We start from the raw sequence: 57,671 nt of genomic DNA, 5'->3' as shown, positions 1-57,671 counted from the left end.
GGACTTCGGCGAGACGGGGTGGTCGCCCACCCACGGGTGGCTCCTGCGGTAGACGTCGTACGCGTGCCACAGCAGCTCGCTCAGCGGCTTCGGGTATGTGACCTCCTGGAGCAGCTCCATCCGCTCTTCGTACTCGACGCCGTCCGCCTTCATCTGCCCGACGGCCTCACCGCGTGCCTTGTTCTGCTGCGCGGCGAGGATCTGCCGGGGGTCGTCGAGCGTCGACTCGACGACGGAGACCATGTCCAGGGCGTACGAGGGGGAGTCCTGGTCCAGCAGGTCGAACGCGGCCAGCGCGAAGGTGGACAGCGGCTGATTGAGCGCGAAGTCCTGCTGGAGATCGACGGTGAGCCGGACGATCCGGCCCTCCGCGTCCGGCTCGTCGAGCTGCTCCACGACACCGCCGTCCAGCAGCGAACGGTAGATCGCGATGGCCCGGCGGATGTGCCGCAGCTGCGCCCGGCGCGGCTCGTGGTTGTCCTCCAGCAGACGCCGCATCGCCTCGAATGCATTGCCCGGACGCGCGATCACGGACAGCAGCATGGTGTGCGTGACCCGGAAACGGGAGGTCAGGGGCTCCGGGTCGGACTGGATCAGCTTGTCGAAGGTGGTCTCCGACCAGGCGACGAAGCCCTCGGGGGCCTTCTTGCGGACCACCTTGCGCTTCTTCTTCGGGTCGTCGCCCGCCTTCCTGACCGCCTTCTCGTTCTCGATGACGTGCTCGGGCGCCTGCGCCACGACGAAGCCCGCCGTGTCGAAGCCGGCCCGGCCCGCACGGCCGGCGATCTGGTGGAACTCCCGGGCGCGCAGCGTACGGACGCGGGTGCCGTCGTACTTGGTGAGCGCCGTGAACAGCACGGTGCGGATGGGGACGTTGACGCCGACGCCGAGGGTGTCCGTACCGCAGATCACCTTCAGCAGACCGGCCTGGGCGAGCTTCTCCACCAGGCGCCGGTATTTCGGCAGCATGCCCGCGTGATGCACGCCGATGCCGTGCCGTACATAACGGGAGAGGTTCTGGCCGAACTTGGTGGTGAAGCGGAAGTTGCCGATCAGGTCGGCGATCTTCTCCTTCTCCTCCTTCGTGCACATGTTGATGCTCATCAGCGACTGCGCCCGCTCGACGGCCGCGGCCTGGGTGAAGTGCACGATGTAGACGGGCGACTGCCTGGTGTCCAGGAGTTCGGTGAGGGTCTCGGTGATCGGGGTCAGCCGGTACTCGTAGCTGAGCGGGACCGGCCGGGTCGCGGAGCGCACCACGGAGGTGGGGCGGCCGGTACGGCGGGTCAGATCCTCCTCGAACATCCGGACGTCACCGAGCGTGGCCGACATCAGGACGAACTGCGCCTGCGGCAGTTCCAGCAGCGGGATCTGCCAGGCCCAGCCGCGGTCCGGCTCGGCGTAGAAGTGGAACTCGTCCATCACGACCTGGCCGATGTCGGCGTACTTGCCGTCACGCAGCGCGATGGAGGCCAGCACCTCGGCCGTGCAGCAGATCACCGGGGCGTCGGCGTTGACCGAGGCGTCGCCGGTGAGCATGCCGACGTTCTCCGTACCGAACAGCTTGCACAGGTCGAAGAACTTCTCCGAGACCAGAGCCTTGATCGGCGCGGTGTAGAAGGTGACCTTGTCCTGGGCCAGCGCGGTGAAGTGCGCACCGGCCGCGACCAGGCTCTTTCCGGAACCGGTCGGGGTGGAAAGGATCACATTCGCGCCGGAGACCACTTCGATCAGCGCCTCCTCCTGGGCCGGATAGAGGGTGATGCCCCGCGTCTCGGTCCATGACGAGAAAGCCTCGAAGAGGTCGTCGGGGTCGTCGGTCGGGGGCAGCTGATCGATAAGGGTCACGCCCCCATCTTGCCTGCCTTCCGCCCGGATGAGGGAACCGGACGACAGTATGAAGATCACGGGCGATACGCTTCCCACTCAACTCGGCCGTGCCGTGACGGCAATGGCAGCGATACGACTCCGGGGGCGGGAAGAACCATGATGGGACCGGCACACTCTCTGTCAGGGGCGGCGGCCTGGCTGGGGGTGGGTGCGGCGGCGGCGGCCGCCGGCCACGCGATGCCGTGGCCCGTCCTCGTGGTCGGGGCGCTGATCACCGCCGGAGCCGCGCTGGCCCCGGACCTGGACCACAAGTCCGCGACCATCTCGCGCGCCTTCGGGCCGGTGTCCCGGGGGCTCTGCGAGATCGTCGACAAGCTCTCGCACGCCGTCTACAAGGCGACCAGGATGCGGGGCGACTCACACCGCAACGGCGGCCACCGCACCCTGACGCACACCTGGGTCTGGGCCGTCCTGATCGGCGCGGGGGCCTCCGCCGCGGCGGTCACCGGCGGCCGGTGGGCGGTCCTGGCGATCCTCTTCGTCCATCTGGTGCTCGCCGTCGAAGGGCTGCTGTGGCGGGCCGCCCGGGTGTCCAGCGACGTCCTGGTCTGGCTGCTCGGCGCGACCAGCGCCTGGATACTGGCCGGCGTCCTGGACGAACCCGGCAACGGCTCGGACTGGCTGTTCACCGCCCCCGGCCAGGAGTATCTGTGGCTCGGGCTGCCGATCGTGCTCGGCGCCCTCGTCCACGACATCGGCGACGCGCTGACCGTCTCCGGCTGCCCGATCCTGTGGCCCATCCCGATCGGCCGCAAGCGCTGGTACCCGGTCGGCCCGCCGAAGGCCATGCGGTTCCGGGCCGGGAGCTGGGTGGAGCTGAAGGTGCTCATGCCGGCGTTCATGGTGCTCGGGGGAGTGAGCGGAGCGGCCGCGTTGAACTTCATCTGACGGCGCACCGCCCTGGGCCGCCCGAGGCCCGGGCCGTCCCAGGGCTGTCCGTATCGCGCCGAGGCCGCGATGCGAACGGCCGGGCCGGGCCTTGGCAGGGCCCGTGCCCGGCCGGCCGCTCAGGCCTTCTCGGGGTTCTCCGAGTCCATGCCGGAGCGGGCCTTCTTCCACTCACCGCGGGTGAAGTCCGGGATCTGCTGCGGCGCACCCTTCGCCCGGATGGACAGGTGACTGAGCGGCACGGGGGACGTCCAGGTCGCCGCGTCGTACACGTCGAAGTCGGGGACGAGGCCGAGACGCATGCACTGCATCAGCCGGAACACCAGCATGTAGTCCATGCCGCCGTGACCGCCCGGCGGATTGGCGTGTTCCTTCCAGAGCCAGTGGTCCCACTCCTGGTACTCGGAGAAGTCGCCCCAGTTGTCGTTGGTGTGGTCGGGCTCGATGTAGATCCGGGCGGGGTAGTCCTCGAAGACGCCCTTCGTGCCGCCGAGGCTGTTGATCCGCGAGTACGGATGCGGGGTGGACACGTCGTGTTCCAGCCGGATGACCCGTCCCTTGGCGGTCTGGACGAGACTGATCGTCCGGTCGGACTCGATATAGGTCTCCTTCCAGCTCGGGTCGCCGGCCGGCATGTTCTTCTTGCGGTACTCGGCGAGTCCGAGGGACGGGGAACCGACGCTGGTGATGCTCACCGCACGGTCTCCGCGGTTGATGTCCATGTAGTTGGCGACCGGGCCGAACCCGTGGTTGGGGTAGAGGTCGCCCCGCAGCCTGGTGTGCCAGAGCCTGCGCCAGGGGCCTTCGTAGTAGTCAGGGTCGAACATCAGGCCACGCAGATCATGGTTGTACGCGCCGGCGCCGTGCAGCAGGTCACCGAAGAGACCGGCATGCGCCATGCGCAGCACCCGCATCTCGTTCCGCCCGTAACAGCAGTTCTCCAGCTGCATGCAGTGGCGCCTGGTGCGCTCGGACAGGTCGACCAGCTCCCAGAGCTGGTCGAGCTGGAGGGCGATCGGACACTCCACACCGACATGCTTGCCGTTCAGCATGGCGGTCTTCGCCATCTGGAAGTGGAAGTCCCACGGCGTCGCCACATAGACGAAGTCGATGTCTCCGCGCTTGCAGAGGTTCTCGTAGTCGTCCTCACCGTTGGTGTAGACGGCAGGTGCCGGCTGACCCGCGGCGGTCACCTTCGCGGCGGCCCGCTGGGCCTTCGCCTTGACCGGGTCGCAGACGGCGACGACCTGTACGCCGCTGACGGCGAGAAAGAGATCGATCATGCTGCCGCCGCGGTTGCCGAGCCCGACGATGCCGACCCGGACCGTGGAGCGCCGGTCGAAGGGGACCCCCACCATGGTCCGGCCCTGGCGCTTCGGAGTCTGCGCCTGGTCCGCGGCGGCCTCCGGGCCCCGGCCGGTGGCGGCGTACGCGGTGGAGCTGCCGAGGGCGCCGAGCCCGAGCCCGGCGCCGGCCACCGAGGCGGTCGTCCAGAGCACCGAGCGGCGGCTCATGGAGCCCTCGTCGCCGCCCTGCGTACCGTCGTTCTGCTGTGCTGCGTCGTTCATCGATCCTCCGTGAAGGGGGTCTGACGTGCGCGGCTGGTGAATGAACCTCGGTAAGGACCTTGGTAGTTGGGTCTGCCGTTGCGCAAGGGGAGCGATTGGACTCCCGTTTCGAAACCATGGACTTTCGTGGTTGCGCGAAAACGCCGGGCGGGCTCGAAGATCTCGAGCCCGCCCGGCGATCCAGGGCGACTACGGGGGCCGGCGGCCCTCGTGATCAGCGCACAACAGCCCCCGGCCGGGTGGCCCGTTCCAGTTCGATCAGCACCGAGTAGTACGAGTGGCCCGTCGCCCGGTCCATGCCGATCTCGCACATCCGGTTGGCCGAGAGATAGGCGTCGTACTTGCGCCCGTTCACCTCGGCGGCCTCCTTCGCCGTCGCCGAGGCCGTCAACTCCTTGTGCAGCATGCCCCGGTCGCCCGCGAAGGCACAGCAGCCGGCGTCGTCAGGGATCACGACCTCCTCGGCACAGGCCTCCGCGACCGTACGCAACTGCTGCACATCGTCCAGATGCTGCATGGAGCACGTCGGATGCAGGACCGCCGAACCGGTCCTCCGGAGGACCGTCAGCTCCGGAAGCAGCTCGTCGGCCGCCCAGACCAGGGAGTCGACGATGGTCAGCTCCCGGTGCAGCTCCCGGTTGTCGTCGGTGAGATACGGCACCACCTCATGGGCGATGCCCAGGGTGCACGACGAGGCGTCGACGACCAGCGGGAGCTTTCCGCCGGCCGTCCAGCCCCAGGCCGCCTCCACGATGCGGTTGGCCATCACGGTGTTGCCCTCGTCGTACCCCTTGGAGTGCCAGATCGTCGCGCAGCAGGTTCCCGCGACATCCTCCGGAATCCATACCGGCTTTCCGGCGCGGGCGGAGACGGCGACGACGGCCTGCGGCAGCGATGGACCGCGATGGCCCTCGGGGCCGCCGAAGATGCGGTTCACACACGCCGGGTAGTAGACCGCGCTCGCCCCGACACGGGAGGTGCGGGGCAGCTTGCGGGCGGCGGCGCCGGGGATCTCCGGAAGCCACTCGGGCACCAGGTCGGGGCGCACGGCCTTGCGGGCGAGAGAGGTGATGGTCTCCAGCGGTCCGTCGCCGAGCCGGTCGCCGATCCGGTCGGCCGCGGCCACCGCGAGCCGCGCCGCCGCCTCCACCGCCTTGAAGTTCTTCGCCGTGAGCGCCGCGATCCGCTCCTCGCGCTGCGAGTGCCGCCGGTGGCGGAAGTCCTTCATCATCGCGCCGGTGTCGATGCCCACCGGGCAGGCGAGCTTGCACGTCGAGTCGCCCGCACAGGTGTCGACGGCGTCGTAGCCGTAGGCGTCGAGCAGTTGCGTCTCCACCGGGGAGCCGCCGGGCTGCCGCATCATCTCCCGGCGCAGCACGATCCGCTGGCGCGGGGACGTGGTCAGGTCGTGGCTGGGGCAGGTGGGCTCGCAGAAACCGCACTCGATGCAGGGGTCGGCGACCGCCTCGACCTCGGGGATGGTCTTGAGCCCGCGCAGATGGGCTTTCGGATCGCGATCGAGGACGATCCTGGGGGCCAGGACGCCGTCGGGGTCGATGATCTGCTTGATGCGCCACATCAACTCGGTCGCCCTGGGGCCCCACTCCAGCTCCAGGAAGGGGGCGATATTGCGGCCGGTGGCGTGCTCGGCCTTCAGCGAGCCGTCGAAACGCTTTACCGTCAGCCGGCAGAAGTCGTCCATGAACGCGGCGTAGCGGTCGACGTCGGACGGCTTCGCCGCGTCGAAGGCGAGCAGGAAGTGGAGGTTGCCGTGTGCCGCGTGACCCGCCACGGCGGCGTCGAAGCCGTGTTCCGCCTGGAGCGAGAGCAGGGCTGCGCAGGCTTCTGCCAGCCGGGAGGGCGGCACCGCGAAGTCCTCCGTGATCAGAGTCGTACCCGAGGGGCGGGAGCCGCCGACCGCGGTGACGAATGCCTTGCGGGCCTTCCAGTAACCGGAGATGACCTTGGCGTCGCGGGTGAACCCATTGGTCACCGAGGGGACGGGCGCGACCAGTTCGAGCTCCTCGACGACGGCCGCCGCCGCCCGCTCGTACGCCTCCTGGCCGTGCTCGTCCGGGGCCCGGAACTCCACCAGGAGTGCCGCGGTCTCCTTGGGCAGCTCGGCCCAGTCCGCCGGCACGCCCTGGACGCTCACCGAAGCGCGCAGCGTATTGCCGTCCATCAGCTCGACGGCGATCGCCCCCGCTTCGTTGAATCGGGGCACGGCGGCCGCTGCCGCGGTCAGTGACGGGAAGAACAGCAGGGCCGTGGAGATCCGGCGGTCCAGTGGCAGCGTGTCGAAGACGACCTCGGAGATGAAACCGAAGGTGCCCTCGGAACCGACCATCAGACCGCGCAGGATCTGGACCGGTGTCGAGCCGTCCAGGAAGGCGTCGAGGCGGTAGCCGTTGGTGTTCTTGATCTCGTACTTGGCGCGGATCCGGGCGGTGAGCGCGGCATCCGCCTCGATCTCCGCCTTCAGGGCCAGCAGCCCCTCGCACAGGCGCGGCTCGGCGCGGGCGAGGTCCTCGTCCGCGGCCGGGTCGGCCGTGTCGACGACGGTGCCGCTCGGCAGCACGAAGGTGAGGGAGGAGACCGTGCGGTACGAATTGCGGGTCGTGCCCGCCGTCATCCCCGAGGCGTTGTTGGCGACGACTCCGCCGATTGTGCAGGCGATGGCGCTGGCCGGGTCGGGGCCCAGCAGCCGGCCGTGCCGGGCGAGGGCGGCATTGGCCCGCACGACCGTCGTACCCGGCCGGATGCGGGCCTGCGCGCCGTCGTCCAGGACCTCGATGCCCGCCCAGTGGTGGCGGACGTCGACCAGGATGTCCTCGCCCTGGGCCTGGCCGTTCAGGCTGGTGCCGGCCGCCCGGAAGACGACCTCACGGCCCCTTCCGTGCGCGTACGACAGGACCGCCGAGATGTCGTCGATGTCCTCCGGGACCACGACGACCTGGGGGACGAAGCGGTAGGGGCTGGCGTCGGAGGCGTACTTCACCAGGTCGGACACCTTCCACAGCACCTTCTCCGGCCCGAGCAGGGCGATCAGGTCGCCGCGCAGCGGTTCGGGCGTGCCCGGAGCCTGCCGGTCGGGGACCCGGTCCACGGATGGCGTCCGCACCGCTTCGGGGCGGAGTGCTTCCGGCTTCGGCTCCAGCAGTGGCATGTCGAGGTCTCCTCGGCGGTTCGGTTCGGTACCACGGCGGCGGACGCGCGTCACCCGGCGGGGGCAGGCGTGTCCGTGCCGTGTTCTAACAGCGGCGCTCCGGCATTCCGTTGACCAGAGCGGACAGCAGCCCGCCGAGCACCTCGCGCTGATCGGCGGTCAGTGGGGCCAGGATCTCCTCTGCGGCGGCGCGTCGCGCGTCGCGCAGCGACCGGAGGGTGGCGAGGCCCTCCTCGGTGATCTCGATGCGGACCACCCGGCGGCTGTCCGGATCGGGGGCGCGACGCACCCGTCCGCTCGTCTCCAGGCCGTCGACCAGGGTGGTCACGGCGCGCGGGACGACGTCCAGACGCTGCGCGAGATCGGCCATCCGGGGCGGGCCGTCGTAATGCGCGACGGCCCGCAGCAGCCGGAACTGCGCGGGAGTGATGCCCATCGGCTCCAGCTGGCGGCTCTGGATCCGCTGGAGCCTGCGGGTCACCCGCAGCAGCTGCTCGGCGAGCACGCCGTCGACGTCGGAGGAGTCCATGGAGGGAACAATATCAGGACACCGTTCATTGTGAGCATAGGTAACAATGAGCTAGTCTCCCAAAAATCCGCTCGCTCGATTCGCTGCTCGAAGCCCTGCCGGACCCCGCTCGAGTCGCAGCCGCCGCACACCCGACGAAGGAGCCCATGAAACCCGACGCGATCAACTGGACACCCCCGCCGAAGGACGCGAACCGTCCACCCGCCGAGGTGCGCCGCATCCTGCGCCTCTTCCGTCCCTACCGAGGCCGGCTAGCGCTGGTCGGACTGCTCGTCGGCGCCTCGTCGCTGGTGTCGGTCGCCTCGCCCTTCCTGCTGCGCGAGATCCTGGACACCGCCATCCCCCAGGGGCGTACGGGGCTGCTGTCGCTGCTCGCCCTCGGCATGATCCTCACCGCCGTGACGAACAGCGTCTTCGGTGTCCTGCAGACCCTGATCTCCACCACGGTCGGCCAGCGGGTCATGCACGACCTGCGCACCGCCGTCTACGCCCAGTTGCAGCGGATGCCGCTCGCCTTCTTCACCCGGACCCGCACCGGCGAGGTCCAGTCCCGCATCGCCAACGACATCGGCGGCATGCAGGCGACCGTCACCTCCACCGCGACGTCACTGGTCTCCAATCTCACCGCAGTCGTCGCCACGGTCGTCGCCATGCTGGCGCTCGACTGGCGGCTCACCCTGGTCTCGCTCCTGCTGCTGCCGGTCTTCGTCTGGATCAGCCGCCGGGTCGGCCGCGAGCGCAAGAAGATCACCACCCGGCGCCAGAAGCAGATGGCCGCCATGGCGGCCACGGTCACCGAGTCGCTCTCCGTCAGCGGCATCCTGCTCGGCCGGACGATGGGCCGCGCGGACTCCCTCACCAAGGGCTTCGCCGAGGAGTCCGAGAAGCTCGTCGACCTCGAAGTGCGCTCCAGCATGGCCGGGCGGTGGCGGATGTCCACGATCGGCATCGTCATGGCCGCCATGCCCGCCGTCATCTACTGGGCGGCCGGCCTCGCCCTGCAGTCCGGCGGACCCGCCGTCTCCATCGGCACCCTCGTCGCTTTCGTCTCGCTCCAGCAGGGCCTCCTCCGGCCCGCCGTGAGCCTGCTCTCCACCGGGGTGGACATACAGACGTCCCTCGCCCTCTTCCAGCGGATCTTCGAGTACCTCGACCTCGACGTGGACATCGCCGAGCCCGAGAACCCGGTCCGGCTGGACACGATCCGCGGCGAGGTCCGCTTCGAGGACGTCGACTTCAGCTACGACGAGAAGAGCGGTCCGACCCTCAGCGGCATCGATGTGACCGTCCCGGCCGGCGGCAGCCTGGCGGTCGTCGGACCGACCGGATCCGGCAAGTCCACGCTCAGCTATCTGGTGCCCCGGCTCTACGACGTCACCGGCGGCCGGGTCACGCTCGACGGAGTCGATGTACGCGATCTGGATTTCGACACACTGGCGAGAGCCGTGGGCGTGGTCTCCCAGGAGACCTACCTCTTTCACGCCTCCGTCGCCGACAACCTGCGCTTCGCCAAGCCGGACGCGACCGACGCCGAGATCGAGGCGGCGGCCCGCGCGGCACAGATCCACGACCACATCGCCTCACTGCCCGACGGCTACGACACCCTTGTCGGCGAGCGCGGCTACCGTTTCTCCGGCGGTGAGAAGCAGCGCCTCGCGATCGCTCGCACGATTCTGCGCGACCCGCCCGTCCTGGTGCTCGACGAGGCGACGAGCGCCCTCGACACCCGTACGGAACTCGCCGTACAGGAAGCGATCGACGCGCTGTCCGAGGGGCGTACGACCATCACCATCGCGCACCGGCTCTCCACCGTCCGCGATGCCGACCAGATCGTCGTCCTGGACGGCGGCCGCACCGCCGAGCGCGGGAGCCACGAGGAACTGCTCCAACAGGACGGCCGCTATGCCGAGCTGGTCCGACGGGACACCCGACTGACCCCCGCGACAAGCTGATCGACGCGACCGGGCGGACCGTCGGGCCGTACACGCGGCGACGCCGCCGCTCCCGTGGGACGGGGAGCGACGGCGCCGGGCGGAGCAACGGTCAGATGAGCCAACCCACGAAGTGGACGATGCCGGCGAGCAGGTTGGTGATGACGTTCATTCGGTGTTTCTCCTTGTACGTGATGCATATGTGGGACAGCGCAGTTGCGGTCTGCAGCCCGCCGCTTGCGCCCTGTAATCATCCCGTGCCGCAGGGGAGTTGAGCAACGAAAAGCGGAACGATCACGCGTTCTAGCGAACATCCGATCGCTTGTTCGTGTGTTCCATTCGGGGAGTGCGGGGCCCGTGTCGTCGGGCCCCGGTTCCGGACGGCGGGATAGCGTGCCCGCATGGCGAACGAGTCCCCGGACACCCCGCCCCGTCGCAGGCTTCGCCCGATGCGGCGGGGCCGTCTGGTGCTGTTCATCGGCATCCTGCTCGTCCTGGTCGTGGCGGCGGCGGTGCTTGTGCCGCTGCTGACGAGGGGGCCGCAGGTCGAGCGGGCCCGCTCGCTCCTGATTCCCGAGGGGTGGCGGGCATCCCAGGTGTATGCGGCGGTCGACAAGGCCCTCGCGGCCGAGCCCGGGACCACCGAGAAGGCCGCCGGCGCGGCGGACCTGCCGCTCCCGGCCGCGGCGAAGGGCAATCCCGAGGGCTACCTCTTCCCTGCCACGTACCCCGTGACCTCCGGCACGACCCCGCAGAGCCTGCTCGAGTACATGGCCGACACCGCGGTCCAGCACTTCGATGCGGACCACATCGCCGAGGGTGCACGGCGCAACGGGGTCTCGGTGTACCAGACGGTGACGATCGCGAGCATCGTCCAGGCCGAGGCGGACACCGTGGCCGACATGGGCAAGGTCGCCAGAGTCGTCTACAACCGGCTGGACCGGGGCATGCCGCTCCAGATGGACTCCACGCTCAACTACGCGCTGAACCGCAGCACCCTGCACACCACCGAGGGCGACACGAAGATCGACAGCCCGTACAACAGCTATGAGCGCAAAGGGCTGCCGCCCACACCCATCGGGAACCCGGGGGAGCAGGCGATGACGGCGGCGATCAACCCCACTCCCGGAGCCTGGCTCTACTTCGTCACGGTCGCGCCCGGGGACACCCGCTTCACCAGCAGCTACACGGAACACCAGAAGAACGTCGAGGAGTTCAATCGCAACCAGCGCAGCGCGTCCGCCGGCTGAGCGCCCGCGCCGTCACACCACCGCGGGCGTGAGCGCCGCATCGGCCTCCACTGCCAGGTCCTGCCCGTCCAGCAGTCGGCCGATCGCGCGCACCGCGTCCCGCCCCGCCCGGTTGGCGCCGATCGTGCTGGCGGACGGCCCGTACCCGACGAGATGGATGCGCGCGTCCCGTACTGCCCGGGTGCCCTCGACCCGGATGCCGCCGCCCGGCTCGCGCAGCTTCAGGGGCGCGAGATGATCGATGGCGGCCCGGAATCCGGTGGCCCAGAGGATGACGTCCGCCTCGACCGTCCGGCCGTCGTCCCAGGCGACCCCGGCGGGCGTGATCCGGTCGAACATCGGCAGCCGGTCCAGCACGCCCGTCTCGCGGGCGCGCCGCACCGCGTCCGTCAGCGGCAATCCGGTCACACTCACCACGCTCTGCGGCGGCAGCCCGCGCCGTACCCGCTCCTCCACCAGTGCCACCGCGGCCCGCCCCCGGTCCGCGTCGAAGGGGCCGTCCCGGAAGACCGGCGGCCGTCGCGTCACCCAGTACGTCTCGGCCGCCACCTCGGCGATCTCCATCAGATGCTGCGTACCGGAGGCACCGCCGCCGACCACCACCACGCGCTGTCCGGCGAATGCGGCCGGACCCGGGTAGTTCGCGGTGTGCAGTTGGCGCCCCCGGAAGCTCTCCTGGCCCGGGTAGCGAGGCCAGAACGGCCGGCCCCAGGTGCCGGTGGCGTTGATCAGGGCACGGGTGGCGTACGCACCCTCGGAGGTCTCGACGAGCAGCCGCCCGTCGGCGCCCTCACGTACCGCGCTCACCTCGACGGGGCGGTGGACCCGCAGGCCGAAGGTGCGCTCGTACGCGGCGAAGTACGCGCCGATCACCTCGGAGGAGGGCCGGTCGTCGTCCGCTCCGGTGAGATCCATGCCGGGCAGGGAGTGCATGCCGTGGACCTTGCCGTACGTCAGCGAGGGCCAGCGGAACTGCCAGGCGCCGCCGGGGTGCGGGGCATGGTCCAGCACGACGAAGTCGCGATCGGGCTCCAGGCCGGTGCGGCGCAGATGGTAGGCGCCGGACAGTCCGGCCTGTCCGGCGCCGATCACGACGACATCGATCTTGCGTGCTGCGTCCACCCCAAAGTTGTTCACGCTTCTACTAACTCTGACGGGGTCGAGGATCTTCCCCGACCGACTGCGGCTTTTCCCACCGGCCCGCGCAGGTCGACGCGAAGACGCACCGCCCCACCCCGCGGGCCGACCGGTCACGGCCCTGCGGCGACCAGTAACGGTGCCCCGCCCGGTGCGGATACCGGCCGGCCGTTCGCGGCAGGTGCATTGAGCAGCGGCGAAGTGCACGAGCGGGGCAGAGGGGAAGCAGGGGGCGGGGCAGAGGGGAGGCAGGAGCTGCTGCCTCAGCCGGCTTCGCGTTCTCGACGGCATTGCCCTCGACACCCGGTTCCGTCAGCAGCCGGGGGCGCAGTGCGGCGAATCCGGAACTGCTCGCGCTGCGCGGCCGGTGCCAGGGCGACGGGCGGCTCGTACGCGAACGCTCCGTCCCGCATCACCGGCGTGCGGTCGGCCTGCGGCGGCGCCTCGTCCACATCGTTGGTGACCAGCAGTACAGCACCCGCGCCGCTGCCGGAGCCCGGCCGCCAGCCGCTGCGCCCTGATGCTGGTCAACACGTCGAGTGCGCCGAACGGTTCGTCGAGCAGCAGATCCGGCTCACTCACCAGCGCGCGGGCCGGTGAGGCGCGCTGTGCCTCACCGCCGGAGATCATCCTGGCCAAGCCCCGGCCCGCTCGCTGAGCCCGACCCCTTCCAACGCTCGCAAGGCAACCGACCGTTCGGGCCTTTCCGGCAGTCTCAGGAGAACTCCCGGACCTGGTACATCAGGAAGCCGGCGTGGCCCGACGGCGCACCGGAGCCAACGGGGCACAGCGCGCAGGTGAGGCGCTGAACGGAGCGATCCATCACGGAATCGGTTAATGGTGTCTCGGCAAGTGGAAGAGCGATCTCGCTTTACAGGCGAGAAGATGGGCGCATGCCCCACGCCTTCGCCACCACCGTTCTGCACATCACCACAGGAACGACGGAGACCGTCACCGATCTGACGGCCGACTGCGAGCGGTTCCTCACCCGGAACGCCGGTTCCAGGGACGGTCTCCTCAACATCTTCGTACCGCACGCGACCGCAGGCATCGCCGTCCTGGAAACCGGCTCCGGCAGCGACGACGATCTCCTGGCCACACTCCACACCCTGCTGCCCGCCGACGGCCGCTGGCAACACCGCCACGGCATCCCGGGCCACGGCCGCGACCACGTACTGCCCGCACTGGTCCCACCGCACGCGACGCTTCCGGTGATCGGGGGCCGACTGGAGCTGGGGACGTGGCAGTCGGTGTGCCTGGTCGACACGAATATGTCCAAAGACCACCGGCAGGTGCGTCTGAGCTTCCTCGCCTGACCGAGACGCTCCCGGGGGTGTGCCGCCGATTCTCCGCACCATGCGTGCGCGAACGGAGAGAAAATTGTGCGGTACGGACCCACACGTGATCGGGCGTCCCTATGACGGATGCGGCAAATACCTGCTCGGAGTGCGGCGGCTGTCGCGGGTGAAGCTGGTTGCATCATCCCCCGAACGCCAGCCGGGGCATCGAGCGGACCATACCTTGGCTGACCGGCTACGGCAGACTCCACCACCGCTACGAACGCCCCCGCACCCACCTCGCTGTCACCCTCTGCCACGACGTACGACGACTGCTGCAACTCTCAGCACAGGGCACCGGCTGGGGAGAAGAGGGCGCATCAGAGATCCGTAAGTGACGTATGGAATACGTCAGCGCTGCTTCTCCTCCGTACTCGGGCCGACGCAAGATCGGTCTCGGCCTCGGAACCGGGGCCGAGCGAACACCCGGGTGCGGAGGAAACCGCTGCCGGGGAAGGGAGTTGTCATGTCGTATTCCCAGGCCGTAGAGCCGTTGAAGCGTGCGGAGATCTCCAAGCGTGCTGCGCTGAGTGTGGCGGCGCTTGCCGTTGCCGGAGGGGCGCTCTTCGTGCCGTCCGTCGGAGATGCCGCCGCGTCCCCGACCTCGGACCAGAAGATCGAGGCCGGGTGCGGGGATTGCTACCCCGACGTCATCTGATCGGCTGACCGACGCACACACGAGTGCGCACAAGCGCGTCCGGGACCCGCCGGTGCTCACACCGGCGGGTCCGCTCGGAGAGGGACGGAAATGGACTGGCTGGAACGGTGCGTACCGAACGTGGAGCAGCTCCTGGGTACGTATTGGCGGAAGGAACCGGTGCTCCTGCGGCCGCAGGACCCGCCGTTGGAGGTGCTGACGCTCTCGGACATGGACGCGCTCCTCGACGCGGGGCTGCTGCGCGTTCCGTATGTCGGCCTGTACACCGCGCAGGGGAGCATCGCCGACGAGCGCTTCTGTCCGATGCGCGTCATCACCGGGAGCCCTGTCCAGGGGTACGTTGACGCGGCGGCGGTCCGACGACTGATCGATGAGGAACGGGCAACCCTGCAGTTCCGTTACATCGACCAATGGCATCCCCCGGTGCGTGAACTCACGAGGGGCGTTGCCGAGCGGCTTGGCCGGCTTGTCGAGGCGTTCTTCTTCCTGAGTCGTCCCGGCCGCCGGGGTCCGGTGCATCGGGACGACGGAGACCTGCTGGCGATCCAGCTCAGCGGGGCCAAGCACTGGCAGGTTTACGCGGGTCCGGCCGACGGCGACTGGGCGCCGGTCCGCGAGGAGAATCCGGGAGCGCCACTGCTGGACACGGTCCTTGAGGCCGGTGAAGTGTTGTACGTGCCGAGAGGCTTCGCGCACACCGCCACCGCCGTGGGCGACTCCTCGTCGGCTCATCTGACAGTGGTGGTGAGGGAAGCCGGCGCGGAGCATCTGCGTACCGCTCTGCTGACGAGGATCGTCGAAGGCCTGGCTCTGCCGGGCCGTCCCCTGGACGATGACGCCCTGCTCCGCACCGCAGCCGACCTCTTGGACCATCTCAGCGCGCGGCTCGACGCAGTCACCCCGGATGATGTCATCGGCCGGGCACGACCGCGTGCGTACAGCAACCGCCAGTCCGTCTGATCACGCCGACGGCATGGAACGTGGAGAGGCAACGATGGACCCGCTTGCGCAATTCGTGGACGACGAGCAGGCTTTTCATCACACCCTGTGGCGCCGCACACCCGCCGTACTGCATCCCGGCACACCCCTGATGGAGATGCTGACGGTCGCCGAGCTGGACAGGATCCTGGATGCAGGTCTTCTCACCATCCCTTACGCGACGCTCGTTCACGAGGATGGTCCTGTACCGGAGGAGCGATACTGTACCCCCCGAGTGGTCCTGGGCGGGATCGACAACCGCTACGTGGATGCCGGGGCGGTGCGCCGGCTGATCGGTGAGGAGGGTGCCACGCTCCTTCTGCGGTACGTCGACCAGTGGCACGCGGGGGTGCGGCAACTGGCAGACGGGCTCGCGGAGTGTTTTCAACGCCAGGTTGAGGCGTTCTTCTTTCTCACCCCGCCGGGGACGCAGGGCCGTCCCGTGCACCGCGACGACGCCGACGTGCTGGCTGTGCAGGTACACGGCTCGAAGCGGTGGCGTGTGTATCCGGGACCGCCCGGCGGGAACTGGCAGCCCGAGCGCGTGGACGGCGATCCGGGCGATGTGCTGTTGGACGTGGTTCTGGGTCAGGGCGAAGTCCTTTACGTACCAAGGGGGTTCGCGCATGTGGCCGAAGCCACCGGTGGGAGCGCTTCTGCTCACCTCTCGTTCACGGTCCGCGAGGCCGGCTCCGCCCACTTGTACGCCGTTCTTGAGGCACTCCTGCTGGACGGTGACGGACTGCCCGCCCGGCCCAACGATGATGCAGCATTGACCGGCGCCGCGAGCGACCTCGTCGCGCATTTTCGCCGCACGCTCAACGGCCTCACGCCGGGAGAGCTGGTACATCTGGCCCGGGGTGCGATGCGCCGCGAACAGCACACCACCGAGGGTTCGTTGAGCGCACTTCTGGGCTGACCTGGTTGTTGGGGCGAGGCGAGAGGGGAGGTGGAGGCGCCGGCCTGGACTCGGGAGCGCGGCCGGCCCATGATGAGGGCGACGAGACTCTCCGCGCTGGGCGCGTGTGTCCTCGCAGGTTCCGGTGCGGACGAGCGCCCGGTCGGCCTTGCCGCGCAGTGCGCGGCCGGCTCATCCGACGTGGACACGGGGGCGGCGGGCCCGGTCGGGTTCGGCTTCGCGGAGGACCTCGCGAGTGACGGGGGCGACCTCGCCCTGGCCGAAGAGGAAGAGGCGCAGGAGGTTGGTGAAGGGATTGCCCTCGGTCCACTCGAAGTAGATGCGGGTTGTGTCCGGTGAGGTCGCGGACGTGCAGGAGCAGGGCGGCCAGGGCGTTGGGGACGGAGGGCAGCCGCTCCAGCACCGCGATCGAGCCCTCGCCGTGCGGGCTCTTCTCGGCCACCCGTCGGTAGACCGGGAGTGCGCCCTCCAGCGTGACGATCACGAGCACGATGGTGCTACAGGGGACAGCAGTCCGGCCGCGAGCGTGGCGAAGCCCGGCTGATAGCCCAGTGTGGAGAAGTAGCCGACGCAGATCAGGCACATCGCCCGCCACCGCCGCTGCCCCTTGTCCGCGAACTCGGGCTTGGCGTGCGGCCCCCTGCTGGTGTCCGGCAATGCCGGACAGGCCTTCCGACATCCACGCGCGCAGGCGACCCGGCGGCTCGTGGGCGGGGGTGGCCATCGTTGTGCTTCTGACATGCGGCGAAGCGAACGGCGCAGGCCATCGAGGAGACGGCCGCATCAGCGTACGCACGGAACGATCCGCAGCCGAGGGCTTCCCGTACCGGGCGGAAACGTATCCGCGCCCACACGCTTCGTTCGACCTCCGAAGCGCGCGCATGCCCCGGTGAGGTCAGCGCGAATGCCCTGGACCCGGGCTCATGGGGCGGCGCGGGCATCTGTACCGGAGTCGCTGACGACGCCCCGTACAGGCGTTGTGGGCCCGGCGCGGACAACGGCCAGACATCCCGGCATCATGGCCGCCGGTGTCGTCGAGTGGAACGGCTTCGACGGGCGCACCATGGAAGGGCGCGAACACGGCAGGGGGGTGACCTGGGCAGGAGTCCGCCGGTGGCACGTGGACGGTTGCGGATCTACCTCGGGGCCGCCCCCGGGGTCGGGAAGACGTACGCCATGCTTGCCGAGGGGCAGCGGCTGCGTGCACGGGGTGCGGATGTGGTCGTCGGCTTCGTCGAGCCGCATGGTCGTCGGCCGACCGCGGCCATGGCCGACGGTCTGGAGACGGTGGCCCGCCGTACGCTGAGCCACCGCGGTGCGCTCTTCACCGAGATGGATCTCGACGCGGTGCTGGCCCGCCGCCCCCAGGTCGCACTGGTCGACGAGCTGGCCCACTCCAACGTTCCGGGAGCCCGCAATACCAAGCGGTGGCAGGACGTGGAGGAGCTCCTGGACGTCGGCGTCGATGTTGTCACCACGCTCAATGTCCAGCACCTGGAGTCCCTCAACGACGTGGTACGGCAGATCACGGGCGTCACGCAGCGGGAGACCCTGCCCGACGAGGTGGCCCGCCGGGCCGACCAGATCGAACTGGTCGACCTGCCACCGGAGGTGCTCCGCCGCCGCATGGTCCATGGCGACATCTATGCGCCGGACCGCATCGAGTCCGCCCTCACTCACTACTTCCGGGTCGGCAACCTCACCGCCCTGCGCGAGATCGCCTTGCTGTGGCTGGCCGACCGGGTGGAGGAAGGGCTGCAGCGCTACCGCGCGGAACACGGCATTGTCGCCCCCTGGGAGACCCGGGAGCGCATCCTGGTGTCCCTGAGCGGCGGACCGGAGGGCGAGACGCTGATCCGCCGTGCCGCGCGGATCAGCGCTCGCACCCCCGGAACCGAGTTGCTGGCCCTCCACGTGGTCCTGGAGGACGGACTCGCCGGCGTCGAACCGGCAGTACTGGACGCCCAGCGCACCCTTCTGGAGTCGCTCGGCGGCAGCTACCACCAGACCACGGGCGAGGATGTTGTCGATGCCCTGCTCCAGTTCGCCGAGGCAGAGAACGTCACCCAGATCGTGCTGGGCGCGAGCCGGCACGGTCGCCTTGCCTCCCTCCTGAGAGCAGGTGTGGGAGAGCGGACGATCAAGGGGTCCGGCCCCATCGACGTGCACATTGTCACCCACAGGGAGGCAGCGGGGTCTGCTGTGTTGAGGCTTCCGCATCCGAGCCGTGGCACGGGCCCAAGACGGTACTGGGCTGCGTTGGCCGGTGCCGTGGTGCTGCTGCCTGTACTGACGCTCCTGCTGACCTCGGTGCGCGGCCACCTCGACCTCGCCGGCGCCCTGGTCATCTATCTGCTCGCCGTCGTCGTGGTCGCCCTGGTCGGAGGGCTCTACCCCGCGCTGCTCGCGGCCATTGCCGCCGCCCTGCTCGCCGACTACTACTTCATCGCCCCGGTGCACTCGCTGGCCATCGAGCGCCCTGACGCGATTACCGCACTCGTCGTGTTCATTGCCACGGCCGCTCTCGTCGGCACGGCAGCGGGAACGGCTGCCCAGCGCACGCACCAAGCTGTACGTGCGACATCCGAGGCGAGGGCGTTGAGCCGCCTGGCTGCCGCCATGATGCGTGGCCAGGATCTGACGGCACTGGTGGAACAGATCCGGGAGAACTTCGGTCTCAGTGCGATCAGCCTGCTCGAAAGGGATCCGGAAGCATCTCCCGTGCCCCGCTGGTATGTGGTCGCCAGTGCCGGGGAGCGGCCGCCGGAAAAGCCCTATGAGGCGGATGTGGAGAGCCCCGTCGACGACGATCTCACGCTGGCCGTGCGCGGATCGGGACTGAGTACGGAGGACCGACGCGTCCTCGCTGCATGCGCCGCTGAACTGGGGCTGGCGCATGCTCGGGGGAGGATCGCCGGGTGTTCCGACGGCACGGACATCTTCGCCGACGCCGAACGGACCCGGGCGTCCCTGCTTCTCGCGGCAGGACGTGATCTGCGTGCTCCGCTGCACACGGCCGAAGAAGCGCTCGTACGTCTGAGGCGTCGAGGCTCCGGGGCGACTGTCCCGGAGGAGGCACAGTTGTTGGACTCTGCCCGCGCGGCGGTGCACCGTGCGGCGCAGTTGGTCACTGATCTCGACGATGTGAGTCGTCTGCACGCCGGGGCACTCGATCTCTACCTCCGCCCGGTCGACCTCAACGAGATGCTGGGCGCCGCCTTGGACGACCTGGGGCCCGGCGGCCACTCGATCATTCTGCGCCTGCCGGAACAGCTGCCCGACGTGATCGCCGACGCCGCTCTCCTCACCCGTGCTCTGACCGCCCTGGGGGCAGATGCATTGCGGCACAGCCCGTCGGACCGGCCCCCCGTCGTCACCGCCGAGGTCCAGGTCGGCCGCGTGCAGATTCGAGTGGAGGACGGCACGCCCGACCGGGGCCCGGAACTGAGCCCCGCGGCTTTTCGGGCTCTGGGTCCCAGGGCCGACAGCCTGGCTGTCCGGCTGTCGCGCGACTTGGCCGAGGCCATGGACGGGACCATGGAGACGGCCGCGGAGAGCTGCGGATTCTCGGTGATGCTCACTCTTCCGAGTTCCGCGCCCGGCGGCTCCGCGACATCCGGCCGCAACCAGTGAATCCACGCACTTCACGGTCATCCCATCGGCGCACAGGGCTGCAAAGCAATTCCGACGCCAACTGATATAGCGTCAGAAGTGGATCGATCTCGTATTCCGGATCAACTCCATAGGCCAGCCGGGAGGGTCTGAAAGTCCTGTCCCGCATGATTCTGCGAGGTTCTTCGCGCATGTCGGACATCGTGTACATCGGCCTCACGGTAGTGGTGTTCGCCCTTCTCGGCCTGGCCGCCAAGGGGGTCGGACGCCTGTGAGCGTGGAAAACGTCGTCGGCCTGGCCGTTGCCGCGTGCCTGGTGATCTACCTGGTCATCTGCCTGCTCTTCCCCGAGAAGTTCTAGGAGAAATCCCGGATGAACGACACCCTCGCGGGCTGGCTCCAGGTACTTGCCCTGGTGGTCGCGCTGGGTCTCTCATTCCGCCCGCTGGGCGGCTACATGGCCCGTGTCCTGACCACTGATCACCATTGGCGGGCTGAGCGCTTGATCTACCGGGCAGGCGGAGTGAACGGAGATGCCGACCAGAAGTGGTCGGTCTACCTGCGGAGCATCCTGGCCTTCTCGGTCGTATCGGTGCTGTTCCTGTACGCGTTCCTGCGCCTGCAGAACCATCTCCTGCTGTCCCTGGGAATGAAGCCGGTTTCCACGGACCAGTCGTTCAACACCGCGGCATCCTTCGTCACCAACACCAACTGGCAGTCGTATTCCGGTGAGTCGGCGATGGGGCATCTGGTCCAGATGGCGGGCCTCGCGGTGCAGAACTTCGTCTCCGCGGCCGTGGGTATCGCCGTCGTCGCCGCACTGATCCGGGGCTTCAACCGGAAGAAGACCGATCGCGTCGGGAATTTCTGGGTGGACCTGACACGGATTGTGCTTCGAGTTCTGCTGCCGCTGGCTTTCGTCTTCGCGATCGTTCTGGTGGCTGCCGGTACCGTTCAGAATTTTCACGGAATCCATGACATCACCACCATCGCGGGCGGGCACCAGGGCCTGACCGGAGGCCCAGTCGCCTCCCAGGAGTCCATCAAGGAACTGGGTACCAACGGCGGTGGTTTCTACAACGCGAACTCCGCGCACCCCTTCGAGAACCCCAACGCCTTCACCAACCTGATCGAGATCTACCTCATGCTGGTGCTCGCGTTCTCGCTCCCGCGGACTTTCGGGACGATGGTCGGTGACAACCGCCAGGGATATGCCATCGTCGCCGTGATGGCATTGATCTGGGGCGCGTCGGTCGCCATCGTCACCGCCAACGAGCTGCACAGCGTCAGCAGCACCGCCGGTCACGCGGCCGGCGGAATGATGGAGGGCAAGGAGACGCGGTTCGGGATCTGGGCCTCGACCCTGTTCGCTGTGTCCACCACCCTCACGTCGTGCGGAGCGGTCAACTCCTTCCACGACTCGTACACGCCGGGCGGCGGCGGAATGACGATCTTCAACATGATGCTGGGGGAGATCGCGCCGGGCGGCGCCGGATCCGGGCTCTACGGGATCCTGATCCTGGCAATCGTCGCGGTCTTCGTCGCCGGACTGATGGTCGGCCGGACACCCGAGTACCTGGGCAAGAAGCTCCGGAGCCGGGAGATGAAGTTCGCCTCCCTCTACATCCTGACCACGCCCGTAGTCGCACTGGTGGGCGCGGGCCTGGCGATGGCGCTCCCGGGGGAGAGGGCGGCCATGCTCAATTCCGGCCCGCACGGCTTCTCCGAGGTCCTGTACGCCTTCGCGTCGGCTGCGAACAACAACGGCTCGGCGTTCGCAGGGCTGAGCGCGAACACCGTCTGGTACAACACCACACTCGGTGTGGTCATGCTCGTCGGCCGGTTCCTGCCGATGGTGTTCGTCCTGGCGCTCGCCGGCTCGCTTGCACAGCAACAACCCGTTCCGGTCACCGCGGGCACCCTGCCCACTCACCGGCCGCAGTTCGTCGGGCTGTTGACCGCAGTGATCGTCATCGTTGTCGGTCTGACCTACTTCCCCGCGCTCGCGCTCGGACCCCTCGCGGAGGGCCTGCACTGATGCCCACGACCGTCACTCCCGCACCCACCCCGCCGGGCGCCGGACGTCAGCAGCACCGGGTCTCGGGCGGACTGCTCGATCCCAGGCAGCTTCTGACCTCCTTCCCCGACGCCCTGCGCAAGCTGGATCCGAGAGTGATGGTCCACAACCCTGTCATGTTCGTGGTGGAGGTCGGGGCGGTGCTGACCACGCTGTCGGCCATCAGAGCACCAAGTGTTTTCGCCTGGGTGATCACGGGGTGGCTCTGGCTGACATCCGTCTTTGCCAACCTCGCCGAAGCTGTGGCCGAGGGACGCGGCAAGGCCCAGGCGGAGACGCTCCGCCGGGCCAGGACGACGACGATGGCCCGTCGTCTCACCGACTGGCAGCCAGGCGCGACCGATGCCGCGGAGCAGGAGGTTCCGGGCGTCGTTCTCCGTCTGGGGGATCACGTCGTCGTCGAGGCCGGGCAGACCATCCCCGGCGACGGAGATGTGGTCGAGGGCATCGCCAGCGTCGACGAATCGGCCATCACGGGCGAGTCGGCACCGGTGATCCGCGAGTCGGGCGGCGACCGGTCAGCCGTCACGGGCGGTACCAAAGTGCTCTCGGACCGGATCGTCGTGAAGATCACCTCGAAGCCGGGGGAGACCTTCATCGACCGGATGATCGCACTCGTGGAGGGGGCCGCGCGGCAGAAGACGCCGAACGAGATCGCGCTCAACATCCTGCTGGCATCCCTCACGATCATCTTCCTGATCGCGGTGGCGACCCTGCAGCCCTTCGCCGTCTTCGCCGGGGCGGAGCAGACCATCGTCGTCCTTGTCTCCCTCGTGGTGGCCCTCATCCCCACGACGATCGGTGCGCTGCTCTCGGCGATCGGTATCGCGGGCATGGACCGGCTCGTGCAGCGCAACGTGCTGGCGATGTCCGGGCGTGCGGTGGAGGCCGCGGGCGACGTCAATACCCTCCTGCTCGACAAGACCGGCACCATCACCCTCGGCAACCGCCAGGCCGCCGAGTTCCTGCCGGTGAACGGAGTGAGTACCGAGGAACTCGCGGACGCCTCCCAGCTGTCGTCGATCGCCGACGAGACACCCGAGGGCCGCTCGATCGTCGTCCTCGCCAAGCGGCAGTACGCGCTACGCGGCCGTAGTGAAGGTGAACTGGCCCAGGCACGGTTCGTACCCTTCACCGCTCAGAGCCGGATGAGCGGTGTCGACCTCAACGATCCTCAGGAGAACCTGTCCTTGCGCAAGGGGGCGGCGACGGCAGTGATGCGCTGGGTCCGTGACAACGGCGGCCATCCCACGGCAGAGGTCGGCGGCATCGTCGACGGCATCTCCGCGAGCGGCGGCACCCCGCTGGTCGTCGGCGCGGTGACCCGGCACGGCGACGCGCCCGGCGCCCGCATCCTCGGTGTCATCCACCTCAAGGACGTCGTCAAGGAGGGCATGCGGGAGCGGTTCGACGAGCTGCGCCGGATGGGCATCAAGACGGTCATGATCACCGGCGACAACCCGCTGACCGCGAAGGCCATCGCCGAGGAGGCCGGTGTCGACGACTTCCTCGCCGAGGCCACGCCCGAGGACAAGATGGCTCTCATCAAGCGCGAGCAGGGGGGTGGCAAGCTCGTCGCGATGACCGGCGACGGCACCAACGACGCGCCGGCGCTCGCCCAGGCCGATGTCGGCGTAGCCATGAACACGGGAACCTCGGCCGCCAAGGAGGCCGGGAACATGGTGGACCTGGACTCCAACCCCACGAAGCTGATCGAGATCGTCGAGATCGGCAAGCAGCTCCTCATCACCCGCGGTGCCCTGACGACGTTCTCGATCGCCAACGACGTCGCGAAGTACTTCGCGATCATCCCCGCGATGTTCGCCGTGGTCTATCCCGGCCTGGACAAGCTCAACATCATGCGACTGCACAGCCCGATGTCGGCGATCGCCTCGGCGATCGTCTTCAACGCACTGATCATCGTCGCCCTGATTCCGCTGGCGCTGCGGGGCGTGCGCTACCGGCCGTCCTCCGCAGCGACACTGCTCAGCCGCAACATCTGGATGTACGGGCTCGGCGGGCTGGTACTGCCCTTCGTGGGCATCAAGCTGCTGGATCTCTTCATCCAGTTCATCCCCGGCCTGCGCTGACAGACGGCCCGACGAGAGAAAAGGCGATTCCAGGGTGCGCAACCACCTTCCCCCCGTACTCCGGCACCATCTGACCGCTTTGCGGATACTGCTGGCCTTCACCGTGATCACCGGCATCGCGTATCCGCTGCTCGTCACCGGCATCTCCCAGGCCGGTCTCTCCCACCAGGCCAACGGCTCCCTGCTGACGACGGACGGAAGGCCGGTGGCCTCCAGCCTGATCGGCCAGAACTTCTCCCTGCCGAAGAAGAATCCCCATGACGAGACAGAGGCACTGCGCCCCGATCCCAAGTGGTTCCAGCCCCGCCCGTCTGCCGGCGGCTACGACCCCTCGAACTCCGGTGCATCCAATCTGGGCCCGAACAACACCGACCTGATCAAGACCGTCCAGGACCGCCGCGCCGCCGTCGCCGCCTTCGACGGCGTCCAGCCCGCGTCCGTCCCGGTGGACGCCGTCACCGCCAGCGGCTCGGGACTCGACCCGGCGATTTCCCCGGCCTACGCCTATGAACAGGTGGACCGCGTCGCGAAGGCCCGCCACCTCGCTCCCGCCAAGGTGAGGACCCTGGTCGCCCGACACGTCCAGGGACGTGTTCTCGGTTTCCTGGGTCAGGAACGCGTCAATGTCGTCGAGCTCAACCACGATCTGGCCAGGCTGACATGACCAGAATGTGTGGGGGGCCGATGTGAGGACGGCCGAGGCGAGGAAGTGTGCAGGCGAGGGGCGTGACGTGGACGTGGGAGCCGTGGCCGTACTTGCGGGGACCACCGCGTTCGGCGGCATGCTCGCCGTCCTCGCCGGGGCCTACGGCCTGCACCAGGCACGGCGGGCGAGAGATACCGGTGTGCGTGTCCAGGCGCTCGTCAAGCGACGCCCGGGAGCGACCCATGAGGAGTCGGCCCCGCAGCCGCTCCTCCAGTTCGTGACGGAGGACGACAGGGTGATGGAAGTCGTCTCTCCCGTTCCCGCCACCCGGCGACACCCGCTCAAGCATGGTGACAACGTGCTCGTCTCCTACGATCCGGCCGACCCGCGAAACGTCGTCGTCCACGGCTGGGACCGCTCGGGTCCTGAACGCGTATTCATCGCGGGGGGCGCCCTCGTCGTGCTGCTCTCGGTCACGCTGCTTCTCGTCGCAATCGCGAGTCGGTGACAGGTCTGCAGTGCCTCTCGCCGTCAAGTGCGGGCGTGGCCGGTCGCATCGAGCTCTGCCCCGACCTGGTTGGCCAGGGTCACAGCGACCAGACGTGCGGCGAGTGGGGGCGCCGCCCCGGGCCTGGGCTGAAGCATGAACCGGCCGTATCCCCACCGGTGCGGCGGTCATGGCACGGCGTGACGGTGCGCCCGCTCGCACGCGAGGATGCGCGGGCACTTGCCGCGCTGGGGTGGACAGCGGCATGGATCCACGCAAGTTGGGACGGCCCGGCGGGGCTCGCTGCTTCCGGGTATGGCCGGGCTGCCTTCCACAAGGGCAGAATCCTCGCCGTGGCCTGCACGTACTTCCGCGGCAGCGTGTATGAGGACATCGCATGCGCCACCGTCCCCGACCGCCGGCGCGAGCACCTCGCCCGCGCCTGCGTCGCCGGTCCGTGCGAGGACATCTCCGCCCGCGTCCGCACCGCGAGCCTGTCCTGCTCACGCGGCGATCGCCGCACCCGCCTCCCCGCCTGGACCGACGGATTCCGGCTGCAACGCGGGTACGACCACTGCACAACTGGGATGCCCACCGCGTCGCGCCTCCCGAACCCCGCACACTCGCCGCGCGCCGAGGACAGGATCTGATCAGGGAGTCCGGGGGCGGGCAGAGCCGGCTCTTCGGACTTCCACGCGTCAGGGCCACCGGATGTCAAGAAACCAACAGAAATTCCTCGGGCTGCTCGCGATGGCGGGCAATCCGCAGGATTGTTGCCCTGTGACCACCGATTGGTTCCCTGACCGCGGGATGCGCCGGAACGTACGTGCACTCGGTACGGCCGGTCTGACCGTTATCGCCGTCGGCGCCGTGCTCGAAGCCCAATGGCTCCTCGGTATCGGCGTATGGGCGCTGATCATCGCCATGGTGATCGATCTCGTCTACCGGCCCTGAGGTCTGTCCCGCAATCCCCGGCGGGCGCGCGACGACAGCTACTTCCCCAAGCTCTCGGCTGCGCTCGAACAGGGGAGACCCCCTCCTCGCCGCCTTGCCGGAACGTCCGCATACATCCCGTATGCGGACGTCCCTCCGCCTTGCGATGCACCACGTCCGACGCCGCGCACTGATCCACCGGGGATCACGGGACAACCCTGAGACACGCAGTGTCCTACTGTGCGTGAGCTTGACTTCATGTCGCTCTGTCCTTGTTACGGCGAGCAGGTTCCGCCTCCGGCCGCCCAGGTCGCGCGGGCCGGACCGCCGACCCCGACCGCCGAAGTCTTGGCGGGCCTTCAGCGGCTGACCTCGACAACTCCGGGATCCCCGGCAGAGCCGAGCTGACGCGAGGCGACTACCGTGGGTTGAGGCCTGTGGGCAGATCGGCGCAACCGTCCAGGAGCCGGAACCGCAGGCGGCAGATGACCGCGTTCGTTTCGTGCCGGACGGCGTGGGCGACGACCGCACCACGCTGGTTCTGCAGCAGCCGCTGCCACAGATGGGCCGGTTCGACTTCGGGGATGAGCACGGTGACCCGCATGCCCGGATCGGTGGACGCCACCTTCCGTACATACGCGGCGACCGGGCGGCCGACCGTGCGGCGGTCAGAGGTGATCCGGACCAGGGGGACACCCGGATTCCACAGTGCCCAGTCCCGCTCCAGCGCCTCGGTCTGTTCCCGGTCCTCGAGGTCCGGATGGCAGACCGTCACCGCGTGGACCTCGTCGCCGAGGGATACAGCCGCAGTGAGGGCCTCGCTGGTGAGCCGGGTGAGGGACGAGACCGGAACCACGACCAGCGAGTGGTCGCGGTGTGGCGGCTCCGGAATGCGGCCGATGCCCAGCCGTTCGCCGATCCTTGCGTAAGCGCGGTGGACGGACTCGAAGCCGGCGACCAGCAGGGGCAGGGTGACGACGATCAGCCAGGCGCCGTCGTGGAACTTGGTGGCCGTGACAACGACCGCGCTGACGCCTGTCAGGAGCGCGCCCAGACCGTTCAGCAGAGCCTTGCCCGCCCACTTGCTGCCGCGGACTGTGCGCCAGTGGATGACCATGCCGGTCTGGGCGACGGTGAAGCCGACGAACACACCGATCGCGAACAGCGGGACGAGGGTGTTGGTGTCGCCCCCGGAGAGGACCAGGAGCGTGGCGGATACGGCCGCGAGCGTGAGGACCCCGTGGCGGTGGACCTGCCGGTCGGCCTTGAGCCCGAAGACATGCGGCAGGTAGTTGTCGCGGGCCAGCAGCTTGAGCAGCACAGGCAGGCCGCCGAACGACGTGTTCGCGGACAGGGCCAGTAGCACCATCGTGGCGAACTGCACGACGTAGAAGGCGAGATTGTGCCCGAAAGACGCGTCGGCGAGCTGCGCCAGTACGGTCACGCCTTCGACCGGCTGCAACCCGAACCGGGAGATCAGCACGGACAGACCGATCAGCATCACGCCGAGCAGTGCGCCGAGAGCCACCTCGGCACGCTGTGCGCGGCGGGCGGCCGGGGCACGGAACGACGGCACGGCGTTGGCGATGGCCTCGACACCGGTGAGCGCCGAACAGCCCGAGGCGAAGGCTTTCAGGAGGAGCAACGCACCGACTGTGGTGGCGTTGGTGCCGAGTACGGACGCATGGCCGGCGGCCGCTTCCGTACTCACCGGGGCGTCGCGGAACAAGCCGACCACGATGAGAACGAAGATCGCTCCGACGAATACAGTGGTCGGCACGATGAACGCACGCGCCGAATCCACGATCCCGCGCAGATTCACGGCGGTGATCAGGATCAGTACCGCGAGGCACAGCCACAAGCGATTGCCGTACAGCTCCGGGAACGCGGAGGTCAGTGCTGCCACGCCCGCGGTCACGGCGACGGCCACGTTCAGGACGTAGTCCAGAACCAGGGACGCGGCGGCGACCAGGCTGGTGCGGCGGCCCAGATGTGTTCTTGCCACCGCGTAACTTCCTCCGCCGTCCGGAAACGCTGCGATGACCTGCCGGTACGAGGCGACGAGCACCGCCAGCAGCAGGGCGATCGCCAGGGTGACGGGGAGCGTGAAGCCGAGCCCGTGGCCACCCGCGGCTGCCAGGACAAGGACGATGGCCTCCGGCCCGTACGCCACCGACGCCATCGCGTCGAGCGACAGGGCGGCCAGCCCCGTAACGGTCGTGAGCTTGTGACGGGCCCCGTCGCCAGGGGGCACCTCGGCGCTCGGTGCTGCGCTGGACTCTGAGCTGAGAACGGACATGGGGTGAGAGCTCCTCCGTGCATGAGTCCGCTCAGCGTGCGCCTGTTCTTAGCCGGTCGGGTCGGGTGCTGGCACGTTCTTGGCACCACATGCCGGTCTTTTCCCGAGTTCTTGACGGCGATGGTCAGGACGGCGTCAAAGCTGCCCCGAACCGCATCAGTGATCCGTCGACGTGCGTGTGGTGGTCGGCCGGGCTCTCCGGTGTCCGCAGCACGGGACGACGCAGCGCTCGATGGCGGGCCCACCCCTGGGGCGAGCGCGTCGGACGACGGCTGGACCGGCGACCCGCGGGCGGTTGGGGCCCACACCCGTCAGGGGACCGTCATGGTGTCCGGCGTCTCCGGAGACCTCCCCCGACCAGGTGCCTCAGGAATCGACGGGGCCGTCGGGCGTCAGTCCGGCGTGCCGTGCATGCCGGTACTCGGTTCGCAGGACGAGAGACCCAAGTCGGTGCGTCGGCGCTCCTCAAGGAATTCGATGCGTCGGGCCTGTTCGTCGGTGATCACATCGCACACCCAGTCCCAGTGCAGCGCCACCCGGTCGCCCGCACAGAGCCCGTCGAGCAGTGTCAGTCCACCGGCCGAGCAGCGTACGGTCTCCTCCCGCCACGCGCCGTCGGTCAGCCCCGTGCCGTCCCAGCACAGCGGGCGTGACCGCACGGTCGCGATGTCTCTGTCGGCGGCCACGACCACTCCTGTACGGACGCGGCACTGGTCGAGTACGGACAGGGCGGTCGGATGGCCCACCGACCGCAGCATCGGGGCCCACGGATACACCTCGAACACCTGGAAGCTGTGATGGGCCAGGGCGCGCCGCCCGGCGTCGCGCCAGGTGCCGCCGAGCTGCCCCCGGAACCGGTCCGTCATGCGCTCCACCAGAGCGGCGGGATCGGCCCGGTCCAGCAGTTCGTTGCCGATCCAGTACGCCTCCACCACCCGCACGTCGAGCGGGTCCGCCAGCCCGGCCGTCTCCGCGAGGAACTGGAGATAGCACCAGGCCCCCTCGAACTGCCGGGCACGCCGCTCGATGTCGACGGTCGCGTCACGGCGCAGGAGGGCCGCCGCGTCGGCGGGGCCGCAGTAGCCGAGCTCGTTGGGCGGGTAGGCGTATCGCGCGAACAGCAGCGCGCCCTCGGCACTCACTCAGCAGATCCTCGGTAGTTGTTCGCCGATCGGCAGCCCGATCACCCGGCTCCCGCCCAGCCCCGTCTTCGCCACGACCATCCCGGTGTGATCCGGAACGCAGCTGCCGATCCGGCAGGCGGACCGGCCCAGGGGATGGGCCTGCATGGCGGCCAGCACCCGGTCCGCGTCCTCGGCCGGGACGATCGCGATCAGTTTTCCTTCGTTGGCCACTTGGAGCGGGTCGAGCCCGAGCAGGCTGCAGGCGTCGCGCACCGTGGGCGGTACGGGAAGCAGCCGCTCCACCAGTTCGATGCCCACGTCCGAGGCGCGGGCGATCTCGTTCAGCGAGGCCGAGACGCCTCCACGCGTGGGGTCCCGGAGCACATGGAGGTCGCTGCCGGTGGCGAGCATCGCGGCGACCAGTCCGTGCAGCGCGGCGGTGTCGCTCTCCACCTGCGTACCGAACTCGAGGCCCTCCCGGCAGCTCATCACGGCCACACCGTGCACGCCGATGTCGCCGCTGACGAGCACGGCGTCGCCGGGGAGCGCCCGGCGCGCGTGGATGTCGACACCTGGAGGGATCACGCCGATGCCCGAGGTGTTGAGGTAGACCCCGTCACCACTGCCGTGCTCCACGACCTTCGTGTCGCCGGTGACCAGGCGTACCCCGGCATCCTCGGCGGCCCGGCCCACGGCCTGCGCGATCCGGCCGAGGTCGCTCAGCGCGGTGCCCTCCGCGAGGATGAAGGCGGTGGACAGGAACAGGGGCGTCGCACCCGACATGGCCAGGTCGTTGACCGTGCCGTTCACCGCCAGATCACCGATCGACCCGCCGGGGAAGAACATCGGCTTCACCACGAACGAGTCCGTGGAGAAGGCGAGGCGGGTGCCGGAGCCGACCGTCAGGACGGCAGAGTCACCGAGGTCGGCGGCGGCCGCGGCACCGTACGCGGGCAGGAACAGGTGCTCGATCAGCTCACCGGACATCGCGCCGCCACCCCCGTGGCCCATGACGACGGACGGGATGTCCCGCAGCGGAACCGGACAGGTCCACCCTTCGAAGTCGAGGTCGGGCACATCGTCGGCCACGTCGGTCATGTCGTACATCGCGTCAGTCACTTCGCATCGACCAGTTCCAGGCGGCGGTGGGTGTAGTACGCGGCGCACGCGCCCTCGGACGACACCATGGTCGCGCCGAGGGGGTTCCGCGGCGTGCACTCCTTGCCGAACGCCTCGCACAGGTGCGGCTTGATCAGCCCCTGGAGGACCTCGCCCGAGCGGCAGAGCGACGACTCGGCAGTGCGGATGTCCGTCACGTCGAACCGCTGCTCCGCGTCGAACGCCCTGTACTTCTCGGAGAGGCGCCAGCCGCTGCGGGGAATCGCCCCGATGCCGCGCCAGGTCCGGTCGGTCACCTCGAAGACATCGGCGAGCATCGCCATGGCGGGCACATTGCCCTCCTCGCGCACGGCCCTGGGGTAGGCGTTCTCCACCTCGTGCCGGCCCGCCTCCAGCTGGACGACGGTCCGGCGGATCCCTTCGAGGATGTCCAGCGGCTCGAAGCCGGTGACCACGATCGGCACCTTGTACCTCCGGGCCAGCGGCGGGTACTCGGCCGTCCCCATCACACTGCACACGTGGCCTGCGGCGAGGAACGCCTGCACCCGGCAGGTCGAGGACTCCATGATCGCGGCGATCGCGGGCGGCACCAGCACATGGGACACCAGCAGGGAGAAGTTCCGCACCCCGAGCCGCTGGGCCTGGTACACCGTCATGGCGTTCGCGGGGGCGGTGGTCTCGAACCCGATCCCGAAGAAGACGACTTCGCGGTCAGGGTTCTCCCGGGCGATCTTCAGCGCGTCGAGGGGCGAGTACACCACGCGTACGTCGCCGCCGGCGCTCTTGACGGAGAACAGGTCCTGGCTGCTGCCGGGCACACGCAGCATGTCACCGAACGAGCAGAAGATGACGCCGGGGCGGGCGGCGATCGCCAGCGCCCGGTCGATGGTCTCCAGCGGGGTGACGCAGACGGGACATCCCGGTCCGTGGATCATCTCCACACCGTCCGGCAGCAGTTGATCGATGCCGTGCCGGATGATCGAGTGGGTCTGGCCGCCGCAGACCTCCATCAGCGCCCACTTCTGCGTGGTGGCCGCGTGGATCCGGTCGATCAGTTTCTTCGCGACATCGGGGTCACTGAACTCGTCCAGGTACTTCACCGGCCGGCTCCTTCGGGAGATGCACCCTGCTGGGCTGCGCGTTCGAAGCCGTCTCCGAACTCCTCGGCCAGGATGCCGAGCCGTTCGAAGTCGGCGAGGGTGTCCAGGGCCGACCGTTCGTCGAGACGCTGGATGGCGAATCCGACGTGCACGATGACGTATTCACCGACGGTCACATCGGGGATGTACTGGAGGCACACCTCCTTGTGCACCCCGCCGAAATCGACCTCGGCCATCACGGTGCCGTCGACTTCGGCGGTACTGAGGACACGCCCCGGAACAGCCAGACACATGGTCCCTCTCCTCTGTGGATCCCTGTTGAGGTACGGCGGTACGGTCGTGCGGCGGCGTCAGCCCGATGCGGCGATGACGATCTGGCCGAGGGCGATCCCGCCGTCGTTCGGGGGAAGCAGGCGCGGCCGCAGGACGGTGAAACCTCGCTCGGCCAGGCCGCGTTGCGTCGCCTCCAGCAGTACGGCGTTCTGGAAGACGCCGCCGCCCAGCGCCACGGTGGACAGGCCGGTGCGCGTGCGGCAGAGGTCCGCCAGGCGGGCGGCCAGAGCGGCGACGGCGGTGTGGAAGCGCGCGGCGATCAGCCCGGCCGGAACGCCGTCCCGCACGTCGGAAACCACGGCCCGCACGACCGGGCCCGGATCCGCGACGGCGGGTTCCTCCCTCCCCCCGGGCCGGATCCCGAACCGGTAGCCGCCCTGCGGTACCGCGGGCCCGGCTGCCGCGGTACGGGCCAGCCCTTCCAGTTCCATGGCCGCTTCGGCCTCGTACGCCACCACGTGCCGGACGCCGGCCAGGGACGCGACCGCGTCGAAGAGCCGGCCCATGCCCGACGTGGGCACGCAGCCGAATCCGGTTGCGAACTGATGGGCCAGCACATCGCGTTCGGCGGGCGGGCAGGCGCGGACCGCGGGCATGTCGTCGTCCCAGGGGATGCCGGCCGCGTGCAGATGTGCGAGGGCCATCCGGTACGGTCGCAGCACACTCGCGTCGCCCCCGGCCAGCGGTACACAACCCAGGTGCGCGGCCCTGCTGAACGACGCGTAGCCGGCCACCAGGACCTCGCCGCCCCAGGCCGCCCCGTCGGCGCCGTGGCCGGTGCCGTCGAAGGCGATGCCGATCACGCGCTCGTCCGCGCCCAGGCCGTGCTCCGCCATCACCGACGCGATGTGCGCGTGGTGGTGCTGCACGGTGAGGACCGGCCGTCCGGCCGCGTGGGCGCGAGCCCAGTCGCCGGAGTGGTAGCCGGGGTGGCGGTCGGCCACCAGCCGGGTGGGCGCCACCCCGGTGAGGTCCTCCAGATGCTTCTCGGTCCGGGTCAGGGCGTCGACCGTGGACAGGTCGTCCATGTCGCCGATGTGCTGGCTCAGCCAGGCGTAGCGGCCCTCGGCCAGCCCACAGGTGTTCTTCAGGTCGGCGCCCACGGCGAGCGTCGGGGGCACGTCGAAGGGCAGCGCGATCGGCAGCGGGGCGTATCCGCGTGAGCGGCGCAGCGGCAGCTCGGCACCGGCGGCCCAGCGGCTGACCGAGTCGTCGCACGGCACGTGGATGCGCCGGTCGTGCCGCAGCCAGGCATCGACCAGCGGTGCAAGGACGGTCAGCGCCTCGCCGTCGTCGCTGACGATCGGCTCACCCGACAGATTGGCCGACGTCATCACGAGCGCGTCCGGGCCCGGCGGGTCGTCACCGATCCCGAAGAGCAGGACGTGCAACGGGGTGTACGGCAGCAGCAGTCCGAGGTGGGGGCTGCCGGGTGCCACGGCGTCGGAAACCCCCGCCCCGGGCCGGGCAGCGCGACGGGGGAGGAGGACGATCGGCCGGCGCCCACCGCGCAGGAGCTCCTCCTCGTCCGCCGTGAGAGTCACCAGCTCACGCGCGGTATCGAGGCTCGGCACCATCACCGCGAACGGTTTGCCACCGCGCTGCTTGCGCCGGCGCAGCTCCGCCACGGCTGCGCCGTCGCGGGCGTCGCACACCAGGTGGTAGCCGCCGAGGCCCTTGACCGCGATGATCCCGCCCTCGGCGAGAAGCTTCCGCGCGGTCCGCAGCGCGTCCCCGTCGTGCGACGGGACCACGCCCTCCTTGCCGACGAGTTCGAGCCGTGGTCCGCAGTCGGGACAGGCGATCGGCTGGGCGTGGAAGCGCCGGTCGCGCGGGTCCTCGTACTCGGCCCGGCAGGCCCCGCACATCTCGAAGTCCGCCATCGTGGTGGCGGCCCGGTCGTACGGAAGGCCGGTGACGATCGTGAACCGGGGGCCGCAGTGCGTGCACGTGATGAACGGGTGGCGGTAGCGCCGGTTCGACGGATCGCCCAGTTCCTCCAGGCACTCCCGGCAGGTGGCGATGTCGGGCGAGACAAGCGTCCTGGCCCGGTCGGACGCGCTGGACCGCTCGATGGTGAAGCCCGTACCGCCGCGGGCCGGCTGTTCGCTCGTACGTACGTCCTCGACGACCGCGAGCGGTGGGGCGTCGGAGCGCAGACGGCGGCCGAACTCCTCCACGGCCCCGGCCGTTCCCTCGACCTCGGCGAGCACCCCGTCGCCGGTGTTCGTCACCGAGCCCGTGAGCAGCAGCTCCGAGGCGGTGACATAGACGAAGGGCCGGAAGCCCACACCCTGCACGACGCCGCGCACCTCGAATCTGCGCCGGACCCGCTGCTCCCGGCCGCGGCCCATCATCTCCAGCCCCGACAGGGCCTCCTGGGCCTTCGCCCGGTCGATGAGCTCGACGGCGAAGCCCATGTGGAGAAGCACCCATTCGTCGCGACCGGGCGCCTCGTCGAGCATGCCGATGTTGACGCGGCGCCTGGCGCCCTCCACGTCCACCAGAGCCAGCTGGCCCGCATACCCGTCCACGATCTCCACGACGCGGCCAGGAATGCCTAGGCACATGATCAGGTTCTCCGGGGTTCGGTGCTGTTCACGGACGCGGTCGGGACGGACGGCACGAGCTGCCCGACCAGGGTGTGCACTGCCTGCATCGCCTCGGGCACCGCACTGTCGACGGCTTCGCTGAGCCCGATGCCCTCCTCCACTCCGGCGGGTGTGCAGCCGACGAGGTAGGTCAGCGGAAGCGTACCGCCCAATTGGTCCAGATTTGCCAGGACAGCAACCGGATTCATGCCATGCGCGTCGAATTCACCCGAACCGAGGTCCTCCACACCGATACGGAGCACCGTCATCTCCCCGGGGGCGCCGCCCCCCGGACAGGCGTCGACCAGAATCAGCGCGTCGTACCCGTCGAGCAGGTCGTACGCGAGATGCATGCCGCGGATGCCGTAGTCCACCACCCGGACCTGCGGGGGCAATCCGCCGTCGCGGGCCAGCCGGCGCACCACCTCCGGGCCGAAGCCGTCGTCGCCGAGAAACAGATTGCCGATGCCCGCGACCAGCACCCGGGCGGCCGTGTCAGGTTCCTTCTTCATCCTCGGCTCAGCCGCCCCCCGGACCGGTCCTGAGTTCGCTCCGGCTGTACGGAGGTGCCGGAGCGTCCGACCGAGGTGCCCGACGCCCGGTCCGACCCGGCGCTGCGGGCTCCCTTCGGGCCCCGTTTCACCTGCGGCTCCTCCTCGACGCCGCTGTTCTTCTCCGGTGTGTCCACCACGGTGTGCTCCCTGCTCACTTCACTCGGATCGGGAGTCACATCGAACGAATGCGCAGGTAGCGGCGGATGTCGGGGATCGACTTGATCCCGACTGTCACAGCGACGACCGCCACGGCCACGGCCGCTCCGGCGGTGATGATGCCCAGGGTCTTCACGATCGGTTCTCCTCTCGGTGCTGCGCCGTCTCCTCGACGCTCAGGGGTGTCAGCTCATCGGGGGCGAAGTAGAAGTAGCGGCCGTACCAGTCGTGCAGGTCCGACGCGGGGTCGTCGACGAGGACCAGGGCGATGTGCGTGCCACCGTCCACGTCCGAGAGAACCGCGGTCACCCGGGCCACCTGGCCGGCGAAGAACAGATCCTGCGCGTCTGCCCGCCGGGAGGGGTGTACGCGGACCAGGCTGCCACTGGTCACCCGGACCCCGTCGATCACGACCGAGTCGCTCCCGGGCCGTACCGAGGCGTCGGCCGCCGGGTCCCACCAGGGGGCGCCCGCGGTGTCGAAGGCGGCGGACCCCACGTCCCGGAGGTCGGCCGCCGGGCCCGCGGGAGCCGCGGGCCGCGGCGGGTGCGGGTCGCGCAACAGGCCGTGCAGCCGCTGGAGGTCGGCGGGCGACATGCCGTCGCACCGGTCGATGATCTCCCGGGCCCGGGGGTCGGTGGCCCTGGCCTCTGCCTTCTCCTCCTCCGTCATGGTCATCACGCGGAGGGTCAGGATCTCGTCGATCTCGGTCGAGTCGAACAGGGCGCCGGGGCTCTGCTCGGATACCTCCGGGTAGTCGTACAGGATGATCGGCGCACCGAGCAGGGTGTCCGTCGTCCCCACGGGTCCGGCCAGCACGGGCCAGCACCTGCGCTGGCGGCAACGGCCGGCGGCCGCCGCCGCCCCGGCGGGCGGTTCGAGCAGCGAGACGAACTCGGCGTCGTGCGCCCGCAGCAGCAGATGCGCGCCGATCAGCGAGGACCGGATCGCGGCGTCCTTGGTGGCCGCGGGCTCCGGATGCTCGTTGCGCACCGCCACCGAGAGCCGCACGTATCCGTCGTCGACGACGGCCCGCACGCGGACCCGGACCGCCAACGGCAGCCGCCGTCGGACGATCCGGCCCACCACAGCGCCCCGCTCGTCGGCCACCGGCTCGGTGTCCTCGCCGCCCGGGACCTCGTGGACGGCGTCCGTCACCTCCCCCAACGGCAGGGCGGTCAGGACGACTTCACGCTCGACGGCCTCGTCCCAGGACATCACCGGCACCCCGTCGACGACGAGCTGCTCGACCGGTACCTCCGCCCCGTCCTCGCCGGTGCTCCGCACCTCGCGGACCTGGAGCTGGAGGAAGCGCAGGTGCACGGTTACGGCGCCCGGCCCGTCGTGCGGTGCCAGCAGGCACTGCATCTCCATCTCCGGTTCCTCGCCAAAACTCGCCGCCGCGGCGTGCGGCGGACCGAGGACGCCGAATTGCCAGCGCGACCTGTTCTTGTGCGAGCTCGCCCGGTACGGGTACAGGAGGTACCCCTCGTACAGGACGGCGTCGGCGATCGAACGCACCTGGTCAAGACTCACAGGACCACCTCGTCGTGCTCGGCCAGCAGGGCCTGGACCGTCTCGTCCCAGCTGATCAGCCCGCGCCGGGCCCGGAAGTCCGCGAAGCGGGCCAGCACCTCGTGGTCCAGCCGGATCCACCCGGTGTTCGGGTAGTGCGCCGCCATCATGCGTCGCCACACCTCGACCGGCATCGGGTGCCGGGCCTCGCAGTCCCACGGCACCTGCTCGACCCCGAAGCCCTTGGCGCCGCGGGTGAAGACCGTGCCGGAGAACATCAGGGCGAGAGGCACCGAACCCTCGCCCAGGGCGTGCAGATAGCGGGAACCGATCACGTCGAAGTCGTAGGTGCAGGGCAGGGCGAGATCGACCTCGGTCGCACCGCTGAACCCCTGCACGGTGGTGTCGCAGCTCATCCACTGGAACGGCTTCAGGGTGTCCGTCCAACGGTCCCGGCCGCCGAACAGCGCTACCAGGCCGCTCTGTTCGGCCTCGTCGTAGTGGCGCCGCTGCGGCTCGATGCGGACCTGGCAGTGCAGCGCGATGGCGTGGATCCGCCGGCCCGTCCGCTCCTCGATCCGCAGCCGCGCGGTCAGCTGCGGAGCGGCCGCGTACGGTTCGGCGACGACATCCAGCACGGAGAACGCGAAGCCGTTCACGGCGCCCCGATCCCCGCGGCGGGCCGGCTTCGGTCCGCCACCCGCGCGAAGAAGCCGTCCATTGCGGCACGGACCTCGGAGCCACCGTCGAACCCGTGCCACAGCGAGCGCAGTTGCCCCACCAGCTCGTAACAGGCGTCGATCGGCACCAGATGGCACGAACCCTCGCTCGTTGCCGTACGCCGGATCAGCAGCGCCTCCACGTCCGGACGCAGCACGGCGAGCTCCGGGCTCGACTCGACGACGGACGCCCAGGCGTCCAGCGGCAGTTCCGACTCGGTGGCCCCGGCGGGCCCGGGGTAGAACGCGACCATCCGGTCCTGGACGGAGTTGCGGAACAGGAAGGCGAGCCCCACGGGAATCTGCAACTCGTCCCAGACACGCCCGTCCACGGTCAGCCCGGCGAAGTGCAGATAGCGCTCGGGGACCGCCCGGTAGCGCAGCTCCGCGTTCTCGTCGGTGAACAGCAGATAGCAGGCCCGGCAGCAGCACATCAGGGCACGGCTGTCGAGGTTCACCACATGGGGGTGGCGCTCGCCGATGGGTTCCGCGCACATCTCGCAGCGCTCACCGGCGGGCGGCCGCGGCCGGTTGCGCGTGAGCCGCAGCAGGGTGGCGGCCGGCGAGGCGGAACGTCCGGCGGCGATCACGGCGCCACCGCCGTGGGGACCGACACCGAGACCGCCGCACCGTCCGACAGCAGGGGCAGCGGTGCCAGGTGCACACCGTCCCCGTCGAGGCAGGCCCCGGCCCGCCGCACGTCGTAGTGGGCATGGCACCCGGCACAACGCAGGATCGCGTCCCCGGAGCGACCGCCCAGCCGCCGCGCCAGCGTGGCACCCTCGAACGGCCGCTCGCAGCGCGCGCACCGGTCCTCGAAGGCGAAGAGGTCCGTGCCCACCCGGCAGGCCACCACCCGCATCATCCCGACACCGACCCGGGCCACGGCACCGGACTCCAGCCCCGACAGCTCCGGCACGACCTCCCACGACGCGCCGTCGCCGGCCGTCCCGGAATCCGCGTGCAGCCGGGCGAACAGCGAGTCCACCGGTACCAGCGGCCCAGCCGCCCCGGAGTCCTCGTCGGCCGGGGTCTCGACCTCGATCGAGGTGATCTCCGGCGCCGCCGCCTCCACAGCACCCTGTACGGCCAGCTTGAGTGTGACCGAGGACGACGGGCAGCCGTCACAACTGCCCAGCAGCCTCAACCGGACAGTGCCTTCGTCGGTGACGGCGAGCAGCTCCACATCACCGCCGTGCGACCCCAGATACGGTCGTACGCTCTCCAGTGCCCGCTCGACCCGGGTCTCCACGCCGTACGGATGCAGCCCGTGCACCAGCAGGACGCCGGCCACCAGCTCGTCGTCGGCCAGCGCGGCCAGGACGTCGTCGTCCAGCCGTCCCTGCTCGTGCACGAGGTCGAGCAGCCGTGCCAGCCCGGCACCGTAGAAGTCGGCGACGAGCCGGACCAGTTCCTCGCTGCGTTCGCGGGCGATCGCGCCGCCCGAGCCGCTGGCGGCGATCAGGGTGTCGATGCGTTCACCGGTCGTCCGCCAGTCGGGAGTGGTCCGGGACTCCTCCCGCGCCATCACTCACTGCCCGCGGACTGGGTGGGGGAGTGCAGGAGTTCCAGCTTCTTGCCCTCGCCGAGGTACATGTGCACACCGCAGGGCAGACAGGGGTCGAAACTGCGCACCGTGCGCATGATGTCGATGCCCTTGAAGTGTTCCCGGTCGTTCTCCTCGAAGATCGGCTGGCCCTGCACGGCGTCCTCGTACGGGCCGGGCGTGCCGTAGGTGTCGCGGGGGCTGGCGTTCCACGGAGTCGGCGGGTACGGGTGGTAGTTGGCGATCTTGCCGTCCCGGATCACCATGTGGTGGGAGAGGACACCGCGGACCGCCTCGGAGAACCCGCAGCCCACGCCCTCCTCGGGCACCTCGAACTTCTCCCAGGTCTTGGTGTTCCCGGAGCGGATCTCCGCGAGCGCCTGCTCCGCGAAGTGAAGCGCGCAGGCGGCCGCGTAGGCCTGGAAGTAGGTGCGAGCCCGGTTGCGCTCGATGGTGTTGCTCCACTTCGGGACGTGCCACTCCAGCTCCACCGGCCCCTTGAGGGCGGTCTTGGGGAGGTTGATCTTCACGCTGTGGCCGGTGGCCTGGACATAGCCGATGTCGACCAGACCGGCCAGCGCGGTGGTCCACAGCCGCGCGAGCGGACCGCCGCCCGTGTCGAGCGCCAGGTAGTCCTTGCCGTCGAACCACCGGGGTGACATGACCCAGCTGTACTTGCCGTCCAGGTCCCGCTTCTGCGGCTGCGGGTTGGTGTGCTGGTTCCACGGGTGGCGCCGGTCGACCGGATTGCCGAGCGGGTCGTGGGAGACGAAGGTCTCCTGCTCGTCCCAGTCGTTGTAGTACGACGAACCGAGCAGGATCCGGATGCCGAGGTTGATCTCCACCAGGTCGGTGGTGACCAGCTTCCCGTCGACGACGATACCGGGGGTGACGTACATCTTCCGGCCCCAGTCGGTCATGTCCTTGTACTCGAAGTTGCAGTGCTCCGGGTCCTGGAAGGAGCCCCAGCAGCCCAGCAGGATACGGCGGTTGCCGACCTGCTCGTACCCCGGCAGGGCTTCGTAGAAGAAGTCGAAGAGGTCGTCGTGCATCGGCACGACCTTCTTCATGAACTCGATGTACCGCTGGAGGCGGGTGATGTAGTCCGTCATCAGCTGTACGGTCGCCACGGTGCCGACCCCGCCGGGATAGAGCGTGGAGGGGTGGACGTGCCGGCCCTCCATCAGGCAGAACATCTCCCGGGTCATCCGGCTGACCTGAAGCGCCTCGCGGTAGAACTCGCCGGTGAACGGGTTCAGCGACCGCATGATGTCGCCGATCGTCCGGTACCCGTGCGCGTCGGCGTGCGGGGAGGGGGTGCGGTTGGCCTGTTCCAGCACCCCGGGGTTGGTCTCCGCGACCATCTTCTCGCAGTAGTCGACCCCGACCAGGTTCTCCTGGAAGATGTTGTGGTCGAACATGTACTCCGCGGCCTCGCCGAGATTGACGATCCATTCGCCGAGGTGCGGCGGCTTCACTCCGTACGCCATGTTCTGCGTGTAGCAGGAACATGTGGCGTGGTTGTCACCGCAGATTCCGCAGATGCGACTCGTGATGAAGTGCGCGTCCCGCGGGTCCTTTCCCTTCATGAAGATTGAATAGCCGCGGAAGATGGAGCTGGTGCTGTGGCACTCGGCGACCACCTTCTGCTTGAAGTCGATCTTCGTGTAGATACCCAGACTGCCGACGATCCGGGTAATGGGATCCCACGCCATTTCGACCAGGTCGTTCTTGCCCTGGCCGCCTCCGGCACCTTTGTGCTGCGTCGCGGTCATTGGCCGCCTCTTCTTTCTGTCCGTTGCGGTGATGTACGCGGTCACTCACCAGGTGCGTGTGGCGCCGGTCGTGAGTTTCCTGCCGGGCCTACGCCATTTCGGTTCGCGGTCCAGGGAGTGAATGGTGAGGCTGCGCAGCCGCCGGATCGTCGACCCGTACGGCCCGACCGCGCTGGTCGAGAGCTTTCCGCCGGGGGGCTCGTCCATGAACGGCATGAACTTGTCCGGGAAACCGGGCATGGTGCAGCCGATGCAGATGCCACCGACATTCGGGCAGCCGCCGATGCCGTTCATCCAGCCGCGCTTGGGCACGTTGCACTTGACCGCGGGGCCCCAGCAGCCCAGCTTGACGATGCACTCCGGCGAGCCGTACTCCGTCGCGAAGTCGGCCTGCTCGTAGTACCCGGCTCGGTCGCAGCCCTCGTGGACCGTCGCCCCGAACAGCCACGTCGGCCGGAGTGCGTCGTCGAGCGGGATCATCGGTGCCTGGTCGGTGGCCATGTAGAGCAGGTAGGTGAGCGTCTCCGAGAGGTTGTCCGGCTGGATCGGGCACCCGGGGACGCACACGATCGGGATGCCGGCCTTGGACTTCCAGTCCCAGCCCAGGTAATCGGGAACCCCCATTGCGCCGGTCGGGTTGCCCGCCATCGCGTGGATGCCGCCGTACGTCGCGCAGGTGCCGGCCGCGACGATCGCGGTCGCCTTCGGTGCCAGCCGGTCGAGCCACTCGCTGGTCGTCACCGGCTGGCCGGTGGCGGGATCGTTGCCGAACCCGCACCAGTAACCCTCGTCGTGCAGCCGCTCGTTCGGAATGGACCCCTCGACCACCAGAACAAAGGGTTCCAGTTCTCCGCGATCGGCCTTGAAGAACCATTCGAGAAAATCGTCGGCGCCGCCGTTCGGACCGCACTCGAAATCGATGAGAGGCCAGTGGACGGCGACCTGCGGAAGTCCCGGCAGGGCGCCGAGCGCGATTTCTTCGATGCTCGGCTGCGTGGCGGCGGTCAGGGAGACGGAATCGCCGTCACAGCTCAGTCCTGCGTTGATCCACAGCACGTGGATCAGTGTGTCCTCCGCCTTGACCGCTTCCTCTGTCGGCATGGCAGTGCCGCCTTTCAGGATGACGGCCTGCCGGCCGTCGGCCCCCACAGGTGGGTATGTGCACATTGCTACCATCACGCCCCGATTTGCAGGCATCGGCAACAGGGGAATTCGCCGCTCCGCCCCGTCACCGGGGGCCGAATGACGGCATGTGGTGGGCCGCTCGGGTGGTCCGGGCGGGGGACCGGTCCCGTCGGACGGGGCCACGGTCCTCCCGCGGCCCTACGGTCGGAGCCACCCGCGGAAGGACGAGGCACCGGTGCACGAGCTGGCCATCACACAGAGCGTCGTCGACTCGGTGTGCGCACGAGCCGGGGGGCGCCGGGTCCGATCGGTCCGCGTCCGTGTGGGCGTGCTCACCGCCGTGGTGCCCGACTCGATGCGGTTCTGCTTCGGCCTGGTCACGGAGGGAACGGAGGCCGAGGGCGCGCAATTGGAGATCGACCAGCCGCCCGGCGCCGGCCGCTGCCGTACCTGTGCTGCCGAATTCACCTTGACCGACCTGATTCTGCTGTGTCCCTGCGGCAGCGCGGATGTGGAGATCACATCGGGGCAGGAACTGCAGATCGTCTCCATGGAAGTGGGCTGAACCATGTGTGGTACCTGCGGCTGTGCCGAGGAGTCCGGCGGGACCAGGATCGTGATGCTGCGGGAGGACGGTGTGCCGGACCACGGGCATCCGCATCCGCATCCGGACCCGCACGCTCATCCGCATCCGCATCCGCATCCGCATCCGCATCCGCATCCGCATCCGGACCCGCACGCTCATCCGCACGGGCGTCGTCAGCCGGGTGGAGCCGGTGAGACCCTCACCATCGAGCAGAAGGTACTCGCCAAGAACGACCTGCTCGCGGAGCGCAACCGGACGTGGATGACCGACCGCGGCGTCGTGGCCGTGAACGTGATGAGCTCGCCGGGCGCAGGCAAGACGACCCTGCTGGAACGCGCCGTCACCGACCTCGGCGACCGCCGGCCGGTGGCCGTCGTCGAGGGCGATCAGGAGACCAGGCTCGACGCCGACCGGATCAGGCGTACGGGCTGCGCCGTGGTGCAGGTGAACACGGGAGCGGGGTGCCACCTCGACGCGGAGATGATGAGGGACGCCCTCACGGCGCTGTCCCCGACCGAGGGCTCGCTGCTCATGGTGGAGAACGTCGGGAACCTGGTGTGCCCCGCCCTGTTCGACCTGGGGGAGCGCAGCAAGGTCGTGATCATCTCGGTCACCGAGGGCACGGACAAGCCGCTGAAGTACCCGTACATGTTCGCGGCCGCCGACCTGGTCCTGATCAACAAGTCCGATCTGCTGCCCTACGTGGACTTCGACGTGGAGCAGTGCGCACGGCACGCGCGCTCGGTGAACCCGGACGTGCGCGTGCTGACGGTCTCCGCGACCACCGGCGAGGGCCTGGCCTCCTGGTACGACTGGCTGGCGGAGCAGCGGTAGCCGCTCCGCCGCCGCACCGCGGTCAGCCTTGGGGGACCGGGGATTGCGGGACCGCGGTGCCGGACGCGGGGCGCTCCTTGCGTACGAAGGCCCGGCGCAGCCCGTGGTACGGGTGGTGCGGGTCCGCGAAGATGCGGTGCATGCGCACGAGTTCGGCCTCCCGGTAAGGGGCCAGGTCGACCCGGTCCCGCTCCTCCTTCTTCGCGTGGATCCGGGACTGCGTCGCGGGCAGGGCCGCCAGGCGGGTCGCCAGGGCTCCGACTTCCGAGTCGAACGACTCAGGGGCGCACGGGATCACCCTGTCGACCAGCCCGAGCCGGTGGGCCGCGGTGGAGCTGACCGGCAGGGCGTCCCGCATGAGCCGGTCGGCCGCCGCCGCACCCACCCGCCGCGGCAGCGTGTACGTCCAGTACTCCGATCCGTACAGCCCCATCAGGCGGTAGTGCGGATTGAACACCGCGCCCGCCCTGCACCACACCTCGTCGGCGGCGAGGGCCAGCATCACCCCGCCCGCTGCGGCGTTCCCGGCCAGGGCGGCGACGACGAGCCGGTCCGTGGTGGTCAGCACCGCCTCCACCAGGTCGTCCATGGCATTGATGTTGGCCCAGGACTCGGCGCCGGGATCGGCTGCTGCCTCGATCACATTGAGGTGGATGCCGTTGGAGAAGAAGTCCCGGCCACCGCCGACGACCAGCACCGAGGTGGGCCGGGAGCAGGCGAACCGGTAAGCGCGCAGCAGGCGTTGGCACTGCTCCGTGCTCATCGCGCCGCCACGGAACGAGAACGACAGGAACCCGGTCCCGGCCTCCTCCCGGTAGCCGATCTCTGACCAGGTGTCGTCGTCCCCGGTCCTGTGAAGTGGAGCCGGACGCTCGGGCACGGCGGACAGCCGCCCGGCCAGCGCCGAGGTGGCGGGGAGCTTGAACGTGGCCGGGCCGCCCGGCGCCCGCCGTGGCCGCAGCTCGGGGATCCACACCGCGCCGTCGGTGGTCGCCCGGCAGATCGCGCCGTCCCGGGTGGCCACCACATCCCCCGGGCGGCCGCCCAGCCGGGACTCGGGATACCCGCCGTGCAGGAACCACTCGCCGCCCAGCAACTCGTCGAGCACACCGGGCTGGGAGTCCGCCGCCCTGAGTTTGCGGATCACCGTCGCAGTGGAGTCCGACTGCCAGTCGATGCGACGCAGCGCCTGCCGGAACAGGGGGCGGCAGCCATCGCCGGCGCCGGAGGCCTGCGGTGCCGGGGCGTACGTCCCCGACGCGAAGCGTCCGACCGCCAGAAGCACCGCCTCCACAGCGGCGTCCGAGATCTCGTTGCGGTACAGGTCGCTCTTGCCCACAGGGGGCAGCGGACAGGCCACGGACGCCCAGACGTCGCCCGCGTCCATCTCAGCGTTCGCCTGAAGCACGGTGACGCCCCAGCGCTCCGCTCCCTCGTGGACGGCCCAGTCCAGGGAGGAGGGCCCGCGGTCGCCGACCGGCCCCGGATGGACGACGAGACAGGTGTGGGCCGACCAGACGTCGCTCGGGATCGCGGTCTTCAGGTACGGCGCCACAACAAGGTCCGGGCACTCCCGGCGGACGGCTTCCCGGAACGGTCCTTCCTCGTGTGCTAGTGCCGCGGCAGGCAACGTCGGCCCGTCGAGGAGCGTTGCGCGGCGCGTGCTCTCGGCGTGCCGGCCGGAAGTCCTCGTATTGGATGTACTCGGGCTTTCGGGCGGTGCGGCGAGAGCGCGTGCCGCGCGCTGCGACGGGGCGAACGTTGCCTGCCGCGGCACCAGCTGCACGGCTACGGAGTGCCCGTGGTCCCTCAGCTCCGCCTGGACACGTTGGGTAAGGCTGTTGAAGGCGCTTGCGACAAGCAGGATGTGCACGGCGATCTCCCGGTGGCTGCGGTCCGTCCTGATCGAGCGTGAGTGCGGACGCCTGCTCAGCGGGACTCACTCGGCGGGAACATGCCGGGAATTCACCCGAAGCACACAGCGAATGGTGAGCCGACGCGCCACTGCGCTCGCCGCGCCGGGCCGGGCCGCCGTCCTGTTCGTGCGCTAAGGACAAGGGGCACCGCCGGGCCTTCGTCCGGCAGCGGCCAAGTGGCCCTACGGGTCTCGCGCACAGCACCGAGCCGGGTCACAACCCGGCAGTGGTGCTGTGCGCGCAGGTCGCGTCCGATGAAGTGGTGCAGTCGGGCCGAGGGTGGCCATCGCCCGGATTCGAGCCGGGGTTTCCGCATCGGGGCGAATCCGAGTGCGGTGTCCTGGGCCGCTGGACGACGCATGGCCAGGCGGAGCGTATCCACTCACCGGCCAGCGCGCCCACCTCTTTTTTCTCACAATCGTCAGTGGACAGGCTGCTGGCATGAGGGTTCGGGCCGGCATGGCTTCGGTTGTGTCTCCCATGAGCCGTGCGGCAACTGCCTCGGCCCACCGTGATCGCGTCCAGGCGCGGAACGTACGATCGCCGGGTGAGCGGGCCTGGGAGGGCACAGTGGGACATTTCAAGGGCTTCGACGTGGCCGGGTTCTGGGACGACTCGGAGTACGCGCTGAGGGAGTACGTGGAGGAGGCCCCGCCTACGCAGGAGCTGATCGCGGCGGTGGAGGAGGAGCTCGGCGGATACCGGCTGCCCGGCTCCTACATCGCGCTGATGACCGCGCACAACGGCGGCGTTCCCCACCGGGACCACTTCCCCATGGCCGAGCCGACCTCCTGGGCCGACGACCACATCGTGATCACTGGCATCAGAGGCATCGGAGGGACAAGGCCGCAGTCGCTCGGCGGTGAGTTCGGCAGTCGGTTCTGGATCGACATGTGGGAGTACCCCGACATCGGTGTCTACTTCGCCGACACACCGTCGGCCGGCCACGACATGCTCGCTCTCGACTACCGCGCGTGCGGCAGGGACGGCGAGCCGGCCGTGGTCCATGTCGACCAGGAGGACGGCTTCGCGATCACCTTGGTCGCGGAGAACTTCGAGGCCTTCGTCACGGGGCTGGTCGACGAGTCCGTCTACGACACCTCGGAGGCGGACCGGATCGCCGACCTGGCAGCGGTGCGCGAGGGCAGCTTCTCCCCGGTACTGCTGCGTGCCTTCCGCGAGGTCGCCGACGTTCTGCCCGACGCGGACCGGCGGATGCGGATCCTCGCGGAGGCCGTCGTGCACGACAAGGGGTTTTTCGCCCTGCACGCCGATGCGCGCTCCACGCTGATGTACGACTACCTGTTCTGGCTGTTCACCAGCTTCAATCAGGTCGGGTCCTTCGACCGGTACGTAAGGACGCCTCCGCAGCACGAGCGTTCCTACGCGCTGCCGGACTACGAACTCATGATCGTCTTCAGCCTCGTGGCCGATCCCTACGACTTCGGTACCGGCGGATACGCCCCCGGCTTCCTCGAGGACTGGTGGAACTCCCGTGTCGCCTCGGGGCGCATCTGCGAGACCGCCGACGGCTACCGCATGACGGATGCCGCTGTCACAGCGCTGCTCAACGAACTCGCCGCCGTGGTCGGCGACCGGTAGCCGCACTCGGCGGGCACGTGGCGCACCCGCACCCGCACACCACCGCGACGGCCGGATGAGCTGGACAGCGGCCAAGTGCGCGGGCGGCCGGGCCCTGTTCACGCTGCACCCTTCCACGGGAAGGGGGAGAGCCGCAGGCCCCCGAGCGGCGACGCGGACCTCGCGTACGAGCGTGCCGTACTGAAGGCGTTCACCGAGCGCTCGGCGAAAGCCCATGGGTGCTCCGCGCCGGTGACCCCTTGAGGCCGTCCCGAGCGTGCGGCCGCCGCCCCGGCCACCGGCCTCAGACTCCGGTGACCCTGGCGCTCGCCGACAGCTCGTAGACCAGGGTGACCGTGCGGAGACCGCCGGGCGGGAGAGCCACGTCCCAGCGGGCGATGCCCTCGGCGTCGACCGCGTCGGGCGCCGGGGAGCACGCATCCTTGCGCAGGCGTATCTCCACCGCCGAGACCTCGGAGACCGGTATCCGCTCCCGGAGGACGACGACCCGCTCGCCGTGCTCCCCGGGGGCGGAGAACCGGGACAGGTGCAGCCGGACCGTGTGGGTGACCACGGTCCGCTGGGTGAGGGCTGCGGTGGCGCGGGACTCCTCGGCCTGCCGGACCACCCGGTGGTCGTCGCAGCTGCCGAAGGCCAGCTCGACGCGGGAGCCGGGGGCGGTGAAGTCCAGCGTGCCCCGGCCGCTGAATCCGCTGCCGCGGACCAGGTCCACCGGTCCGGCGAGCAGCGCGTGGCCGGACAGGTTGTCGAACCGCACCACCTGGGTGACCAGCGGCGACAACTCCGGTGAGCAGGCGTACTCACTGAGCGCGTCCGTGGTGAACGCGGAGAGCCGTACCCGGTGGGCGCGGCCGTCAGCAGGCACCGAGACCGGCGCGGGGGATCTCAGCACCCGTGCCTCGCCGCCGTCGTCCAGCCCTGGCAGGCCGAGCACCGGGGCCGGGCCGAGAGACCCGATCTCCTCCTCGCGCAACTCGACGTCGACCATGCGGTGCTCCGCCGCCGAGCGGTCCTTGAGCGTGAGCCGGTCCTCGCCCAGCCTCGGCGGATCGGTGGCCTGCGCCGAACGTGCCGTCGACAGTGTCAGCCGTACGTCCGACCAGTCCTCGCCGGTGCGCTGCCAGACCATCGCGTCGGTCTCCAGCGTCAGCGAGTCCCCGTCGAGCACCGCCCGGTAGGCGGGCCGCCACAGCGCACACGGGGTGAGGTGGCTCAGGCGCAGCCCGACCGGCCCGGCGGCCGAGGCATCCACGGTCAGCTCGACATGGCCGACCAGCTCGGCGGGCTCATCCTCGGCGAGCTGCAGGGCCTGCCGGGCCGCCCCGAGTTCGGTGGCAAGGGCGGTCAGCCGGGCCTCCGCGGTACGGAGTTGCTCACCGCGCGCGTCGCGTTCCTCGTCCACCCGGTCCAGTTCGCGGGCCCAGCGGGTCCGTTCGGTCTCCCCGGCGCCGGCGCCCTCGCCGATCTCCCGCAGCAGATCGGCGGCGAGGCGGCCGAGCAGGCCGAGGCGGGTCCGCAGCCGGTCACGCCGCTGCTCCAGGGCCGGCCGCTCCTCTTCGAGGGCGTGTACGCGCCGGCGCAGGGCGGAGTCGTCGTCGGTGGAGGACTGCGGCGCGCGCGGCCTCCAGTCGCGGACGATCCGCACGTCGAGAACGGTCGCGGGGTGGTCGGCGGTCAGCTCGGCGCGGAGGGTCCGGTCGACGGCCAGCGCGCTGACCGGCCCGAGACGCAGGCGCTGGACCCCGGCCTCCAGGTCGAGCACGACGGCGCGCTCGACATGGGCGCGATCCTCAAGGCATGTGACGGCGGTGACGGGGAGGGCGATCGGCTTGGAGGCCGTGGACATGGTGTGTCAGCTCCTGCGGTTGCCGCCGACCAGGGCCTTGCCGGTCGGGATGCGGATCTCGTAGCCGCCGTCGAGGGCGGCAGTGGCGCCTGCGGGCAGGTCCAGCCGCCAGACGCGGGTGCCCGGCGCATGCCGATCGGGGCCGGCGCCCTCCTCCGGCGTCGTCCAGTCGGCCCGCTCCTCGATCCGGACGTCCGGATCGGAGGTGACCGGAACCCGTTCCAGGACTTCCACGGCGACGGGCCTCGCGAGCCCATTGGCGAGCTCCACGTGGACGCGGTGGTCGAGCACGGTGGTGTTGTTGCGCAGGCCCGAGGTCGACTCGTGCAGGTTCGTACGGCGGGTGACCCGGATGCCCTCGGCCGGCCCGAGTCCCACCCGGCGCACATCCCCGGGGGCAAGCGTGGGCAGAGCGGCGGTCAGCAGGTAGTCCTCGTCGAGGGTGACCTCCACCGGGCCGGCCAGCAGCGCCTGGTCGGTGGCGTTGGAGAGCACCAGCGTCGCGTACACGGTCTGCTCCACGGACGGCACACAGAGGTACTCGGTACGCAGTCCCACCGGGATCTCGCCGACGGTGACGGTGTGCCAGGTGCCGTCCGACGGAATGTCGGCGCGCGCGGGGGCGTCGAAGCGGTGCTCGAAGGAACCCGCCGACTCGCGGGGACGCACAGCATGTCCGGGCAACGGCAGCGCGGCAACTGCCTCGGCGCGGCGGCGGTACTCGGTCGCCACCGGGTCGAAGGCGGAGCCGGGAAAGAGCCGGCCCCTGCGACCGCCCTGCTCGTCGGGGCCGCACAGGACGAGTGCGGCATAGTCGAGCTCGGCGCCGCTCGGCTGCGGCGGCCCGGTCACCGGCGCCGGAGGCGGCGGCGCGGCCCGGCCGGGAGCCGCAGGCGCCACGGGGGAGGGGACACCCGTGACGGGCATCCCGCCGCCGAAGGCCCCCGGGGGAGCGCCGTATCCCCCGCTGGGCGCCGGCGCGGCGTCGTGGCCGCGCAGTGCCGGCGGCGGGGGAGGCGGTGGTGGCGGAAGGGGAGCGGACGCGGAGCCGACTGCGACGGCCATGGGCGCGGAGGCCGGGGCAGGGCCTGCCGCGTCGTACCCGGAGAACAGGCCGACGAGCCCGGCCGGGGGCTCGCGCCAGCCGGAAGGCGCGGGGGCGGGCTGACTGCGTCCGATCCGGATCGAGCGGAGTCTCGGCAGGCCGGTGCGGCGCCGGAGGTCTGCGGTGGCCAGGGCGATGCGGACGCCGGTCCAGTCCTCGCCGGTCCGCTGGGCGACCGAGGCGCCCAGCACCAGACGGCCGCTGTCGTCGCCCTGACGGTGGGTGAGGCGGTAGGCCGGCACCCAGACGGCGCCCGGCACCCCGTATTCCAGCTCCAGCTCCACCTCGCCGTCACCGGCGCCGTCGAGGGACAGGACCGCGCAGACCGTGGTCTCCACGTGCGCAGGCGGGGCATCGGTGGAGGCGCGGTCGAGACGGTCGGCGGCGACGGTGAGCTCGTGCTCGGCGTCGCGCAGCGCCTCCTCCAGCTCGATGAGGCGCTTGTGCAGGCCCGCCAGCCGCTCCTCGACGAAGTCGGCGAGCTCCAGCCACGCGTCGACGGGGGTGCGGCGGTGAGGGTCCTCGCGCCTGCGGGCGGGCGGGACGGGGTGGAGAGCCCGGATCTCCTCGATCAGGCTCAGCTGCCGGTCCCGGCGGCCCTGCGCCGCCGCGTACTCGTCGTGCAGCCGCTCGAACTCGTGCCGCAACCCGTCGGGCGTGCCCGCGCCGAGCGGCTCGGCCTCGACCTCCACCCGGGCCTCGCCGACGCGCACGCCGGGGGCGCCCAGGACACGGGCCCGCAGCGAGTCCGGGTCCAGCGAGCGGGGCAGTCCCGTCACCCGCACCCGGCCGCCGTGCGGCACACTGCCCCGGGCCAGGCGCCGGCAGAGCGCGCCCTGCGCGTACACCAGGACCGAATCGAGGGTCGATCCCCACCTCTGTACCGGCTCAGCCGTCATGCCCTCCGCCCCCCGTCGTGTCCATGCTGAGCGAAGCTTACGCGCGGGCGGTCCGCGCCTCCGCCTTGCATCAGGAGGACCGGGCGGAACGCCGCCGGGACCGCAGGGCCGGTGGCGATGCGGTGCTGCGGTCGTCGCACCTGTCGGTGTGGTCGGCCACGTCGGCGCCTCCTCGCGCAGTCCGGCACGGGGAACCGGCCCGGCGACGGGGCCGACGGACGGCATCCCTGGGGCGCGTGTCGAAGTCCCGCCTGGGCGGGGGCGTCCGGCACTTCCCGAGCTCTCGGCTTCGCTCGAGCAGGGGAGACCCCATTGCCGGCCGCGTTGCCGGTCGTCGGCGCAGCCCGCTGCGCTCTCCTCCCTCCGCCTTGCGAGCGTGCGTGCCGGACGCCGCGCGGCTGCGCTCCGGGCGACGACGGCAGTTTGACGACAGGGCCTGGCAGGACGGCCCCTCCGCGGCGCGACGATGCCCGATTCGTCCGCCGACCCTACGGTGGAGGGATGGCGGTGATCAATGGTTGGAGGCCCGGAGCGCTGGCCCGGATCCGCGCAGCGGACGGGACGGGCGCTGCCGTGCTGTTCGTGCTGTCGGTCGTGGGCGCCTCGATCGATCCGCACGAGCACCAGATCCTGCTGCGCTGGCCACCGGTGGTGGTGGCCGCCGTCGGCTGCGCCGCACTCGTGCGGCGGCGCCACCACCCGTTCGGCGTACTGGCCGTCACCGTCACCTGCGGGGTGACCTTCCAGCTGCTCGGGGTCCGGGACAGCCCGCTGGTGGTGAGCCCGGTCCTGGTGGCCGTCTACAACGTGGCCGTGCGGACCGACCGGCGTACCGCCTGGACCTCGGCAGTTGTCGCGGCCTCCACCCTGGTGACCACCGCCGCCATGTTCACCCCGCAGACCTTGCTGCAACCGGACACGGTCGCGATGGTGGCCTGGACGGCGCTGCCGGCCGCGATCGGGGACGGGGTGCGCTCGCGTCGCGCCTATGTGGTGGCCGTGGAGGAACGGGCGGAGCACGCGGAGCGCACCCGGGAGCAGGAGGCACGCCAGCGGGTGGCGGCCGAACGCGTCCGGATCGCACGCGAACTGCACGACATCGTCGCGCACCACATCGCCCTGATCAACGCACAGGCGGGCGTCGCCGTCCATCTGGTGGACCAGCGGCCGGAGCAGATCCTCACCGCGCTGGAGGACATCCGGGACACCAGCAGCTCGGCGCTGGACGAACTGCGGGTCACCGTGGGCCTGCTCCGGCAGTCCGACGACCCGGTGGCGCCGCGCGACCCGATGCCGGGACTGGCACAGGTGCCGGCCCTGCTGGCGTCGTTCGAACGCACCGGGCTGGCCGTGAGCCACACCCGGTGCGGCGACGCCGAACCGCTGGAACCGGCGGTCGACCTGGCCGCGTACCGCATCGTGCAGGAGTCCCTGACCAATGTGCGCAAGCACGCCGGCGCCGATCACGCCCGGTTGTGCCTGCACTACCACCAGGAGCGGCTCACGATCACCGTCGAGGACGACGGGTCCGCCGGACCGCACCGTCCTCGTCCCGGGGCCGGTCACGGGCTGATCGGCATGCGTGAGCGTGCCGCCACGCTGGGGGGCAGGCTGCACGCGGGACCACGCCCCGAGGGGGGATTCACCGTGACGGCCGAACTGCCGCTGCGTCCCGGCCGCCCTGGCCCGGAGCGCGATCGGAGAGACGGGCATGACGATACGTGTACTGCTTGCAGATGATCAGGCCCTCCTGCGGGGCACCTTCAGAATGCTGTTCGACGCCACGGACGACATGGAGACCGTGGCCGAGGCATCCAACGGGCGCGAGGCGGTCGAGCTGGCCGACGCGCAGCATCCGGACGTGGTCCTGATGGACATCCGCATGCCGGAGATGGACGGCCTGGAGGCGACCCGGCTCATCAGCGAGTCCGAGGACCTCGCGGGCGTGAAGGTGCTCATCCTGACCACCTTCGAGGACGACGAGCACGTCGCCGAGGCGCTGCGTGCGGGTGCCAGCGGCTTCCTCGGCAAGGGTGCGCGGCCCGAGGAGCTCCTTGATGCCGTCCGCACGGTCGCGGGCGGTGAGGCACTGCTGTCCCCTACGGCGACGCGAGCGCTGATCACCCGGTTCCTGGCCCAGCCGGACCCGTGCCCGGTGGCCGTGCACGAGCGGCTGGAGTGCTTGACGCCGCGCGAGCGCGACGTCACGATCCTCGCCGCGCTGGGCCTGTCCAACGAGGAGATCGCCGATCGCCTGTTCGTCAGCCCGCTGACCGCGAAGACCCACGTCAACCGGGCGATGACCAAGCTGGCGGCCCGTGACCGCGCCCAGCTCGTGGTCGTCGCCTATCAGTGCGGGCTGGTCACTGCGGCGGGCGAGCCGAGCGTCCCCGAGGTGCCCGCGTGACGCTCGCCGCGGAGTAGTCCGGCGTACCGGATACCGCAGCCGTGGTAGTCGGGAATCACCGTGCGGGGACGATGTGCCGGGGGGTGTCGCCGGGCGATGGTGGGGTCATGAACGGAGGTTTCGCCATGACCGAAGCCCACTGCCTGACCCAGACGTCCGGCGAGAAGTCTGTTCCCGCACATCTGACCCTGCTGCGCGACGCTCTTGCCCGCGGACAGGGACGGAACACGCGGGCCTGCGCGGCCGGCCGCGGCCAGACGTCCCCCCGCCGCCGCGGGTCGGACCGGACCGCCCCGAGGACGCAGATCACCCTGGCCCAGTGGGTCAGCAGAACCTCATCGTGCATCACGTGAGCCGCTCCACGGGCCACCGGTTCCGACGCGGCTCTGCACACGACCGGGCGGCCTGCCCATGCCGGCCATGGGCGGGCCGAGCCCGGCTCACCCCGCGGTGAGGACGCGCCAGTCGCGCGAGCCGATGTCGGCGGGCGTGCCGTCGGGCCGGGCGGGCCGAACAAGCGGTCGGTCCTGCTCGTACCCGCCCTGCCGATGACGCTCGGCACCGCGCTGGCCGGATGGGCGGCCCTTCTGCCGGGCCTCGGCCACGGCTACCGGGCGGTGATCTCCGCTGCCGCGGTGCTGCACTCGTCATCGCGCTGGGCTGCGCGCTGGTGGTGGTCCACGACCATGCGGCGGTCCGGGCGGAACGCGCCCTGGCCGTGCGCACGGAGGCAGCCGAGCAGGCGTGACAGGCGCTGAACGACCGCCTGGAGCAGGCGTTCCCGGCCGCCAAGACGTACCTGGCGGCCGCCGTGGTGGAGTCGCGCGAGGCCGACGACGCCGCGGCGGGGCGAGCTCTGGCCTCAAAGATCGACCCCATCGAACTCGCTGCCGCCGAGCAGCGGGCCCACCTGCTCCTGGAGCTGTTCGTCCGGTGGCGGTGACGGCGCCGGGCTTGCGCGCCGCCGAGGTACGCGCCCGGCTCAGGCCGCGGGGCCGATGGTGACCTTGATGTGCTTCATGATCGGCTGGTCGCTCTGGGTGCTGTAGTCGCCCAGCGCGACCAGCACGTTCATCTCCGGCATGTAGCCGGCCGCACAGCCACGGGGGATGTCGTAGGGGATCGCGAGATAGCCCTTGAGGGAGCGCCGGCTGCCGTCCTTGGCGGTGCTGGTGATGTCCACGGGGCCGAGGTCGGCGATCCCGCGTTCACGCATGTCGGCCCGGTTCATGAAGACGAGCGTGCGGAGGTTCTTGATGCCGCGGTAGCGGTCGTTGTCCGAGTAGATGGTGGTGTTCCACTGGTCGTGGGACCGCATGGTGCCCAGTGCGAGGATGCCGGGGGCCGGGACCACGTCGGGCAGGGCGGCGGTGGAGAATTCGGCGCGTCCGGAGGGGGTGAGGAAGACCAGTTCGCGGGCGGGCTGCTTGATGCGGAATCCCAGCGGCAGCCGCACCCGGCGGTTGAAGTCCTCGAAACCGTCGAGGACCCGGGCCATGGTGTCGCGGATCCGGTCGTAGTCCTCGATGTACCACTGCCAGGGGGTGTGGCTGCCGGGCAGGGCGGCACGGGCCATGCCTGCGACGATGGCCGGCTCGGACAACAGGTGCGAGGAGGCGGGGCGCTTCATCCCGACGGACAGGTGGACCATGCTCATCGAGTCCTCGACGGACGTGCTCTGTACGCCCTTGCGCTGATGGTCCTTCTCGGTACGGCCCAGGCACGGCAGGATGAGGGCCCGGCGGCCGTGGACGAGATGACTGCGGTTGAGCTTGGTGCTCACCTGGACGGTGAGTTCACAGGTGCGCAGCGCCGCGTACGTGGCCGGGGTGTCGGGCGCCGCGAGGGCGAAGTTGCCGCCCATGCCGACGAACACCTTCACCTCCCCGCGCTGCATCGCCTTGATCGTGTTGACGGTGTCCAGTCCGTGCGCTCGGGGCGGCTGGATCTTGCAGACCTCGGCCAGGCGGTCCAGGAACGCGTCGGCCGGCCGGTGATCGATGCCGCAGGTGCGGTTGCCCTGGACGTTGCTGTGTCCCCGTACGGGGGAGGGGCCCGCGCCCTCCCGGCCCAGATTGCCGCGGAGCAGAAGCAGGTTGACGATCTCCCGGACGGTGTCCACGCCGTGCTCGTGCTGGGTGAGCCCCAGGCACCAGCTGACGATGGAGCGGTCGGCCTCTCCGTACACCCGCGCAGCCTTGAGGACATCGGCGCGGCTCAGCCCGGACTGTGTCTCGATCTCCTCCCACGACGTGGCCTCGCACAGTGCGCGGTACTCCTCGAAGCCCGCGGTGTGGCGCTCGATGAACTCCCGGTCCAGAGCCCTGGGATCGGATTCGGACTGCTCCAGGATCGCTTTCGCCATACCGCGCAGCAGCGCCATGTCGCCGCCGATGCGCGGTTGCAGGTTGAGGGTGCTGGTCCGGGTCGTCTTGAACAGGGCCATGTCCGTGAAGTCGTGGGGGACGATGGTGCGGGTGGCGGCCGCCTCGACGAGCGGGTTGATGTGCACGATCTGCGCGCCGCGACGGTGGGCCTCGGCGAGGGCGGTGAGCATCCGGGGTGCGTTGGAAGCTGCGTTGACCCCCAGGATGAACAGCGCGTCGGCAGACTCCCAGTCCTTGAGGTCGGCGGTCCCCTTGCCGGTGCCCAGGGACGCCTGAAGGGCGCGGCCGCTGGCCTCGTGACACATGTTGGAGCAGTCCGGCAGGTTGTTGGTGCCCAGCTCGCGGGCCATCAACTGGTAGAGGAAGGTGGCCTCGTTGCCGAGCCGGCCGGAGGTGTAGAACGACGCCTGGTTCGGGTCGTCGAGCTCGTGCAGAGCGCGGCCGACCACCTCGAACGCGTCCTTCCAGCTGATCGGGACGTAGTGGTCCGACTCGGGGTCGTAGACCATCGGTTCGGTCAGCCTGCCCTGGTTCTCCAGGTCGTGGTCGCTCCACCCGGACAGCTCGGTCACCGAGTGGGCGGCGAAGAACTCGCGCCCGACCCGCTTGCGGGTCATTTCCCAGGTGACGTGTTTGATCCCGTTCTCGCAGATGTCCAGATGCAGGCCCTTGGTGTCGTCCGGCCACGCGCATCCGGGGCAGTCGAACCCGCTGTTCTCGTGATTCATCCGCATGACGGCCCGCGGACCGTCGACCAGAGGGCCCTCGCGTACCAGGAGCCGGCTCACGCTCCTGGCCGCGCCCCAGCCCGCGGCGGGGTGGTGGTAGGGATGGAAATCCGGATCGCCCTCAGGGGCGGGACCGACTGTGGGTTCCAGGGGCTGCTGCTCGTCGTGGTCGGTGCTCAAGGCCTTCAACCCTTCCGCCGTTCGGGCGCGAGGTGGGGGCGGTCCCGAAGGCAATGCGTTCCCGAGGGCAATGCGATCCCGAGGCGAAATCCATCCTTTTCGGGCAGGCTAACCGTGCCTGCTCCGGGCTGCACCCCGGTGCGGGCGCCGATGGCGTGGACGTACCCGTCCCGGCCGTGCACGTTCCACCGAGCCACCGAGGTGGTCACCCTTGATGTCCAGGAAGCACTGGCCGACGCTCTCCGCGGTGCCACGCTCGTCGCAGCGGTGAACGCCGGCGCGGTGGCCGGCGTGGTCGCCGCCGTGCCGGCCAGCGGGCCGCTGGGCGTCCACCGGGCGCTTCCAGCCCCGCCATCCGCGCGGTCGTCCTGCGGCACCGCCTGCTGTCCTATGTGTTCGGCGCCGGCATCCTGGCCACCACGATCAACCTTGTCGCCGGAAACGTCACAGGCCGAACCGGGACTCACCCGATACGGCCATGTCCGTTCCCGTCGGAGGAGTGGACACCGGGCAGCGCTTAGACTCCGCGAATGGCGAAGTACTTCGATGTGCACCCCGAGAATCCTCAGCGGCGCACCATCAGCAGCGTGGCCGACAGCATCCGGTCCGGGGCGCTCGTCGCGTACCCGACGGACTCCTGCTACGCACTGGGGTGCCGACTGGGCAGCCGTGACGGCATCGGCCGGATCCGGTCGATCCGCAACCTCGACGACCGTCACCACTTCACGCTCGTCTGCCAGAACTTCGCCCAGCTCGGGCAGTTCGTGCATGTCGACAACGACGTGTTCCGGGCGGTCAAGGCGGCGACGCCCGGCAGCTACACCTTCATCCTTCCCGCGACGAAGGAGGTGCCGCGCCAGCTGCTGCACCCGAAGAAGAAGACGGTCGGAGTCCGCATCCCCGACCATGTGGTCACTCAGGCGCTCCTTGCCGAACTCGGCGAACCGCTGCTCTCCAGCACCCTGCTCCTGCCCGACGAGGACGAGCCGATGACCCAGGGCTGGGAGATCAAGGAACGGCTCGACCACGTGGTGGACGCCGTGGTCGACTCGGGCGACTGCGGCACCGAGCCGACCACGGTCATCGATTTCTCCGGTGGCGAACCCGAGATCGTCCGCCGGGGATCCGG

The 57,671-nt window shown here is 70.0% G+C and carries 49 protein-coding genes and 4 pseudogenes (2 of these 53 running past the window's edge); 26 read left to right on the top strand and 27 right to left on the bottom strand.

Going from position 1 to position 57,671, the window contains the following annotated elements:
• Positions 1-1,848: the 5' portion of a DEAD/DEAH box helicase gene (locus tag ACWCQ6_RS08285; RefSeq protein ID WP_451086703.1), read on the bottom strand. 666 nt of this gene lie to the left of the window's left edge; the window shows 1,848 of its 2,514 coding nt (coding positions 1-1,848); the start codon lies at positions 1,846-1,848; its stop codon lies beyond the left edge, outside the window.
• Positions 1,849-1,986: 138 nt separating this feature from the next.
• Here ACWCQ6_RS08285 and ACWCQ6_RS08280 point away from each other — a divergent pair, with 138 nt between their 5' ends.
• Positions 1,987-2,778 carry a metal-dependent hydrolase gene (locus ACWCQ6_RS08280; RefSeq protein ID WP_451086701.1) on the top strand — a complete coding sequence of 264 codons (792 nt, stop codon included), beginning with the start codon at positions 1,987-1,989 and terminating at the stop codon, positions 2,776-2,778.
• 119 nt (positions 2,779-2,897) lie between these two features.
• Here the strand turns inward: ACWCQ6_RS08280 and ACWCQ6_RS08275 are convergent, their stop codons facing one another.
• From ACWCQ6_RS08275 to ACWCQ6_RS08265, 3 genes are all read right to left on the bottom strand, one after another.
• Entirely contained in the window at positions 2,898-4,346 is a 1,449-nt protein-coding gene (locus tag ACWCQ6_RS08275; protein WP_451086699.1) for a Gfo/Idh/MocA family protein, read from the bottom strand.
• Positions 4,347-4,560: 214 nt separating this feature from the next.
• Complete coding sequence (locus ACWCQ6_RS08270) at positions 4,561-7,512, bottom strand: FAD-binding and (Fe-S)-binding domain-containing protein (RefSeq protein ID WP_451086697.1); 2,952 nt, start codon at positions 7,510-7,512, stop codon at positions 4,561-4,563.
• Between the two features lie 85 nt (positions 7,513-7,597).
• Positions 7,598-8,041 (bottom strand): MarR family winged helix-turn-helix transcriptional regulator, encoded by a 444-nt coding sequence (locus ACWCQ6_RS08265; RefSeq protein ID WP_451086695.1) that lies wholly within the window; start codon positions 8,039-8,041, stop codon positions 7,598-7,600.
• Positions 8,042-8,187: 146 nt separating this feature from the next.
• On the opposite strand from ACWCQ6_RS08265, the gene ACWCQ6_RS08260 reads away from it, so the two are divergent.
• Together ACWCQ6_RS08260 and mltG are read left to right on the top strand one after the other, a co-directional pair.
• Positions 8,188-9,993 (top strand): ABC transporter ATP-binding protein, encoded by a 1,806-nt coding sequence (locus tag ACWCQ6_RS08260; RefSeq protein ID WP_451086693.1) that lies wholly within the window; start codon positions 8,188-8,190, stop codon positions 9,991-9,993.
• Positions 9,994-10,373: 380 nt separating this feature from the next.
• Complete coding sequence (mltG, locus tag ACWCQ6_RS08255; RefSeq protein WP_451086691.1) at positions 10,374-11,222, top strand: endolytic transglycosylase MltG; 849 nt, start codon at positions 10,374-10,376, stop codon at positions 11,220-11,222.
• A 12-nt stretch (positions 11,223-11,234) separates the two neighbouring features.
• Here the strand turns inward: mltG and ACWCQ6_RS08250 are convergent, their stop codons facing one another.
• Positions 11,235-12,359, bottom strand: coding sequence for an NAD(P)-binding domain-containing protein (locus ACWCQ6_RS08250; RefSeq protein ID WP_451086689.1), 1,125 nt, complete (start codon positions 12,357-12,359; stop codon positions 11,235-11,237).
• Positions 12,360-12,818: 459 nt separating this feature from the next.
• On the opposite strand from ACWCQ6_RS08250, the gene ACWCQ6_RS08245 reads away from it, so the two are divergent.
• The 6 genes from ACWCQ6_RS08245 to ACWCQ6_RS08220 all read left to right on the top strand — a co-directional run bounded on the left by ACWCQ6_RS08245 (position 12,819) and on the right by ACWCQ6_RS08220 (position 16,251).
• Positions 12,819-12,959, top strand: a complete 141-nt coding sequence (locus tag ACWCQ6_RS08245; protein WP_451086687.1) for a hypothetical protein — start codon at positions 12,819-12,821, stop codon at positions 12,957-12,959.
• A gap of 293 nt (positions 12,960-13,252) precedes the next feature.
• Positions 13,253-13,675, top strand: coding sequence for a secondary thiamine-phosphate synthase enzyme YjbQ (locus ACWCQ6_RS08240; RefSeq protein ID WP_451086685.1), 423 nt, complete (start codon positions 13,253-13,255; stop codon positions 13,673-13,675).
• Positions 13,676-13,833: 158 nt separating this feature from the next.
• Positions 13,834-14,034, top strand: a complete 201-nt coding sequence (locus tag ACWCQ6_RS08235; RefSeq protein WP_451086684.1) for a hypothetical protein — start codon at positions 13,834-13,836, stop codon at positions 14,032-14,034.
• 128 nt (positions 14,035-14,162) lie between these two features.
• Positions 14,163-14,354: a hypothetical protein gene (locus ACWCQ6_RS08230; protein ID WP_451086682.1), complete on the top strand. Its 192-nt coding sequence runs from the start codon at positions 14,163-14,165 to the stop codon at positions 14,352-14,354.
• Between the two features lie 90 nt (positions 14,355-14,444).
• A complete protein-coding gene (locus ACWCQ6_RS08225) occupies positions 14,445-15,314 on the top strand; it encodes a JmjC domain-containing protein (protein ID WP_451086680.1) in 870 nt (289 codons plus the stop codon).
• Positions 15,259-16,251 (top strand): JmjC domain-containing protein, encoded by a 993-nt coding sequence (locus ACWCQ6_RS08220; protein ID WP_451086678.1) that lies wholly within the window; start codon positions 15,259-15,261, stop codon positions 16,249-16,251. Before ACWCQ6_RS08225 ends, ACWCQ6_RS08220 begins: the two co-directional genes overlap by 56 nt.
• 171 nt (positions 16,252-16,422) lie before the next feature.
• Here ACWCQ6_RS08220 and ACWCQ6_RS08215 read toward each other — a convergent pair.
• Both ACWCQ6_RS08215 and ACWCQ6_RS08210 read right to left on the bottom strand, forming a co-directional pair.
• Positions 16,423-16,651, bottom strand: a pseudogene (locus ACWCQ6_RS08215) (amino acid transporter); the annotation flags it as partial.
• Positions 16,634-16,954 (bottom strand): annotated as a pseudogene (locus ACWCQ6_RS08210) (amino acid transporter); the annotation flags it as partial. The pseudogenes ACWCQ6_RS08215 and ACWCQ6_RS08210, both read right to left, overlap by 18 nt.
• A 410-nt stretch (positions 16,955-17,364) precedes the next feature.
• On the opposite strand from ACWCQ6_RS08210, the gene ACWCQ6_RS08205 reads away from it, so the two are divergent.
• The 8 genes from ACWCQ6_RS08205 (at position 17,365) to ACWCQ6_RS08170 (ending at position 26,117) form a co-directional block, all read left to right on the top strand.
• Positions 17,365-19,884, top strand: a complete 2,520-nt coding sequence (locus ACWCQ6_RS08205; RefSeq protein ID WP_451086677.1) for a DUF4118 domain-containing protein — start codon at positions 17,365-17,367, stop codon at positions 19,882-19,884.
• A gap of 250 nt (positions 19,885-20,134) precedes the next feature.
• A complete protein-coding gene (gene kdpF / locus ACWCQ6_RS08200) occupies positions 20,135-20,224 on the top strand; it encodes a K(+)-transporting ATPase subunit F (protein WP_451086675.1) in 90 nt (29 codons plus the stop codon).
• A 12-nt stretch (positions 20,225-20,236) separates the two neighbouring features.
• Positions 20,237-21,901, top strand: coding sequence for a potassium-transporting ATPase subunit KdpA (gene kdpA / locus ACWCQ6_RS08195; protein ID WP_451086673.1), 1,665 nt, complete (start codon positions 20,237-20,239; stop codon positions 21,899-21,901).
• On the top strand, positions 21,901-24,030 hold the full coding sequence (gene kdpB / locus ACWCQ6_RS08190; protein WP_451086671.1) for a potassium-transporting ATPase subunit KdpB: 2,130 nt from the start codon (positions 21,901-21,903) through the stop codon (positions 24,028-24,030). The genes kdpA and kdpB overlap by 1 nt, the downstream gene beginning before the upstream one ends.
• 34 nt (positions 24,031-24,064) lie before the next feature.
• A complete protein-coding gene (gene kdpC / locus ACWCQ6_RS08185; RefSeq protein ID WP_451086669.1) occupies positions 24,065-24,694 on the top strand; it encodes a potassium-transporting ATPase subunit KdpC in 630 nt (209 codons plus the stop codon).
• A 67-nt stretch (positions 24,695-24,761) separates the two neighbouring features.
• Positions 24,762-25,184, top strand: coding sequence for a hypothetical protein (locus ACWCQ6_RS08180; protein ID WP_451086667.1), 423 nt, complete (start codon positions 24,762-24,764; stop codon positions 25,182-25,184).
• Positions 25,181-25,813 carry a GNAT family N-acetyltransferase gene (locus ACWCQ6_RS08175; RefSeq protein ID WP_451086665.1) on the top strand — a complete coding sequence of 211 codons (633 nt, stop codon included), beginning with the start codon at positions 25,181-25,183 and terminating at the stop codon, positions 25,811-25,813. The genes ACWCQ6_RS08180 and ACWCQ6_RS08175 overlap by 4 nt, the downstream gene beginning before the upstream one ends.
• Before the next feature lie 130 nt (positions 25,814-25,943).
• Complete coding sequence (locus tag ACWCQ6_RS08170; RefSeq protein ID WP_451086663.1) at positions 25,944-26,117, top strand: hypothetical protein; 174 nt, start codon at positions 25,944-25,946, stop codon at positions 26,115-26,117.
• A 397-nt stretch (positions 26,118-26,514) separates the two neighbouring features.
• On the opposite strand, the gene ACWCQ6_RS08165 is transcribed toward ACWCQ6_RS08170, so the two are convergent.
• The 15 genes from ACWCQ6_RS08165 to ACWCQ6_RS08095 form a co-directional block, all read right to left on the bottom strand.
• Positions 26,515-28,395: an APC family permease gene (locus ACWCQ6_RS08165; protein ID WP_451086661.1), complete on the bottom strand. Its 1,881-nt coding sequence runs from the start codon at positions 28,393-28,395 to the stop codon at positions 26,515-26,517.
• Positions 28,396-28,787: 392 nt separating this feature from the next.
• Positions 28,788-29,537 carry a DUF6390 family protein gene (locus tag ACWCQ6_RS08160; protein ID WP_451086659.1) on the bottom strand — a complete coding sequence of 250 codons (750 nt, stop codon included), beginning with the start codon at positions 29,535-29,537 and terminating at the stop codon, positions 28,788-28,790.
• The gene (hypE, locus tag ACWCQ6_RS08155; protein WP_451086798.1) at positions 29,538-30,617 is read right to left on the bottom strand and encodes a hydrogenase expression/formation protein HypE; all 1,080 of its coding nucleotides are present in this window, start codon (positions 30,615-30,617) and stop codon (positions 29,538-29,540) included. It abuts the gene before it with no gap.
• Positions 30,618-30,634: 17 nt separating this feature from the next.
• Positions 30,635-31,738: a hydrogenase formation protein HypD gene (hypD, locus tag ACWCQ6_RS08150; protein ID WP_451086658.1), complete on the bottom strand. Its 1,104-nt coding sequence runs from the start codon at positions 31,736-31,738 to the stop codon at positions 30,635-30,637.
• Positions 31,735-32,031: a HypC/HybG/HupF family hydrogenase formation chaperone gene (locus ACWCQ6_RS08145; protein WP_451086656.1), complete on the bottom strand. Its 297-nt coding sequence runs from the start codon at positions 32,029-32,031 to the stop codon at positions 31,735-31,737. The genes hypD and ACWCQ6_RS08145 overlap by 4 nt, the downstream gene beginning before the upstream one ends.
• Positions 32,032-32,088: 57 nt before the next feature.
• Positions 32,089-34,641 carry a carbamoyltransferase HypF gene (gene hypF, locus ACWCQ6_RS08140; RefSeq protein ID WP_451086654.1) on the bottom strand — a complete coding sequence of 851 codons (2,553 nt, stop codon included), beginning with the start codon at positions 34,639-34,641 and terminating at the stop codon, positions 32,089-32,091.
• A 2-nt stretch (positions 34,642-34,643) separates the two neighbouring features.
• Complete coding sequence (locus tag ACWCQ6_RS08135) at positions 34,644-35,174, bottom strand: hydrogenase maturation protease (RefSeq protein WP_451086652.1); 531 nt, start codon at positions 35,172-35,174, stop codon at positions 34,644-34,646.
• Complete coding sequence (locus ACWCQ6_RS08130) at positions 35,171-35,353, bottom strand: hypothetical protein (RefSeq protein ID WP_451086650.1); 183 nt, start codon at positions 35,351-35,353, stop codon at positions 35,171-35,173. Before ACWCQ6_RS08130 ends, ACWCQ6_RS08135 begins: the two co-directional genes overlap by 4 nt.
• Positions 35,354-35,388: 35 nt before the next feature.
• Positions 35,389-35,508: a DUF6893 family small protein gene (locus ACWCQ6_RS08125; protein WP_451086648.1), complete on the bottom strand. Its 120-nt coding sequence runs from the start codon at positions 35,506-35,508 to the stop codon at positions 35,389-35,391.
• Entirely contained in the window at positions 35,505-36,908 is a 1,404-nt protein-coding gene (locus ACWCQ6_RS08120) for a hypothetical protein (protein WP_451086646.1), read from the bottom strand. Before ACWCQ6_RS08120 ends, ACWCQ6_RS08125 begins: the two co-directional genes overlap by 4 nt.
• Positions 36,905-37,546 carry a DUF6084 family protein gene (locus tag ACWCQ6_RS08115; protein WP_451086644.1) on the bottom strand — a complete coding sequence of 214 codons (642 nt, stop codon included), beginning with the start codon at positions 37,544-37,546 and terminating at the stop codon, positions 36,905-36,907. Before ACWCQ6_RS08115 ends, ACWCQ6_RS08120 begins: the two co-directional genes overlap by 4 nt.
• Positions 37,543-38,196 (bottom strand): DUF5947 family protein, encoded by a 654-nt coding sequence (locus ACWCQ6_RS08110; RefSeq protein WP_451086642.1) that lies wholly within the window; start codon positions 38,194-38,196, stop codon positions 37,543-37,545. Before ACWCQ6_RS08110 ends, ACWCQ6_RS08115 begins: the two co-directional genes overlap by 4 nt.
• The gene (locus ACWCQ6_RS08105) at positions 38,193-39,134 is read right to left on the bottom strand and encodes a NifU family protein (RefSeq protein ID WP_451086640.1); all 942 of its coding nucleotides are present in this window, start codon (positions 39,132-39,134) and stop codon (positions 38,193-38,195) included. The genes ACWCQ6_RS08110 and ACWCQ6_RS08105 overlap by 4 nt, the downstream gene beginning before the upstream one ends.
• The gene (locus tag ACWCQ6_RS08100) at positions 39,134-40,927 is read right to left on the bottom strand and encodes a nickel-dependent hydrogenase large subunit (RefSeq protein WP_451086638.1); all 1,794 of its coding nucleotides are present in this window, start codon (positions 40,925-40,927) and stop codon (positions 39,134-39,136) included. Before ACWCQ6_RS08100 ends, ACWCQ6_RS08105 begins: the two co-directional genes overlap by 1 nt.
• 45 nt (positions 40,928-40,972) lie before the next feature.
• A complete protein-coding gene (locus ACWCQ6_RS08095) occupies positions 40,973-42,028 on the bottom strand; it encodes an NADH-quinone oxidoreductase subunit B family protein (RefSeq protein ID WP_451086636.1) in 1,056 nt (351 codons plus the stop codon).
• A gap of 259 nt (positions 42,029-42,287) precedes the next feature.
• Here ACWCQ6_RS08095 and ACWCQ6_RS08090 point away from each other — a divergent pair, with 259 nt between their 5' ends.
• Together ACWCQ6_RS08090 and hypB are read left to right on the top strand one after the other, a co-directional pair.
• Entirely contained in the window at positions 42,288-42,617 is a 330-nt protein-coding gene (locus tag ACWCQ6_RS08090; RefSeq protein WP_451086634.1) for a hydrogenase maturation nickel metallochaperone HypA/HybF, read from the top strand.
• A 3-nt stretch (positions 42,618-42,620) separates the two neighbouring features.
• A complete protein-coding gene (hypB, locus tag ACWCQ6_RS08085; RefSeq protein WP_451086632.1) occupies positions 42,621-43,472 on the top strand; it encodes a hydrogenase nickel incorporation protein HypB in 852 nt (283 codons plus the stop codon).
• Between the two features lie 22 nt (positions 43,473-43,494).
• Here hypB and ACWCQ6_RS08080 read toward each other — a convergent pair whose 3' ends face one another.
• Both ACWCQ6_RS08080 and ACWCQ6_RS08075 read right to left on the bottom strand, forming a co-directional pair.
• On the bottom strand, positions 43,495-45,345 hold the full coding sequence (locus ACWCQ6_RS08080) for an enoyl-CoA hydratase-related protein (RefSeq protein WP_451086630.1): 1,851 nt from the start codon (positions 45,343-45,345) through the stop codon (positions 43,495-43,497).
• A gap of 323 nt (positions 45,346-45,668) precedes the next feature.
• Positions 45,669-45,753 (bottom strand): annotated as a pseudogene (locus ACWCQ6_RS08075).
• A gap of 205 nt (positions 45,754-45,958) precedes the next feature.
• Here ACWCQ6_RS08075 and ACWCQ6_RS08070 point away from each other — a divergent pair.
• Positions 45,959-46,990 (top strand): SMI1/KNR4 family protein, encoded by a 1,032-nt coding sequence (locus tag ACWCQ6_RS08070; protein ID WP_451086628.1) that lies wholly within the window; start codon positions 45,959-45,961, stop codon positions 46,988-46,990.
• A 283-nt stretch (positions 46,991-47,273) separates the two neighbouring features.
• Here the strand turns inward: ACWCQ6_RS08070 and ACWCQ6_RS08065 are convergent, their stop codons facing one another.
• Together ACWCQ6_RS08065 and ACWCQ6_RS08060 are read right to left on the bottom strand one after the other, a co-directional pair.
• Positions 47,274-48,836, bottom strand: coding sequence for a mucoidy inhibitor MuiA family protein (locus ACWCQ6_RS08065; protein ID WP_451086626.1), 1,563 nt, complete (start codon positions 48,834-48,836; stop codon positions 47,274-47,276).
• Positions 48,837-48,842: 6 nt separating this feature from the next.
• On the bottom strand, positions 48,843-50,840 hold the full coding sequence (locus tag ACWCQ6_RS08060; protein ID WP_451086624.1) for a DUF4139 domain-containing protein: 1,998 nt from the start codon (positions 50,838-50,840) through the stop codon (positions 48,843-48,845).
• Between the two features lie 501 nt (positions 50,841-51,341).
• Between ACWCQ6_RS08060 and ACWCQ6_RS08055 the strand changes: the two genes are divergently transcribed.
• The 4 genes from ACWCQ6_RS08055 to ACWCQ6_RS08040 all read left to right on the top strand — a co-directional run bounded on the left by ACWCQ6_RS08055 (position 51,342) and on the right by ACWCQ6_RS08040 (position 54,190).
• A complete protein-coding gene (locus ACWCQ6_RS08055) occupies positions 51,342-52,580 on the top strand; it encodes a sensor histidine kinase (RefSeq protein ID WP_451086622.1) in 1,239 nt (412 codons plus the stop codon).
• A complete protein-coding gene (locus ACWCQ6_RS08050; protein ID WP_451086620.1) occupies positions 52,552-53,247 on the top strand; it encodes a response regulator in 696 nt (231 codons plus the stop codon). The genes ACWCQ6_RS08055 and ACWCQ6_RS08050 overlap by 29 nt, the downstream gene beginning before the upstream one ends.
• 125 nt (positions 53,248-53,372) lie before the next feature.
• Positions 53,373-53,600, top strand: coding sequence for a hypothetical protein (locus ACWCQ6_RS08045; RefSeq protein WP_451086618.1), 228 nt, complete (start codon positions 53,373-53,375; stop codon positions 53,598-53,600).
• Between the two features lie 458 nt (positions 53,601-54,058).
• Positions 54,059-54,190: a hypothetical protein gene (locus tag ACWCQ6_RS08040; protein WP_451086616.1), complete on the top strand. Its 132-nt coding sequence runs from the start codon at positions 54,059-54,061 to the stop codon at positions 54,188-54,190.
• A 39-nt stretch (positions 54,191-54,229) separates the two neighbouring features.
• Here the strand turns inward: ACWCQ6_RS08040 and ACWCQ6_RS08035 are convergent, their stop codons facing one another.
• On the bottom strand, positions 54,230-56,542 hold the full coding sequence (locus ACWCQ6_RS08035; RefSeq protein WP_451086614.1) for an FdhF/YdeP family oxidoreductase: 2,313 nt from the start codon (positions 56,540-56,542) through the stop codon (positions 54,230-54,232).
• Between the two features lie 341 nt (positions 56,543-56,883).
• Between ACWCQ6_RS08035 and ACWCQ6_RS08030 the strand changes: the two are divergent.
• Together ACWCQ6_RS08030 and ACWCQ6_RS08025 are read left to right on the top strand one after the other, a co-directional pair.
• Positions 56,884-56,994: pseudogene (locus ACWCQ6_RS08030) on the top strand (DUF1345 domain-containing protein); the annotation flags it as partial.
• Between the two features lie 78 nt (positions 56,995-57,072).
• A protein-coding gene (locus tag ACWCQ6_RS08025) for an L-threonylcarbamoyladenylate synthase (RefSeq protein ID WP_451086611.1) crosses the window boundary here: on the top strand, positions 57,073-57,671 show its 5' portion. The gene runs 22 nt beyond the window's last position; the window shows 599 of its 621 coding nt (coding positions 1-599); the start codon lies at positions 57,073-57,075; the stop codon falls past the right edge of the window.

Source organism: Streptomyces sp. NPDC001880 (genome assembly GCF_053594575.1).
The sequence above is the reverse complement of the archived record's forward strand: the minus strand, read 5'-3'. Positions and strand labels throughout refer to the sequence as shown.

Bases quoted from the DNA above. Each gene is read 5' to 3' on its own strand.
- ACWCQ6_RS08280 (WP_451086701.1), top strand. From the start codon at position 1,987: ATGATGGGACCGGCACACTCTCTGTCAGGGGCGGCGGCCTGGCTGGGG.
- ACWCQ6_RS08275 (WP_451086699.1), bottom strand. From the start codon at position 4,346: ATGAACGACGCAGCACAGCAGAACGACGGTACGCAGGGCGGCGACGAG.
- ACWCQ6_RS08270 (WP_451086697.1), bottom strand. From the start codon at position 7,512: ATGCCACTGCTGGAGCCGAAGCCGGAAGCACTCCGCCCCGAAGCGGTG.
- ACWCQ6_RS08265 (WP_451086695.1), bottom strand. From the start codon at position 8,041: ATGGACTCCTCCGACGTCGACGGCGTGCTCGCCGAGCAGCTGCTGCGG.
- ACWCQ6_RS08260 (WP_451086693.1), top strand. From the start codon at position 8,188: ATGAAACCCGACGCGATCAACTGGACACCCCCGCCGAAGGACGCGAAC.
- mltG (WP_451086691.1), top strand. From the start codon at position 10,374: ATGGCGAACGAGTCCCCGGACACCCCGCCCCGTCGCAGGCTTCGCCCG.
- ACWCQ6_RS08240 (WP_451086685.1), top strand. From the start codon at position 13,253: ATGCCCCACGCCTTCGCCACCACCGTTCTGCACATCACCACAGGAACG.
- ACWCQ6_RS08230 (WP_451086682.1), top strand. From the start codon at position 14,163: ATGTCGTATTCCCAGGCCGTAGAGCCGTTGAAGCGTGCGGAGATCTCC.
- ACWCQ6_RS08225 (WP_451086680.1), top strand. From the start codon at position 14,445: ATGGACTGGCTGGAACGGTGCGTACCGAACGTGGAGCAGCTCCTGGGT.
- ACWCQ6_RS08220 (WP_451086678.1), top strand. From the start codon at position 15,259: ATGATGTCATCGGCCGGGCACGACCGCGTGCGTACAGCAACCGCCAGT.
- kdpA (WP_451086673.1), top strand. From the start codon at position 20,237: ATGAACGACACCCTCGCGGGCTGGCTCCAGGTACTTGCCCTGGTGGTC.
- kdpB (WP_451086671.1), top strand. From the start codon at position 21,901: ATGCCCACGACCGTCACTCCCGCACCCACCCCGCCGGGCGCCGGACGT.
- ACWCQ6_RS08165 (WP_451086661.1), bottom strand. From the start codon at position 28,395: ATGTCCGTTCTCAGCTCAGAGTCCAGCGCAGCACCGAGCGCCGAGGTG.
- hypE (WP_451086798.1), bottom strand. From the start codon at position 30,617: ATGACCGACGTGGCCGACGATGTGCCCGACCTCGACTTCGAAGGGTGG.
- ACWCQ6_RS08145 (WP_451086656.1), bottom strand. From the start codon at position 32,031: ATGTGTCTGGCTGTTCCGGGGCGTGTCCTCAGTACCGCCGAAGTCGAC.
- hypF (WP_451086654.1), bottom strand. From the start codon at position 34,641: ATGTGCCTAGGCATTCCTGGCCGCGTCGTGGAGATCGTGGACGGGTAT.
- ACWCQ6_RS08135 (WP_451086652.1), bottom strand. From the start codon at position 35,174: ATGAAGAAGGAACCTGACACGGCCGCCCGGGTGCTGGTCGCGGGCATC.
- ACWCQ6_RS08105 (WP_451086640.1), bottom strand. From the start codon at position 39,134: ATGGCGCGGGAGGAGTCCCGGACCACTCCCGACTGGCGGACGACCGGT.
- ACWCQ6_RS08100 (WP_451086638.1), bottom strand. From the start codon at position 40,927: ATGACCGCGACGCAGCACAAAGGTGCCGGAGGCGGCCAGGGCAAGAAC.
- ACWCQ6_RS08095 (WP_451086636.1), bottom strand. From the start codon at position 42,028: ATGCCGACAGAGGAAGCGGTCAAGGCGGAGGACACACTGATCCACGTG.
- hypB (WP_451086632.1), top strand. From the start codon at position 42,621: ATGTGTGGTACCTGCGGCTGTGCCGAGGAGTCCGGCGGGACCAGGATC.
- ACWCQ6_RS08065 (WP_451086626.1), bottom strand. From the start codon at position 48,836: ATGTCCACGGCCTCCAAGCCGATCGCCCTCCCCGTCACCGCCGTCACA.
- ACWCQ6_RS08060 (WP_451086624.1), bottom strand. From the start codon at position 50,840: ATGACGGCTGAGCCGGTACAGAGGTGGGGATCGACCCTCGATTCGGTC.
- ACWCQ6_RS08055 (WP_451086622.1), top strand. From the start codon at position 51,342: ATGGCGGTGATCAATGGTTGGAGGCCCGGAGCGCTGGCCCGGATCCGC.
- ACWCQ6_RS08050 (WP_451086620.1), top strand. From the start codon at position 52,552: ATGACGATACGTGTACTGCTTGCAGATGATCAGGCCCTCCTGCGGGGC.
- ACWCQ6_RS08045 (WP_451086618.1), top strand. From the start codon at position 53,373: ATGACCGAAGCCCACTGCCTGACCCAGACGTCCGGCGAGAAGTCTGTT.